Source organism: Microbacterium sp. Root180 (assembly GCF_001428485.1).
GTDB lineage: Bacteria > Actinomycetota > Actinomycetes > Actinomycetales > Microbacteriaceae > Microbacterium.
The window spans coordinates 229,443-284,575 of record NZ_LMHS01000003.1; the positions used below are offsets into that span (position 1 = coordinate 229,443).

55 protein-coding genes and 1 riboswitch (2 of these 56 cut by a window edge) are annotated in these 55,133 nt (G+C 70.7%); of the genes, 26 read left to right on the forward strand and 29 right to left on the reverse strand.

The features are described 5' to 3' along the window. The 4 genes from ASD93_RS08540 to ASD93_RS08555 all read right to left on the reverse strand — a co-directional run. On the reverse strand, nucleotides 1-224 hold the beginning of the coding sequence (locus ASD93_RS08540; protein ID WP_056121357.1) for an ADP-ribosylglycohydrolase family protein. It extends 256 nt beyond the left edge of the window; the window shows 224 of its 480 coding nt (coding positions 1-224); its start codon is at nucleotides 222-224; its stop codon lies beyond the left edge, outside the window. 16 nt (nucleotides 225-240) lie between these two features. After that, a complete protein-coding gene (locus tag ASD93_RS08545) occupies nucleotides 241-1,500 on the reverse strand; it encodes a hypothetical protein (RefSeq protein ID WP_056121359.1) in 1,260 nt (419 codons plus the stop codon). Beyond that, nucleotides 1,497-3,995, reverse strand: coding sequence for a hypothetical protein (locus ASD93_RS08550; RefSeq protein WP_056121361.1), 2,499 nt, complete (start codon nucleotides 3,993-3,995; stop codon nucleotides 1,497-1,499). Before ASD93_RS08550 ends, ASD93_RS08545 begins: the two co-directional genes overlap by 4 nt. 245 nt (nucleotides 3,996-4,240) lie before the next feature. Continuing rightward, a complete protein-coding gene (locus ASD93_RS08555) occupies nucleotides 4,241-4,924 on the reverse strand; it encodes an AfsR/SARP family transcriptional regulator (protein WP_056121363.1) in 684 nt (227 codons plus the stop codon). Nucleotides 4,925-5,139: 215 nt separating this feature from the next. Here ASD93_RS08555 and ASD93_RS08560 point away from each other — a divergent pair, with 215 nt between their 5' ends. Continuing rightward, a complete protein-coding gene (locus ASD93_RS08560) occupies nucleotides 5,140-5,697 on the forward strand; it encodes a cupin domain-containing protein (protein ID WP_056121365.1) in 558 nt (185 codons plus the stop codon). Between the two features lie 10 nt (nucleotides 5,698-5,707). Here ASD93_RS08560 and ASD93_RS08565 read toward each other — a convergent pair whose 3' ends face one another. Continuing rightward, nucleotides 5,708-6,253: a hypothetical protein gene (locus tag ASD93_RS08565; protein ID WP_056121366.1), complete on the reverse strand. Its 546-nt coding sequence runs from the start codon at nucleotides 6,251-6,253 to the stop codon at nucleotides 5,708-5,710. Between the two features lie 154 nt (nucleotides 6,254-6,407). Between ASD93_RS08565 and ASD93_RS08570 the strand changes: the two genes are divergently transcribed. Next, nucleotides 6,408-7,628, forward strand: coding sequence for a sensor histidine kinase (locus tag ASD93_RS08570; protein WP_235566918.1), 1,221 nt, complete (start codon nucleotides 6,408-6,410; stop codon nucleotides 7,626-7,628). Beyond that, on the forward strand, nucleotides 7,625-8,227 hold the full coding sequence (locus ASD93_RS08575) for a response regulator transcription factor (protein ID WP_056121370.1): 603 nt from the start codon (nucleotides 7,625-7,627) through the stop codon (nucleotides 8,225-8,227). Before ASD93_RS08570 ends, ASD93_RS08575 begins: the two co-directional genes overlap by 4 nt. Before the next feature lie 13 nt (nucleotides 8,228-8,240). Here ASD93_RS08575 and ASD93_RS08580 read toward each other — a convergent pair whose 3' ends face one another. Then, a complete protein-coding gene (locus ASD93_RS08580) occupies nucleotides 8,241-11,174 on the reverse strand; it encodes a hypothetical protein (RefSeq protein ID WP_056121372.1) in 2,934 nt (977 codons plus the stop codon). A gap of 191 nt (nucleotides 11,175-11,365) precedes the next feature. On the opposite strand from ASD93_RS08580, the gene ASD93_RS08585 reads away from it, so the two are divergent. Next, nucleotides 11,366-12,511, forward strand: coding sequence for a hypothetical protein (locus ASD93_RS08585; protein ID WP_056121374.1), 1,146 nt, complete (start codon nucleotides 11,366-11,368; stop codon nucleotides 12,509-12,511). A 48-nt stretch (nucleotides 12,512-12,559) separates the two neighbouring features. Here the strand turns inward: ASD93_RS08585 and ASD93_RS08590 are convergent, their stop codons facing one another. Beyond that, nucleotides 12,560-13,798: an MFS transporter gene (locus ASD93_RS08590; RefSeq protein ID WP_056121377.1), complete on the reverse strand. Its 1,239-nt coding sequence runs from the start codon at nucleotides 13,796-13,798 to the stop codon at nucleotides 12,560-12,562. Between the two features lie 140 nt (nucleotides 13,799-13,938). Here ASD93_RS08590 and ASD93_RS08595 point away from each other — a divergent pair, with 140 nt between their 5' ends. From ASD93_RS08595 to ASD93_RS08605, 3 genes are all read left to right on the forward strand, one after another. Beyond that, nucleotides 13,939-14,454 carry a methyltransferase family protein gene (locus ASD93_RS08595; protein ID WP_056121379.1) on the forward strand — a complete coding sequence of 172 codons (516 nt, stop codon included), beginning with the start codon at nucleotides 13,939-13,941 and terminating at the stop codon, nucleotides 14,452-14,454. Between the two features lie 93 nt (nucleotides 14,455-14,547). Continuing rightward, nucleotides 14,548-15,246, forward strand: coding sequence for a GAF and ANTAR domain-containing protein (locus tag ASD93_RS08600; protein WP_056124228.1), 699 nt, complete (start codon nucleotides 14,548-14,550; stop codon nucleotides 15,244-15,246). A gap of 24 nt (nucleotides 15,247-15,270) precedes the next feature. After that, nucleotides 15,271-15,984, forward strand: a complete 714-nt coding sequence (locus tag ASD93_RS08605) for an ANTAR domain-containing protein (protein WP_414843698.1) — start codon at nucleotides 15,271-15,273, stop codon at nucleotides 15,982-15,984. Nucleotides 15,985-16,019: 35 nt separating this feature from the next. Here ASD93_RS08605 and ASD93_RS08610 read toward each other — a convergent pair whose 3' ends face one another. From ASD93_RS08610 to ASD93_RS08620, 3 genes are all read right to left on the reverse strand, one after another. Continuing rightward, nucleotides 16,020-17,072, reverse strand: a complete 1,053-nt coding sequence (locus ASD93_RS08610) for a fatty acid desaturase family protein (protein ID WP_414843699.1) — start codon at nucleotides 17,070-17,072, stop codon at nucleotides 16,020-16,022. Between the two features lie 149 nt (nucleotides 17,073-17,221). After that, nucleotides 17,222-17,626, reverse strand: a complete 405-nt coding sequence (locus tag ASD93_RS08615; RefSeq protein ID WP_056121384.1) for a hypothetical protein — start codon at nucleotides 17,624-17,626, stop codon at nucleotides 17,222-17,224. A 119-nt stretch (nucleotides 17,627-17,745) separates the two neighbouring features. Then, the gene (locus ASD93_RS08620; RefSeq protein ID WP_056121386.1) at nucleotides 17,746-19,347 is read right to left on the reverse strand and encodes an SPFH domain-containing protein; all 1,602 of its coding nucleotides are present in this window, start codon (nucleotides 19,345-19,347) and stop codon (nucleotides 17,746-17,748) included. Nucleotides 19,348-19,550: 203 nt separating this feature from the next. Between ASD93_RS08620 and ASD93_RS08625 the strand changes: the two genes are divergently transcribed. Then, nucleotides 19,551-21,641, forward strand: coding sequence for a heavy metal translocating P-type ATPase (locus ASD93_RS08625; protein ID WP_056121388.1), 2,091 nt, complete (start codon nucleotides 19,551-19,553; stop codon nucleotides 21,639-21,641). Between the two features lie 34 nt (nucleotides 21,642-21,675). After that, nucleotides 21,676-22,254: a DUF305 domain-containing protein gene (locus tag ASD93_RS08630; RefSeq protein ID WP_056121390.1), complete on the forward strand. Its 579-nt coding sequence runs from the start codon at nucleotides 21,676-21,678 to the stop codon at nucleotides 22,252-22,254. A 27-nt stretch (nucleotides 22,255-22,281) separates the two neighbouring features. Here the strand turns inward: ASD93_RS08630 and ASD93_RS08635 are convergent, their stop codons facing one another. Further along, nucleotides 22,282-22,722 (reverse strand): GNAT family N-acetyltransferase, encoded by a 441-nt coding sequence (locus ASD93_RS08635; protein WP_056121392.1) that lies wholly within the window; start codon nucleotides 22,720-22,722, stop codon nucleotides 22,282-22,284. Between the two features lie 220 nt (nucleotides 22,723-22,942). On the opposite strand from ASD93_RS08635, the gene ASD93_RS08640 reads away from it, so the two are divergent. After that, nucleotides 22,943-23,227 carry a hypothetical protein gene (locus ASD93_RS08640; RefSeq protein ID WP_056121394.1) on the forward strand — a complete coding sequence of 95 codons (285 nt, stop codon included), beginning with the start codon at nucleotides 22,943-22,945 and terminating at the stop codon, nucleotides 23,225-23,227. A gap of 94 nt (nucleotides 23,228-23,321) precedes the next feature. Here ASD93_RS08640 and ASD93_RS08645 read toward each other — a convergent pair whose 3' ends face one another. The 10 genes from ASD93_RS08645 to ASD93_RS08690 form a co-directional block, all read right to left on the reverse strand. Beyond that, nucleotides 23,322-24,086, reverse strand: coding sequence for an ABC transporter permease (locus tag ASD93_RS08645; protein WP_056121396.1), 765 nt, complete (start codon nucleotides 24,084-24,086; stop codon nucleotides 23,322-23,324). After that, entirely contained in the window at nucleotides 24,083-24,859 is a 777-nt protein-coding gene (locus ASD93_RS08650; RefSeq protein ID WP_056121397.1) for an ABC transporter ATP-binding protein, read from the reverse strand. Before ASD93_RS08650 ends, ASD93_RS08645 begins: the two co-directional genes overlap by 4 nt. Further along, on the reverse strand, nucleotides 24,856-25,230 hold the full coding sequence (locus ASD93_RS08655; protein WP_056121399.1) for a DUF1048 domain-containing protein: 375 nt from the start codon (nucleotides 25,228-25,230) through the stop codon (nucleotides 24,856-24,858). The genes ASD93_RS08650 and ASD93_RS08655 overlap by 4 nt, the downstream gene beginning before the upstream one ends. Before the next feature lies 1 nt (nucleotide 25,231). After that, nucleotides 25,232-25,573, reverse strand: a complete 342-nt coding sequence (locus tag ASD93_RS08660) for a PadR family transcriptional regulator (RefSeq protein WP_056121400.1) — start codon at nucleotides 25,571-25,573, stop codon at nucleotides 25,232-25,234. Nucleotides 25,574-25,705: 132 nt separating this feature from the next. Continuing rightward, nucleotides 25,706-26,209, reverse strand: a complete 504-nt coding sequence (locus ASD93_RS08665) for a GNAT family N-acetyltransferase (protein WP_056121403.1) — start codon at nucleotides 26,207-26,209, stop codon at nucleotides 25,706-25,708. Nucleotides 26,210-26,449: 240 nt separating this feature from the next. Then, a complete protein-coding gene (locus ASD93_RS08670; RefSeq protein ID WP_056121404.1) occupies nucleotides 26,450-26,770 on the reverse strand; it encodes a DMT family transporter in 321 nt (106 codons plus the stop codon). A gap of 9 nt (nucleotides 26,771-26,779) precedes the next feature. Then, a riboswitch (guanidine-III (ykkC-III) riboswitch) is annotated at nucleotides 26,780-26,844 on the reverse strand. A 132-nt stretch (nucleotides 26,845-26,976) separates the two neighbouring features. Then, nucleotides 26,977-27,966, reverse strand: coding sequence for a CPBP family intramembrane glutamic endopeptidase (locus tag ASD93_RS08675; RefSeq protein WP_056121406.1), 990 nt, complete (start codon nucleotides 27,964-27,966; stop codon nucleotides 26,977-26,979). A gap of 12 nt (nucleotides 27,967-27,978) precedes the next feature. Beyond that, nucleotides 27,979-29,298, reverse strand: a complete 1,320-nt coding sequence (locus ASD93_RS08680) for an MFS transporter (protein WP_200950651.1) — start codon at nucleotides 29,296-29,298, stop codon at nucleotides 27,979-27,981. Then, complete coding sequence (gene trmB / locus ASD93_RS08685) at nucleotides 29,295-29,960, reverse strand: tRNA (guanosine(46)-N7)-methyltransferase TrmB (RefSeq protein WP_082569374.1); 666 nt, start codon at nucleotides 29,958-29,960, stop codon at nucleotides 29,295-29,297. Before trmB ends, ASD93_RS08680 begins: the two co-directional genes overlap by 4 nt. A 137-nt stretch (nucleotides 29,961-30,097) precedes the next feature. Then, nucleotides 30,098-30,934: a DUF3097 domain-containing protein gene (locus ASD93_RS08690; protein WP_056121409.1), complete on the reverse strand. Its 837-nt coding sequence runs from the start codon at nucleotides 30,932-30,934 to the stop codon at nucleotides 30,098-30,100. 166 nt (nucleotides 30,935-31,100) lie between these two features. On the opposite strand from ASD93_RS08690, the gene ASD93_RS08695 reads away from it, so the two are divergent. From ASD93_RS08695 to ASD93_RS08710, 4 genes are all read left to right on the forward strand, one after another. Further along, nucleotides 31,101-33,122 (forward strand): TPM domain-containing protein, encoded by a 2,022-nt coding sequence (locus ASD93_RS08695; protein ID WP_056121410.1) that lies wholly within the window; start codon nucleotides 31,101-31,103, stop codon nucleotides 33,120-33,122. A 77-nt stretch (nucleotides 33,123-33,199) separates the two neighbouring features. Further along, nucleotides 33,200-33,961, forward strand: a complete 762-nt coding sequence (locus tag ASD93_RS08700) for a PspA/IM30 family protein (RefSeq protein ID WP_056121412.1) — start codon at nucleotides 33,200-33,202, stop codon at nucleotides 33,959-33,961. Nucleotides 33,962-34,070: 109 nt separating this feature from the next. Continuing rightward, nucleotides 34,071-34,892, forward strand: a complete 822-nt coding sequence (locus ASD93_RS08705) for an arginase family protein (RefSeq protein ID WP_056121414.1) — start codon at nucleotides 34,071-34,073, stop codon at nucleotides 34,890-34,892. After that, nucleotides 34,889-35,347, forward strand: coding sequence for a hypothetical protein (locus ASD93_RS08710; RefSeq protein ID WP_056121416.1), 459 nt, complete (start codon nucleotides 34,889-34,891; stop codon nucleotides 35,345-35,347). The genes ASD93_RS08705 and ASD93_RS08710 overlap by 4 nt, the downstream gene beginning before the upstream one ends. Nucleotides 35,348-35,350: 3 nt before the next feature. Here the strand turns inward: ASD93_RS08710 and ASD93_RS08715 are convergent, their stop codons facing one another. The 3 genes from ASD93_RS08715 to ASD93_RS08725 are packed head-to-tail and all read right to left on the reverse strand — an operon-like array spanning nucleotide 35,351 to nucleotide 37,100. Then, a complete protein-coding gene (locus ASD93_RS08715) occupies nucleotides 35,351-35,812 on the reverse strand; it encodes an SIP domain-containing protein (protein WP_056121418.1) in 462 nt (153 codons plus the stop codon). A 56-nt stretch (nucleotides 35,813-35,868) separates the two neighbouring features. Further along, nucleotides 35,869-36,594, reverse strand: a complete 726-nt coding sequence (locus ASD93_RS08720; RefSeq protein ID WP_157536914.1) for a tyrosine-protein phosphatase — start codon at nucleotides 36,592-36,594, stop codon at nucleotides 35,869-35,871. Then, complete coding sequence (locus tag ASD93_RS08725) at nucleotides 36,591-37,100, reverse strand: carboxymuconolactone decarboxylase family protein (RefSeq protein ID WP_056121421.1); 510 nt, start codon at nucleotides 37,098-37,100, stop codon at nucleotides 36,591-36,593. The genes ASD93_RS08720 and ASD93_RS08725 overlap by 4 nt, the downstream gene beginning before the upstream one ends. Nucleotides 37,101-37,446: 346 nt before the next feature. Here ASD93_RS08725 and ASD93_RS08730 point away from each other — a divergent pair, with 346 nt between their 5' ends. The 8 genes from ASD93_RS08730 to ASD93_RS08765 all read left to right on the forward strand — a co-directional run bounded on the left by ASD93_RS08730 (nucleotide 37,447) and on the right by ASD93_RS08765 (nucleotide 45,091). Next, nucleotides 37,447-38,397: an alpha/beta fold hydrolase gene (locus ASD93_RS08730; RefSeq protein ID WP_235566919.1), complete on the forward strand. Its 951-nt coding sequence runs from the start codon at nucleotides 37,447-37,449 to the stop codon at nucleotides 38,395-38,397. Between the two features lie 138 nt (nucleotides 38,398-38,535). After that, nucleotides 38,536-40,044, forward strand: coding sequence for an ABC transporter substrate-binding protein (locus ASD93_RS08735; RefSeq protein WP_056121422.1), 1,509 nt, complete (start codon nucleotides 38,536-38,538; stop codon nucleotides 40,042-40,044). Then, nucleotides 40,041-40,991, forward strand: a complete 951-nt coding sequence (locus ASD93_RS08740) for an ABC transporter permease (RefSeq protein ID WP_056121424.1) — start codon at nucleotides 40,041-40,043, stop codon at nucleotides 40,989-40,991. The genes ASD93_RS08735 and ASD93_RS08740 overlap by 4 nt, the downstream gene beginning before the upstream one ends. 41 nt (nucleotides 40,992-41,032) lie before the next feature. After that, nucleotides 41,033-42,028: an ABC transporter permease gene (locus ASD93_RS08745; RefSeq protein WP_082569256.1), complete on the forward strand. Its 996-nt coding sequence runs from the start codon at nucleotides 41,033-41,035 to the stop codon at nucleotides 42,026-42,028. Further along, a complete protein-coding gene (locus ASD93_RS08750; RefSeq protein ID WP_056121426.1) occupies nucleotides 42,025-42,822 on the forward strand; it encodes an ATP-binding cassette domain-containing protein in 798 nt (265 codons plus the stop codon). The genes ASD93_RS08745 and ASD93_RS08750 overlap by 4 nt, the downstream gene beginning before the upstream one ends. Nucleotides 42,823-42,875: 53 nt before the next feature. After that, the gene (locus ASD93_RS08755) at nucleotides 42,876-43,613 is read left to right on the forward strand and encodes an ABC transporter ATP-binding protein (RefSeq protein WP_414843711.1); all 738 of its coding nucleotides are present in this window, start codon (nucleotides 42,876-42,878) and stop codon (nucleotides 43,611-43,613) included. 43 nt (nucleotides 43,614-43,656) lie between these two features. After that, on the forward strand, nucleotides 43,657-44,733 hold the full coding sequence (locus ASD93_RS08760; protein ID WP_056121430.1) for a M4 family metallopeptidase: 1,077 nt from the start codon (nucleotides 43,657-43,659) through the stop codon (nucleotides 44,731-44,733). Further along, complete coding sequence (locus ASD93_RS08765; protein ID WP_082569257.1) at nucleotides 44,705-45,091, forward strand: hypothetical protein; 387 nt, start codon at nucleotides 44,705-44,707, stop codon at nucleotides 45,089-45,091. Before ASD93_RS08760 ends, ASD93_RS08765 begins: the two co-directional genes overlap by 29 nt. Before the next feature lie 6 nt (nucleotides 45,092-45,097). Here ASD93_RS08765 and ASD93_RS08770 read toward each other — a convergent pair whose 3' ends face one another. Beyond that, complete coding sequence (locus ASD93_RS08770) at nucleotides 45,098-45,715, reverse strand: GNAT family N-acetyltransferase (protein ID WP_056121431.1); 618 nt, start codon at nucleotides 45,713-45,715, stop codon at nucleotides 45,098-45,100. A 9-nt stretch (nucleotides 45,716-45,724) separates the two neighbouring features. After that, nucleotides 45,725-46,423 (reverse strand): uracil-DNA glycosylase, encoded by a 699-nt coding sequence (locus tag ASD93_RS08775; protein ID WP_056121434.1) that lies wholly within the window; start codon nucleotides 46,421-46,423, stop codon nucleotides 45,725-45,727. Between the two features lie 173 nt (nucleotides 46,424-46,596). On the opposite strand from ASD93_RS08775, the gene ASD93_RS08780 reads away from it, so the two are divergent. Further along, nucleotides 46,597-48,081, forward strand: coding sequence for an MFS transporter (locus ASD93_RS08780; protein WP_235566920.1), 1,485 nt, complete (start codon nucleotides 46,597-46,599; stop codon nucleotides 48,079-48,081). A 134-nt stretch (nucleotides 48,082-48,215) separates the two neighbouring features. On the opposite strand, the gene ASD93_RS08785 is transcribed toward ASD93_RS08780, so the two are convergent. Then, on the reverse strand, nucleotides 48,216-49,073 hold the full coding sequence (locus ASD93_RS08785) for a hypothetical protein (RefSeq protein ID WP_056121435.1): 858 nt from the start codon (nucleotides 49,071-49,073) through the stop codon (nucleotides 48,216-48,218). Further along, on the reverse strand, nucleotides 49,070-49,864 hold the full coding sequence (locus tag ASD93_RS08790; protein WP_200950653.1) for an SDR family oxidoreductase: 795 nt from the start codon (nucleotides 49,862-49,864) through the stop codon (nucleotides 49,070-49,072). Before ASD93_RS08790 ends, ASD93_RS08785 begins: the two co-directional genes overlap by 4 nt. Nucleotides 49,865-50,012: 148 nt before the next feature. On the opposite strand from ASD93_RS08790, the gene ASD93_RS08795 reads away from it, so the two are divergent. Further along, nucleotides 50,013-51,335, forward strand: coding sequence for a bifunctional o-acetylhomoserine/o-acetylserine sulfhydrylase (locus ASD93_RS08795; RefSeq protein WP_056121437.1), 1,323 nt, complete (start codon nucleotides 50,013-50,015; stop codon nucleotides 51,333-51,335). Nucleotides 51,336-51,443: 108 nt separating this feature from the next. Here ASD93_RS08795 and ASD93_RS08800 read toward each other — a convergent pair whose 3' ends face one another. Next, a complete protein-coding gene (locus ASD93_RS08800) occupies nucleotides 51,444-52,385 on the reverse strand; it encodes a hypothetical protein (protein WP_056121439.1) in 942 nt (313 codons plus the stop codon). 58 nt (nucleotides 52,386-52,443) lie between these two features. Here ASD93_RS08800 and ASD93_RS08805 point away from each other — a divergent pair, with 58 nt between their 5' ends. Continuing rightward, nucleotides 52,444-53,463, forward strand: coding sequence for a DUF2332 domain-containing protein (locus ASD93_RS08805; protein WP_056121441.1), 1,020 nt, complete (start codon nucleotides 52,444-52,446; stop codon nucleotides 53,461-53,463). Between the two features lie 504 nt (nucleotides 53,464-53,967). After that, nucleotides 53,968-55,133: the 5' portion of a homoserine O-acetyltransferase MetX gene (gene metX / locus ASD93_RS08810; protein ID WP_056121447.1), read on the forward strand. Its footprint extends 40 nt past the window's final position; 1,166 of the gene's 1,206 nt are visible here — the first part of the coding sequence; its start codon is at nucleotides 53,968-53,970; its stop codon lies beyond the right edge, outside the window.

A 55,133-nucleotide genomic window follows, 5' to 3' on the forward strand; every position in this document is an offset into this window, starting at 1 on the left:
CGGAACACCAGCCCGCCGAAGCTCTTCTCGATCTCGTCGAGGTGCTTCTGCGCGGCATCCGCCAGTTGCTTGCCGCCCGCTCCGTTCGCGATGCTTTCCTTCAGCATTTCGAGGAGCTTGTCGTTGTTCGCCTCGAGCTGCCGTCGCTGGTCGGCGAGTTCCCTCTTCTGCTCGGCGATCTGCCGTGTGAGCGCGTTTCGCTCGGCCTTCCCGTTGTCCACCATCGCTCCTGTCCTCTCCTCACGCGGCCACAGCCGTGCCATGGAACCAATCACGGGCCCGCGAGGCCCACTCGGCCGCAGTCTGGGGCCGCTCTGCTTCACGCAGTCCGGCGAGTGCAACGATCCGGATGCCGTCGCGCTCGCGAATCTCGGGCGACGTCCACAGCGCACGCCCGGCCTCGCGCTCGAAGTCGGCCAGCGCGGACGGCGACACCCGGCCGGGCGGCAGCATCTCGCCGATCGTGCGACCGGCAAGGCCCGGGATGCGGGTGTTGCGGCACGCGCGTGCGATGCGCGGCATCCGCTCGGCGGAACCCTGCAGCACCTCGGCGAGCACTCCCCCGACCCGCGAGATCGGGTGCCCGACGACGACGGCCGCGTCGAGAGCATCCCACGGTCCAGGTCCCCACGCGTCGCGGCACATCTCGACCCCGAGTCGCGCACGCAGCCAGCCGATCGGATGCGGGTCGCCCAGCGGCCAGCGGAAGATCGTGCTCTCATCGCCGACGACGTCGTAGAGGGCCGAGACCGACGCGTAGCCGGTGTGGGCGAAGGCGAAGACATCGGCCGCGATCTCGGACGCCCAGCCGCTCCACACCGAGGCGAGCTGCGGCGCATCGGCGAGCTCCTGGGTGAGCGCGTCCCGCAACGCCGGAACCCAGCCCGTCATCGCTGCAACCTGGTGGCCAGTTTCGTGAAAAAGGCTGGTGGGGCGATAAATATTGTGCCGCACGATCTTGATCGCGGCCACCGGATTGACGCTCCCCGGCGACCAGAGCCTTATGCCGGCTCGGAGGATCGATGCGCCCATGCCCTTATCGACATATGTCAAGGTCGGGGGGACGATCAGACCGGCCGGCGCCAGCACGGCGCGCATGCTCGCGGAGGCGAGCCGATCGAGCGTGCGCAGCGTCATCGCCAGCGGCGCGGTCGTGCGGGTGTTGACCGCGTCTCCGAAGAACTCGAGGGTGGTCTCGACCTGGGTGTAGCTGCGCCGGAGCTGCTGCACCGCCGCCGCCGCGGCCGGCACGTAAGCGGGGTCGGACCTGGCGGAGCGGATCACTCCGCGCGCCAGCCCCGCCTGCCGCAGGAGCTCGTCGACGAGCCGGCCGAGCATCCGCCGCAGGGGCAGTCCCGCTTCGGCCTCGACGCTGCGCCACGCCTCGGCCGACGCGAACTCCTCGGCGTCGGCGAAGGGCGTCGCCGCCGTCAGCCAGTGCGCGAACTGCCGTTCCAGGTCGTCGACCACGACGCGGTGCGCGGCAAGGGTCTCGGTCATGGCCGCACCAGTCCCGGGCGGACCACCGCGTCGATGCTCGGCGCACCGCGGAACGCGCTGCCGTTGAGGATCGCACGCGTGTTGGAGATGAGGCTCCGGCCCGCAAGCACGTCGCCGATCACGCGCAGCCCCGGCACCCCGCGGAGCGTGATGACGAGGGTGACCCCGTTGGCGGGGTTCGCTGCCGCGCGGGCGAACTCGGCGGACTTGGTCCGCAGCCAGCCCGCGATAGCCGGCAGCACCCACGACCGCAGCACGCGGGCCAGTGCGCCGATGACCTTCTGCGAGGCCGCGCGCAGCGCGCCGCCGATGAACTGCTCGTCCTCGGACTCGGCTTCGCGGATGACACGCACCCGTCCGTCCGGGCTGGCGAACGAGCGCGCGACGCCCTCGTAGATGGAGGCGAACGTCCGCAGCGCGGCGGCGGGTGCGACCCCGCCGCGGATGTCGGCGGCGATGCGCTGGGCATCCTGCTCGGTGAGGTGCAGGGAGACGCGCACGACGGCCTGCCGCAGATCCACGACGCACCAGCCCTGCGAAGGCACGCCGCGCGTGGCGGGCGCGGAAGAGCCGGCGGTGGTGCCGATGCGCCCCGGACGTGCGCCGCCGAGCGCTCCGCCCGCGCCGATCGGCTCGAGGATGTAGAACCGCTGCCCGGCGGCGACCCGGCGCCGGCTCCGCAGGAACTGCGGGGCGACGCGCGCGCCGAGGTGCGGCTCGCGGAACAGCGCCGCCGCCGCCGCGGGCGTGAGCGGGTGGAACATCCCGGGCGTCGGGCGGAACGTCGTGAAGCGCTTGCGCAGATCCGCCGCGACCGTGCGCAGGCTCCCGCCGACCGCGATCTGCACGATGTGCACCCGGAACTTCGCCGGCAGAGAGGTGCCGCGGGACTTGAGCGACGCGGTGAGCGTCAGTCCGCCGAACGTGCGAATGGCCGCGGCCTGCTGCGGCGTGAGCGTGAGCTCGGGTCGCCGGTTCAGCACGCGGTAGGGCGAGCGGGAGCGTGCCCCGCGCGGGATGAACGACGCCTGCAGGCTCGGCGCGAGCTGCAGCTCCTCGCGCACGACCGTCGACGGGAAGTTCGCCGTGACGGCCTCCTCGAACGCCTCGGAGAGGCCGAGCTGCAGGAGGTCCTCGTCCTCGAGCTGGAAGTCCTCGAGTTCCGCGAGCCGCCGGGCCGTGTCTTCGATCGTGTTCGCGAGGAGCGCCGCCGAGAGGTCGCGTTCGCTTTCCGTCTCGCCGGACTCGCCGGACTCGCCGGACTCGGATGCCTCGCCCTCCGCCTCGAGCGTGGCAAGGCGCATCCCCGTGCTGACGATCGCCACCGACAGCGGGCCGGCGAGCTTCGGCCCCGTCCACTTGCTGATGTAGTTCGCGAGGTACTTCGCCAGGAACCGCACCACCCTCGGCCGGCCGACGATCCGCACGCCGACGCGCAGGGCCGCGAGCACCGCCGGGATGAACTGCTCGATCGCCGGTGCGAGGTCTTCGGTTTCGTCGGCGGCGGCGAGGCGGTCGAGGAGCGTCGCACGCGCCTCTGCCAGCGCCTCGAGCTCCCGCCCGCCGGCGGCGTAGGTGTACTCGCCGCTCTCGGCTTCGGAGCCGTCGAGGTACTCGGCCTCCGGCTGCTCCGACTCGCCTCCCAGCACGGCCGCCTCGGCCAGCGCTGCGTCGAACCCCTCCGCGATCTGCTCCGGGTCGATGGCGAGCGACGCGACTCCCAGCACGGGACCTTCGTCGAGCGACTCGAGTTCGAACTCGTCCTCCGATTCGCCGGTGATGCGCTTGGCGAGCGCGCGCGCTGCGGGTCGCAGCGGCGCGGGAAGCCGTCCGATCGCGAACGACAGCACCCGCTGGAGGAGCGGGCGGACGAGCGTCTTCAAGCGTCCGAACACGGCGCGCAGGGCAGGTGCGATGACCGTGCGACCCACCGCCTTCGCCTTGCTCACGACGAAGGATGCTGCGCGCTTCGCCTTGCGGACCAGTCCGCCGAGGAACTCCTCGCCCGCCGGCGAGAGCCGGTAGGCCTCCGTGTCGATCCGGTCGAACTGCTCCTCGAGCTGCGATTCGCTGAGCGAGGCGAGATCGAGCTGCTCCAGCGACTCGAGCAGGCGATCGATGTACGCCTCGCTCGCGGACTCGATGGGAGCAAGATGCGCCTCGCCGCTGCGCAGCGCGTCGCCGCTCTCAAACGCGAACGCCGCGCCGCCGACAGCTTCGGCGGTCTCGTCCGCGAGCTGCTCGAGGGCCTCGTCGAAGGCCTCATCTCTGAGCTCCGCGTACGCCTCCCCGAATCCCGCCTGCACCTCGGCGCCGGGGGCCTCATCGCCCTCTCGGTCGAACGATTCGGTGAACGGGTCGAAGCTCTCCGTCCACGGCGTGAACCCCTCCTCGTACCGTTCCTCTTCCGCCTCGCCCGCGAATGCGTGCTCAGCGAACGGGTTCTCGAGTTCGTCGAACGCTTCGGTCCGAGTCGGCTGATCGATCATGGACATCGCAGTCACCCCATTCGTCACTGATGCGCACAGTTCACCTGGAGGCAGGTTCCGCGAGGGGGATCGAGGCGTCGCCGAAAGCGGGGTCGCCGCGATCCGGGTACGCCCCGGGCGCGCTCCTGGTCCGCGACCGAGATCGCCCCACGCGGGTCGCGTGTGCGTTGCCGGCGCGTTGCTCCTGCGTTGCCATACGCAAGGCGGCGCCTGCGCGTGCATCGCCGGCGGGCGGTTCAGCCGTCCGGCGGTCAGCTGCGGACAGGCCCGCCCGCCCGGCGGACGGCGGCGGCGAACTGCGGCGCGGGCCGCAGCCCGAGTTCACTCTGCAGCCTCGTCGCGAAGCTCTCGCCGAGCGCGGCCGCCGCGTGCCGATTGCCCTGCTCGAGGTGCGCCCCGATGAGCGCGAGCGCCGCGCTCTCACGGAACGGGTCTGCGGCGAGCGCCGCCTCGCCGGCGCGAACGGCCAGGAGCGCCCGCCCCGTCTCGATCAGCGTGCGGCACGCGGTCTCGAGCGCGGCCACCCGCAGCGACGCGAAGTCGTCGCGAAAGGCATCGATCCACTCGTCGTACCAGCCGGTCAGGACGTCGGACGAGAGCAGCTGCACGTCGGCGAACTCGATGGGCTCCCCCGAGAGCGCTGCCGCAGCGGCCTCGTGCGCCCGGACGATGTCGATGTCGGCACGCAGCCGAAGATTGCCGTTCGCGGCATCCACAAGTCCATCGGGGATCTGCCAGATCGACTTGCGCAGGTTCGCCCGGCTCTGCTGCCGGTGGGCGAAGGGCCACAGCGCCTCGGCGACCTCATCGCGGCCGGCACTGCCATCGGCGAGTGCGAGGTAGGCGACCGTGCGGGCGGCACCGTTGGCCAGCCGTGCCTCCGGTTCCACCTGGAACCGGCCGAGCACGCGCACCGAAGGCGCCGCACCGTGCATTCCGACGCCCCCGTTCGCGTAGAGCGTCGCCGGCTTCCGAGAGCGCGCACGTCCCGACCGGCGGCTTCTGCAATGAAGGTATACCCCGGGTGAACGCTCCGCACCACGTGCGGCGATGCATGACGGCATCCGCCAGCGCTCCGCCTCTATCCGAACCGTGCCGGGAGGTGCACGATGGGGGTGGCTTCGACAGCGGCGAACGCGAAGGAGCGAACATGAACCGAGTCTTCGAAGCATCCGGCTATTTCACAGTGCCCGATGGCACCGACGTCAGCGCCTTCCTCAACGCGACCGATGCGACGGAGAGAGATCTTCCCTGGGACGCGCTCGGAGAGCTCAGTATCGCGTCAGGGCGAGTACCGGCAGGCGTTCACTCGTGGGTGCACGTGCACCCGGTCGTCACGCAGGTGACCTATGTCCTGAGCGGCCGCCTGACGATCCGCATGAAAGACGAGGCGGCGGCCTTCTCCGACAACACCCTCGGCCCAGGTCAAGCGGTCCTCACGCGACCGGGCACGCTCTACCAGCTGCGGAACGATGCCGAGGTCGATGCGCACGTGCTCTACATCGTCACGCCGTCCTACGTGTTCCACATGGACGGCGACGAGATTCTCTACGACGACGCCGTGCTCGTCGCGCGCACGTGGGAGGAGGTGCTCGAGCACGAGTACCGGATGCCGCAGCTGGCATTCGATGTGGACGACGTCCAAGCGAGACGGGCGGCTGCTCGAGAAGCCCTGAGGGCAGCCAAGGCCGGCGACGGAAGCGGCTAACCGCGCAGCCTCAGCCGACGGCCGAGATCACGCCGGTGATCACCAGGGTGACCGCAGTCGTCCATGCGGCGATGGCGATGCCCTGCCACAGCAGGATGCGTCCTTTCGAGACGCCGGCACCGGCGAGCATCACGGCAGTGAACTGGGTGGGGAGCAGCAGCGGGCCGAGCAGGCTCACCCCGGGCACGCCGTAGCGCTCGAACGCCTTCTGGAACTTCGCCTTGCGGGGCGAACCGTCTTCGGTGCTCACACCCCCGGATGCTGCTCCGCCCACGGCCGGCGAAACTCCACCGGCTGCTACCCGACGCTCCCGCGACCGGTTCACGATCGCACCGCGCGCGCCGGAGCTGAGCAACACGAGGACAGCGACGCAGATGAAGTTGCCCACGGCACCCGAGACCGCGGCGACGACAGGGTTGAGGCCGCCGATGATGCCGATCGCCGCTGCGCCTTCTCCCTCGATGAACGGGACGGCGCCGGCGAGCGCGACGATGAGGGGCTGGAGCAGTTCGGGGACCTGAGCAACGAGATTCTGAAAACTCTCGACGAGGTTCATGACAATCCTTCCGTCGGTGCGAAGGTCGCGACCGAATAGGTGGTGCAACCAGTCGACCCGAACGTGGTCGCTCGTGACAGTGTCGATGCGTCACCAACCGGCGGGCGTAATGCACCGTCGGCCGTGACTTTTGTCACGCGCCTAGGGTGGAGCCGTGACCGATCAGGCATCCCCGTCATCTCGAAGCCCGGCGCCTGCCAGTGCTGTGCGGATGTCGCGCGGGGTGACCGCCACGTGGTGGTACACGGTGTCGGGGGTGGTCGCCTTCGATCTCTCGCTGGTGCTCTTCTGGTCCCTCATGCTGCTCGGCTCGGGCAAGCCCGTCGGCGAGGTGCTGGTGGTGGGGATCGGCGGCCTGGTCTGGACTGCCTCGACCCTTCCGCTTCTCTTCGACTACCGCCACCGTGACGAGTCGACCGTCACCATCCGTCGTCGCATCCTCGGTCCGGTGCTCGTCGCCGTCGCGTACGGGATCGGCGCCGGCGTCGTCTCGGGCAGCTGGCTCGTGGGCGCCGTGCCGATCGTTCAGTCCCTGGTCCTGCTGCCGTGGCCACGCGGAGTGCGGCTCCGGTTCGTGGTGGCGAGCACGATCCTGCTCGCTTGTCTCTGGTTCATCGACGTGGGCGTCCCCTTCGCTCCGGGTGCCGGCGGCGCCGCCGCCGAGACGGCGGGATTCTGGACGCTCGGGCTGTACTCGGTGTTCGTGCCCTCCCTCACCGCGCTTTCGCTGTGGTGGTGGGATGTGCTCATCACGCTCGACCGGGCCCGGATCTCGGAGGCGCGTCTGGGCGCCACCCAGGAGCGGCTGCGCGTCGCGACCGATGTCCACGACCTGCAAGGGCACCACCTCCAGGTGATCGCCCTCCAGCTCGAACTCACCGAGAAGCTCCTCTCGCGGGACCCCGACGCCGCTCTCGAGCAGCTCCGGCTGGCGCGCGCGAGCGTGGACGAGGCACGTCAGGGCACCCGCGACCTGGCGACGCGCTTCCGGTCCGTTCCCCTCGGCGACGAGCTGGCCAACGCGCGTGATCTGCTGCGTGCGGCGGGCATTGCGGCCGACGCGTCGATCGGACCGGATGCGGATGCCGCTCCCGCCGACGTTCTCGGTCCGGTCATCCGCGAGACGACCACGAACGTCCTCCGGCACGGCGGCGGACGCCGGGCGCACCTCGCCCTGACCCTGACACCCGAGCGCACGTGGCGGTATGAGATCACGAACGACGTCGCTCCGAGTGCCCCGCGCTCCGCGGACGGCGCCGGGATCGCCGGCATGGAGCGGCGCGTCGCCGAAGCCGGTGGCGCGCTCGAGGTACGCCAGGACGGCGACGAGTTCTCCGTCGTCGTCACCGTGCCGGCGGAGGCGGCTGCCCGATGATCCGCGTGCTGTTGGCCGACGACGAGGGGATGATCCGTTCGGCGCTCGCGGCACTGCTCCGGCTCGAGGATGACATCGACGTCGTCGCCGAGTGCGCCGACGGCGAGGAGGCGATCGAAGCGGCGATCCGCCTCACGCCGGACATCTGCCTGCTCGACCTCGAGATGCCGGGACTCGACGGCGTGGAGGTTGCGAAGAGACTCGCGCGCACGGTGGCGACGCGATGCATCATCGTGACCCGTCACGCCCGTCCCGGAGTGCTGCGCCGCGCGCTTGCCGCCGGAGTGGCCGGGTTCCTCCCGAAGTCCCGCGACGCGGACGAGGTCGCGGCGATCATCCGCCGCGTGGCCGCGGGCGGCCGCTACGTCGATCCCGAGATCGCCGCGGATGCGCTCAGTGATGAGCGATGCCCGCTCACCGATCGCGAGCTCGACGTCCTGCGCGCAGGCCGTCGGGGCGAGACGACCGGGCAGATTGCGCGGACTCTCTCCCTCGCGCCGGGAACCGTGCGCAACCACGTGTCGGCGATTCTGGCCAAACTCGCGGTCCAGACGCGCCAGCAGGCCGTCCTCATGGCTGAGGAGCGCGGCTGGATCTGAGAGGTGGATGCCGCTAGACGACCGGGTTGTCGCTCAACTCCTGCACCAGCTCGCCGCGGGCGAGTTCGATCTGCTCCGTCCCCAGATACGCCGAGTGCGTGGCGACACTCCACTGATACCCCGGGGCCGTCTCGGTCGCCCCGCGGTCGACCGGGTTCTCGTCGCCGTCGTAGCTGAACACCGGGAAGCCGAGGAAGTCGGTGCGACGCCACATGTTGCGCCAGCGCGGTGCGTGCGACACGGTTGCCCCGAGCATCTCCGCCAGCGAATCCCTCTTATAGGCGGCCGTCCTCACCTCGGCCTTCGTTTCCGTTCGAGGGAGAGCCTTGGCCTCCGCACGCGTCGTGACCGCAGCATCCGCTCCCCCGGCATCCGGACTCGGGAACTCGGCGAGCACCTGCCTGCCCCACGGGTCCGCCTTCCACAGCGATGGCCCGGCGAGCCCGGGCACCCCGAGCACCTGATACCCGAACACGGACGGGAAGAAGCGGCTGAAGTAGCCGCGCAGCTGGCTTCCGTACGACAGCAGAGCGATGCGCTCGGTGAGCAGCGGACCCGCCGCAGGCTCTTCCGAGAACCTCTCCCCCCGCAGCGCGAGGATCGTCGCGGCCGAGATGGTCGACCCCATCGAATGCGCCGTCATGATCACGGCCGACCATGGCTTGCCGGGATCCGCGGGCGACTCGCGCAGGAACTTCCGGGTGTGCTCCGCCAGTTCGGGGACAGCACGCTCGGCGAAGCACGGCGGCGCGAAGGGGTGCCCCGCGCGCGGGAAGAAGGCGACGACATCCCAGAAGACACCGAGCGGACGTTCGCCGCTCGCGGCCGCGTTCGCGACGATGGCCGCGGTCACGGCGAGCGCGAGCGCGACCAGGATCGCCGTCGCCGCGCCGCGCAGGCCGGCCGGAAGGCCCGGCGCCGCGTCCTCGAGGAGGCGCTTGGCCGCGTCGAACACGATCGAGGAGGACAGGCTGAAGAACCCGATCGCGGCGAACACGGCGATCCAGGCGAAGAGCGGCTCGCCCCGGTGGAGCAGATGCGACGACCGCCGGGCGCTCGCACGGATCCGCACGCGTTCATTCGGGTCGACGAGCATCGCCGGATAATCGGCACCGGGCTTCTCCACCCCGCCCCGGGACTCCGCGTCGCCCTCGTCCTTCGGCGCGTCCCCCTTCCAGGTCAGCTCCGGCAGGGTGAACCGCACGAGCTTCTTCGAGAAGACGACGACCGCGGCGAGGATGAGCAGGACCAAAATCGCCGCGACGACCAGCATCAGCAGCACCGCGAAGCGCTCGTAGGCGTCGGGGACGTCCCAGTCCGAGAGCGGAAGCGGCTCGCTGGGCGTGCGCCAGATGCGGTCGGTCTTGCCCGGCTCGGGCGTCCCGAGCCACGAGGCGACCGCGAGCACGAGCAGGCTCGACAGCGCCATCGAAACGAAGAGTGCGAGCAGCATGACGACTGCCGCCCCCTGACCTCGCCATGCGCGGAACCGGAGTTCACCCGCATCCGACTCTCCCTCGGCGGCGCCGGGGTTCGCCTGGCGGGTCCGCGAGATGACGAGGTGGATCACCACGAGCACGACCGCCGCTCCGGTCAGCATCCATTGAATCGTGGAGTCGGAGAGGACCTGGCTCAGCAGCAGCGCCACCGCCCCGAGGATGAGCACGAACGCGCTGGTGCGGCGACGCCAGGTCGAGCGCACCCGCCAGCTCACCGCATACAGAGCGAGGAACAGCGCCACCGACATGAGGACGAGCGGAGCCGTGATCAGCCCGATGAACTCGCTCGTCACCTTCGCGGTGTCGGTGAGCGGGGTGAACGTGAGCACGATCCAGACGACGTAGCCGACCGCGGCGTAAACGAGGCACACGAACGCGTACGCGCGCTTGCGACCATTGAGCTTGTCGGGTGACGGCTTCGCCTTGGCCTGCTTGCTCGCATCCTTCGGCGTCTCAGGTGGCCGCAGCGGCGTGCTCGACGAGATGATCACGCCGATGACGACGGCCACGATTCCCGCTCCCGTGACGAACACGACGCCCATCGGCACCCAGGCGACGGTCCCGAGGCAGGTGACGAGGTCCTTGGTCACCGGAGCGCCGATGCAGTCGGCCTCGGGGAACGCAGCATCGAAGGCGAGGAGGAACAGCACCAGCAGGAGCGCCCCGGCCACGTGCAGCCACTCCGTCGTGTCCCGGCTGCGCGCCGCGGCCCAGAATCCGCGAGTGGCCAGCAGCGGCCGGCCCTCGTCGCCCTGACTGCCGACCTGCTTGCCGAACCTCTCGATCCGGGCTTCGAACCGCACGCGCCCACTGCGGGCGATCAGGTAGAGGACGAGGATGACGATCACCGGAACGAGTCCGAGCAGGGCCGCCCGGCTGTCGACGTCGAGTCCGCGCAGGCCGTCGAACATCGACGGCAGCGCCGCGCACACCTGATTCGCCTCGGTCGCCGTGCCGCGGAAGCACTGCACCGCCACGAGATCGAGCGTGACCGAGCAGAACGCGGCCACCGCGATGAACGTGAGCACGAGCCCGAAGACCCGCACCGTACCCGAGCCGGTGTCGCCGTGCCAGGCGCGGGTGGTGCCGTCCGGCTGGTATTTGATCTCGCGCGTCCAGTAGGCCAGGTTCACCAGGGCGTAGGGCAGCAGCAGGAACCAGCCGACGTGCACGAAGGCTCGCCCGATCGCGGCGAGCGCCCCTCCCCCGGTACGCGTCTGCGCGCCCCACGAGAACGCCTGCGTGGACGTGACGCCATCCTTGGCGGCCTTGTCCTTCCTCTGCCAGAACGAGCCGAGAGAGTCGCCGTCGACGCGCTCGATGGCGTCGGGTTCGGACTCGAGCATCTCGGCCGGAGGGCTGTTGCTCACCCCATGGACTCGGATGTCGAGGATCAGCGGTGGCGTCGGCGGTGAGGGCGGCGGCGTGGTCGATGTCGCGTCGGTCATGGGAGACCCCTCCGGATGCGTCGGTGGCGCCGGATGTTGGCTTGATGATACTGCGCAGAGGCCCGCCGCGATGGGCTTGATACGCGCTACGCCACGAGCTCCCATTGACAGCAGAGAAGCGGCAGGAGCAGGATGCGCCTATGCACGCCTCTTTGAGGCACCTCGCCTGTGTATTCATCGTCAGCGTTGCCGTGACGATAGCCGGCTGCAGCGGCGGCCCGACGCCGTCCGACGCGGGCGCCGCCGAGGCCCCGGAGCCGTCGCCCTCGACCACTCCCATCGAGCGCCCGGATGTGCCGGCGCCGCCGGAAGAGCTCACGTTCGAAGCGGGCGCCGACCTCGATCCGGAGGTGTGGCTCGGCGGTTGGCATGCGGAGCCCTTGGACATGTCACACGGCTTCGCCGTGGTGAACCCGCGCGATGACTGGGAGGAGCAGCATTTCGCCGAGGACTGCATCGCTTCGCGGTATCACCGATTCACGCTCGACGGCCTCGATCCCACCCTCGACGACCGCAGCTTGTCGAACCAGCTGCTCGCGCAGGTCACCGAGATCCCGGTCGATGACATCACCGAGGAAGGGTCGGATGTCTTGTTCCCTGTCGTCGGCCGGTATCCGATGATGGCTGACTTCCGGGTGCGCGCCGGCGGCTGGAGCGACGGTCGCAGCTGGCTGGCGGCGGCGAGGGTGTTCGGTGCACTCGAGACCGCGCTGGTGATCAAGCTCGACTGCGAGGCCGGTTCGATGACCGGTGCGAGCGGCCAGCAGCTGTACGAGCTTCTCCCCGCCGTGGCAGGCGCGGAAGCCCTCCACGTCGGACTCGGCAGAGTCGACTGGAACGTCCTGGAGGCGCTCGACTTCGACGATGGCGCGAATCTCGTCGAGTCGTCCGGCGGGCGGTGGGTGGATGCCGCGCTCATGGACGACGCGTCATGGACCTACGACGAGGGCGAACCGGACGACGGCATGTGGACGTTCGCCTCCACGGACGGAGACTGCACGGCGGAGTACCAGCAATCTCGTCTCGACGAGGAGGACGCCGATCTCAGCGACCTCGAAGCGAGCAACCAGATGCTCATGGACACGATCGAAGACCCGGGCGCGTACGAAGCGGAAGACGTGGTCGACGGCGGATTCGCGCTCGGCGTGCCCGGCAACGACCTGATCGCCATGCGGCTCCTCGCGGGCACGAGGGATACCGGCAGGTGGGTGACGGTCGCCCGGGCCCTCACCGGCCCGCTCTACGGATTCGCGCTCGCCGTCACCTGCACGGAGGGTGACCCGATGGACGCGCTGGACCTCCTCGCCGCGAAGTCGGCGATTCAGGTGGTGCCCTGAGCCGGCCCGGCTATCTGTAGACACCCACCGCCCAGAGGCAAGAAGTCGCTAAGCCACGAGCTCCCGACGCCGGACGAGCCGGTTGAGGCGCTCCGACATCAACACGCCCAGCACGACGAGCACCGCGAGGAAGAGGGGGAGGATCCACATTCCCGTCCAGGCGGAGATCGCGCCGAAGAGCGGCGGGGCGAACGTGGAGCCGGTGTAGGCCGCCGCCATCTGGATGCCGATGATCGCCTGCGAGTTGCGGCGGCCGAAGTTCACCGGGGTGGAGTGGATGATCGCGGGGTAGATCGGCGCGCAGCCGAGCCCGGCGATCACGAGCCCGGCGAGGGCGAACACGTTCGTCGGCACGGGGAGAGCCAGCAGGACGATTCCGAGACCGACGGTCGCGAAGCCGCCGCGGATCATCCCGCGGTCGCCGACCTTGTCGGCGAAGAAGCCCGCCAGGAATCTGCCCGCGGTGACACCCAGGAGGAACAACGCACCGAACGCGGCTGCGGTCGCGGGTGCGACTCCGCGGTCGGCGACGAGGTAGGTCGACGCCCAGAGGATCGCCGTGCTCTCCAGCGCGCAGTAGGCGAAGAAGGCGGTGAGGATGAACAGGACGCCGGGAATTCGCAGGGCCTGCGCGAGCGGCACGTGGCTGGCTCCGCGCCCCGCCGGCTCGTCGTCGTCCTGGTCCGCTCCCTCGCCGGCCTCGTCGCCTACCGCACCGTCGCCGCTCGGCACGATCGGGTTGACCTTGCCCCACAGCGGGATGCTGATGAGCAGCGCGAACGTCAGCACCGCCTGGAGGACTCCGACGATGAGATACGCGCTGGACCACCCCATCCCCGACGACAGCGTGTAGCTCATGATGAACGGGCTGATCGAGGCGCCCAGGCCCCAGCATGCGTGCAGCCAGTTCATGTGTCGCGCGGCGTAGTGCACGGCGACGTAGTTGTTGAGCGCCGCATCGACCGCGCCGGCGCCGAGGCCGTACGGGATCGCCCAGAGGCACAGCATCCAGAACGAGTCGCTCACCGAGAAGCCCACCAGCGCGGCCGCGGTCATCCCGACGCTCACCGCCGTCACGATGCCGACGCCGAATCGGCGGGTGATGCGCTCCGACGCGAGGCTCGACAGGATGGTTCCCGCCGCGATGATCATCGAGAGGATGCCGGCGAACGCGACGGGCACGCCCAGGCTCTCGTGCATGACCGGCCAGCCCGCGCCCACCAGGGCGTCGGGCAGTCCGAGGCTGATGAAGGCGATGTAGATGATCGCGAGGAGCAGCGAGTACACGGCTAGTGCGGGGCCTTTCGTGGGGGCGTCGGCGCGCGGCGGTCGGCTCGCGACGCACCACGACGATCGTATGGCCGCGGCGGCCCGCAGCTGTGTCGGCGTCCTCGCACGGTCGCACGAACGGGTCTAGCGTGGCGCGCATGGCCGAGGCATCCGCGACCGCCCGCGCGTGGATCGGGACGATCGTCTTCCTCTTCGTCGCACCCGGCGTCGTCGCCGGTCTCCTCCCCTGGCTCATCTCCGGCTGGCAGCGGCACGACTGGGGCGGTGCGGCCTGGTTCGTCGTGCCGGTCGCGTGGATCCTGATCGCCGCGGGGGTGGCATTCCTGCTGTACGCCTTCGCGCTGTTCGCGCTGCACCAGGGCACGCCGGCCCCGGTCGCCCCGACGCAGACGCTGGTCGTGACCGGTGTCTACCGCTTCGTCCGCAATCCGATGTACCTCGCGGTGCTCGCGATCATCCTCGGTCAGGCGCTGCTGTTCGGCAGCTGGGGAGTCGTGGTCTACGCCGCGCTCGTCTTCGCCGCGGTCTTCGCATTCGTGAAGGGCTACGAGGAGCCGACGCTCGCCCGCACGTACGGCGATCAGTACGTCGAGTACCGGCAGAACGTTCCCGGCTGGTGGCCCCGGCTCACGCCGTGGCGCGGGACGACCTGACGACCCCACGCCCGGAGTCGCCTCGCGGTGTACGCTCGCGACGAGGGCACCCAGACCCAGCGCCTGCTCATTCCGAAGCGAACGGCGGGGGCGATGTCCATGACAGCCGGTGAACCACCGGACGATGCCTTCTCGCTCGCTGCCGCCGCGCTCACCGAGGCGAGCGACGACCTGTGCTCCCCGCTGCGGGCGGCGGTCTCGATGCCCGGTGCGGTGATCTCCACCCTCGGCTCGCCGATGGGTTCGCAGACGGTGTGCGCCAGCACGACGTTGGGCGCGCGGATCGACGAGGTGCAGATCGACCTGGGTGAGGGTCCCTCGTGGCAGGCCCTGCGGACGCGGCGGCCGGTCGCGGCATCCGATCTCCAGCTCGACGGCGGAACCGAGTGGCCGGGCGCCTGGGCGGCGCTGCGCGAGCTCGATGTGGGGGCGCTGTACGCGTTCCCCCTCTATGTCGGCACGGTCAGCATCGGGTCCATCGCCCTCTATTCGATGGCCGCGCGCGAACTGTCCGGCACGGACATCGCCGGGCTGAGCAAGCTTGCGGTCATCGTCTCGGGCACCCTCCTCCGCCGGGCGCTGGGTCGCCTCGAGGTGAGCGACGATGAGGCGGCGGACGAGCCCTACTCACGACGACAGGTGCACCAGGCGACCGGGATGATCGCCGCCAGGAACCGGATCGACGTCGACGATGCGCTGGTGCTCCTCCGCGGTCACGCGTACGCGGCGGGCCTGCCGGTGCGCGAGATCGCGGCCGAGGTCATCGCCCGGCGACTGGACCTGACCCTGTGACGAGCCGAGGTTTAGGATGACGACATGATGGCGCTCACCCGCGAACATCAGCTGCTGGGAACCTTCGTGGCCCTGGCGGACTCCCTGGTCGACGACTTCGACGTCGTCGACGTTCTCCAGCAGCTCGTCGACGAATGCATCTCGCTCTTCGACGCGTCTGCGGCCGGCATCCTGCTCCTGAGCCCGTCGAACCGGCTCGAGGTGATCGTGTCCACCAGCGAGCGGAGCGAACTCGTCGAGCTCATGCAGCTGAAGGCGGGCGCCGGTCCGTGCGTCGAGGCGGCGACGACCGGTGAGGTCGTCTCGGTCGAGGACATCGACCTGGTCGACGACCGATGGCCGGCCTTCGCGGCGGATGCCCGTGTCTCCGGGTTCTCGTCGATCCACGCGATCCCCCTGCGGCTGCGCAACTCGACCCTGGGATCGCTGAACCTCCTGCGCGATGAACCGGGAGCGCTCAATGCGGCCGATGCCTCGGCGGCGCAGGCCCTCGCGGACATCGCCACCATCAGCATCCTGCAGCAGAGGCTGGTCGAGGAGGCCGAGCTCGCCCAGGCGCAGCTCCAGCGCGCGCTGGACAGCCGGGTGGTGATCGAACAGGCCAAGGGATACCTCGCTCAGCGGCAGAACATCGACATGGACGAGGCGTTCGCGCGCATCCGCACCCGCGCCCGCTCCACGCAGACGCGCATCGGCGTCGTCGCGGCAGACGTCATCGCCGGCCGCCTCGAGCTCTGAGCCGCCGAGACTGCCCCGCCCGCGACGCGCGCCGCCTACACCGTCTCCCGCTGGGCGAGCAGCGGACACTCGAACGGATCCCGCTCGCCGAGCCCGACACGGTTGATGTAGCGCACGACGATCCCGTACGACTGCCACAGCCCCGTCTCGGTGTAGGTCACGCCGTGTTCGCGGCAGAACGCGGAGATCATTCCGGATGCCGCCCGCAGGTGGGGGCGCGGCATGGAGGGGAATAGGTGGTGCTCGACCTGGAAGTTCAGCCCTCCCATGACCGTGTCCAGCATCCGGCTGCCGCGGACGTTCCGGCTCATGAGCACCTGGCGGCGGAGGAAGTCCACCTTCACATCGGCCGGGACCAGCGGCATCCCCTTGTGGTTCGGAGCGAATGCCATGCCCATGTAGACGCCGAACAGGCCGAGCTGGACCCCGATGAACGCGAACGCGATCCCCGGCGAGAGCACCAGGAAGACGAGCACCACGAACCCGATGATCCGGACCGCGAGAAAGGCGATCTCGATCGGACGTCGACGCAGCGGCTCGCGCGAGAACACCCGGCGCACGCTCGACGCGTGCAGCGAGAGGCCCTCGAGCAGCAGGATCGGGAAGAAGAACACACCCTGGTGCGCGATGAGCCACCTCAGCGGCCCGTTGCGGCTGGCGCGCCGGCGATCGGCCTGCTCGGGAGTGAAGGCGATCACCGGCAGGTCGATGTCGGGGTCGCTGCCGATCTTGTTCGGATTCGCGTGATGGCGCGTGTGCTTGTGCTGCCACCATCCGTAGCTCAGCCCGACGAGGAAGTTGCTGATGACCAGCGTGGTCCAGTCGTTCCAGCGTCCCGAACGGAAGATCTGCCGGTGCGCGGCGTCATGCCCGAGCATCGCGACCTGCGTGAGCACGACCGCCAGCACTGCGGCGGTCACGAGCTGCCACCACGTGTCGCCGACGACGATAAACGCGGCGAGCACCGCCGCGAGCACGATCGGCGCCGCGATGAGCTTCGTCCAGTAGTAGCCGTAGCGGCGACGCATGAGACCGCTCGCCGTGACCAGCTGGGACAGCTCGGTGTAGCTGTTAGATGCCCGGGGCATCGTCGAGCGAACGGTCGACCGGACCTGTCCAGGTGAGATGACCGACATTTCGATACCCCCTGCCATGAGTGGCGCGCACAGAGCGTGTCGCGCCGATGACAGGGTCCAGGTCATCTGATGTCAGGGTACGCCCCCTGCCGGGTGTGCGGCTATCGCGTCGCCCACAGGGCCCACGCGACCAGGACCGGCTGGAGCAGCAGGCGCACGAAGCGGGCGCAATCGGTGCGGAGCATCGGCGCCGACCGGCCGGTTCGCCACTGATGGAGGTTTCCCGGGAAGACGGCGACGAAGAACGCCGCGACGAGCCAGCCGACGCTCCGCTGCCGGGGCATCGTCGCGACCGCGCCGGCGAGCGCCAGCTCGACCACACCCGAGCCCACGACGATCGCGTCCTTGCTGAGGCCCGTGACGCGCGTCGACCAGTCCGGCACCACGATGCGGTAACCCCGCCTGCCCCACGACAGGTGGGACGCGCCCGCCGCGGCGAGCAGCACGACGAGAAGCCAACGTGCTGCCGTGCGCCAACCTGCGATGGGGTCCGAGGTCGAGGTCATCGTTCGACGCTACCCGAGCATGCTGCGCCGAGCAGTACCGCTGAGCTACCGCGGGCGCGACGGGTGCCGCGCACGGCGGAGGGGCCGACCCGGCAGGATCGGCCCCTCCGCACAGTCCGCTAGGCCCCGACTTCCGCTGCCGGCACCGCCCTCTCCTGCCCGTCGTCGGTCGTCGGCGCCGCACCGGCCTTCGCGGGCGCCACCTCGGCCATGCCCGCGCCGATGCTGCGACCCACAGTCCGCCCCTGGATGATGGCGGCGAGGTCGAGCCCGGTGGCCGCCTCGACGCTGTCGAACACCGACCGCATCGCCTTCGCGCTGTCGCTCCCGACGACGCCGCTGGCACCGTCGTCGGGCGCGCCGCCGATGATCGAGATGTTGCCGATCGCGGCGTAGCCCTTGGCGAACTCGGACATGATCGACGGCAGCACGTCGAGCACACGCTGCGACAGGAATGCCTCCTGGTTCGACGCGATCGCCTCGGCTTCGGCCTCGAGTGCACGCGCGCGGGCCTCACCCTCGGCACGGATCGCGTCGGCCTCGGCCTGCGCGCGAAGACGGCGAGCGGATGCCTCGGCATCGGCGAGCGAGCGCAGTGCTGCCGCCTCACCCGCGGCCTTCGCCTCGGCTGCCGTGGCCTCACCGGCCGCGCGGGCCTTGTCGGCCTCGGCCTGCTGCTCGGCGATCCGGGTGCGGGCTTCGGCCTGCTTGACCTGCTCGATCGCGGCGGCCTCGGCGGAGCGCTCGCGCGTGTACAGCTCGGCTTGGGCGCGGGTCTCGGCCTCGTATCGCTGTGCATCGGCGACGCGCTTGACGTCGGCATCCAGTTGCGCCTGCTTGTTCTCGGCCTGCTGCTGCAGGACCGCCTGCTCGGCCTTCGCGTGGGCGAGCTCCTCGGCCTTCTCGGCTTCGGCACGCGCGCGGCCGACGCCCGCGTTGGCGTTGGCGGTGTTGGTGTCGAGCGCGGTCTGCTCGACGAGGTTCGCCTCCTGGTTGGCGATGATCTTCTGGTTGATCGCACGATCGGCGTTCGTCTGCGCGATCTCGGCCGACTGTCGCTTCGCCTGGATCTCGGGCGCGCCGAGCGACCGGATGTAGCCCACGGCGTCGGTGATGCCCTTGATCTGGAACGAGTCGAGGATGAGGCCCTGCTCGGCGAGCTCTTGGGAGACCTCGGCGGCGATCTGGTCGGAGAACTTCTTGCGCTCCCGCATGAGCTCGACCACGGAGAGGGTCGCGACGATGCCGCGCAGGGCGCCCTCGAGTTGCTCGGTCGTGAACTGCTCGATCGCTTTGTCCTGCGAAGCGAAGCGTTCGGCCGCGCGGCGGACGAACAGCGGGTCGGAGCCGATCTTGACGATCGCCACGCCGTCGACATTGAGGGTGACGTTGTCGAGCGACTGGGCTTCGGCGTTCAGCGACACCTGCCGCGAGCGCAGTGAGATGATCTCGTGCCGCTGGGTGATGGGGTTCACCAGCGACTTGCCGTTGACGATCACCGTGACAGGTGACTCCGACATCTCGGACCGGCTGGAGCCGTCGGCGCCGATCACGGTGCTCTGTACCTTCTGCTTGCGTCCCGAGATGACCAGCGCCTCGTCGGCGCGCGCGACCTTGATCCAGCTTCGTGCGAATAGAAGCGTGATCAGTCCGACGATGATCACGGCGACGACCGCGATACCGACAATGGTCAGGATGCCGATGACTCCGGCGACCTCCATGGGCGACTCCTTCTAGGCAAGGGGCGGGTAACCGTGTTCCGGCTCCCGCCTCCACCCTGCCAGACGGGAAGGGGACGCGCCGACTGCCGGGCGCTTGTGTGGAAACTGCCGCGTCAGCCCGGCTCGCGGAATACCCTACGGGGGTATAATAGTTACGTCCCGCGAGAGCTGCAGCAGCGCTGCATGATCGAAGGAGACTCGCGATGGAACAGCACGACCACGCCGGCCACACGACGCACGCGGGCATCGACCACGCCGGACACGTCGACCACGCCGACCCCACGCACGCCACGCACGCCGGGCACGGCGGCCACGCGGGGCACGGCGCCGGACACGCTGAGCGCTTCCGCCGGCTGTTCTGGTGGAATCTGATCCTCGCGGTCCCGGTCGTCGGCTTCTCCCCGATGTTCGCGATGCTCCTCGGCTACCCGCTGCCCGAGGCGGCGTGGGTCGCGTGGATCTCCCCCGTTCTCGGCACGATCATGTTCGTATGGGGCGGCGCGCCATTCCTCACCGGCGCCGCGCAGGAGCTGCGTGCGCGCAAGCCCGGCATGATGCTGCTCATCGGCCTCGCGATCACGGTCGCGTTCGTCGCGTCGTGGGGCGCCACCCTCGGCCTCCTGCACCACCAGCTCGACTTCTGGTGGGAGCTCGCGCTCCTCATCGTGATCATGCTCCTCGGCCACTGGATCGAGATGCGCTCGCTCGCCCAGACGACGAACGCGCTCGACTCGCTCGCCGCCCTCCTGCCCGACGAGGCCGAGAAGGTCGTCGGCGATGAGACGGTCACGATCGCCCCGGCGGAACTGCGGGTGGGAGATGTCGTGGTCGTTCGTCCCGGCGGGCGCGTGCCCGCCGACGGCCGCGTCGTGCAGGGCTCGGCCAGCATGGACGAGTCGATGATCACCGGCGAGTCCCACCCCGTCCGTCGCGCCGCGCACGACCCCGTCGTCGCCGGCACCGTCGCCACTGATTCAGGGCTGCGTGTGCAGATCACTGCCGTGGGCGACGACACCGCGCTCGCCGGCATCCAGCGACTCGTCACCGACGCGCAGAACTCGTCCTCTCGCGCGCAGCGCCTCGCCGACCGCGCCGCAGGCTGGCTGTTCTGGTTCGCGCTCGGCGCCGCGGCGCTCACGGCCATCGTCTGGTCTGTGCTCGGGATGCCGGACGAAGCCGTCGTGCGCACGATCACCGTGCTCGTGATCGCGTGCCCGCATGCGCTCGGACTCGCGATCCCGCTCGTCGTCTCGATCGCGACCGAGCGCGCCGCCCGCAGCGGCGTGCTGGTGAAGGACCGCCTCGCCCTCGAGAGCATGCGCACCGTCGACACCGTCCTCTTCGACAAGACGGGCACGCTCACCAAGGGCACCCCGGCCGTCACGGCCGTCGAGCCGGCCCCCGGGTACGCCGCCGACCGCGTGCTCGCTCTCGCCGCCGCCGCGGAGGCCGATTCGGAGCATCCGCTCGCCCACGCCATCGTCGCAGCGGCCCGTGAGCGCGGACTCGCGGTGCCGGCCGCAGCCGACTTCTCCTCGGCGCCCGCGGTCGGCGTGAGTGCGCGCGTGGAGGGCGGGCGCGTGCAGGCGGGGGGCCCCGCCCTGCTCGCCCAGGAGGGCGGTGCCGAGCTGCCCGTTGCCGAGACGTGGCGCGGCGAGGGCGCGATCATCCTGCACGTGCTCGTCGACGGCGAAGTCGCGGGCGCACTGCGCCTGGCCGACGAGATTCGTCCCGAGTCCCGCCAGGCGGTGAGCGCTCTTCGCCAGCGCGGCGTGCAGGTCGTCATGATCACCGGCGACGCCCAGGCGGTCGCGGCATCCGTCGCCGCCGAACTCGGCATCGATCGGGTCTTCGCCGGCGTGCGCCCCGAGGACAAGGCGTCCACGGTGAAGGAGCTGCAGGACGAGGGTCGCAAGGTCGCCATGGTGGGCGACGGCGTGAACGACGCACCGGCGCTCGCACAGGCCGACGTCGGCATCGCGATCGGCGCCGGGACGGATGTCGCGATCGCATCGGCCGGCGTCATCCTCGCCAGCGACGACCCGCGCTCCGTGCTGTCGGTGATCGAGCTGTCGCACGCCAGCTACCGCAAGATGACGCAGAACCTGTGGTGGGCCGCCGGCTACAACCTGATCTCGGTGCCGCTCGCCGCCGGAATCCTCGCACCGATCGGCTTCGTGCTGCCGATGTCGGTCGGCGCGATCCTCATGTCGGTGTCGACCATCGTCGTCGCCCTCAACGCCCAGCTGCTGCGCCGGCTCGACCTCGACCCCGAGAAGCTCGCCGGCGCCTGATCCGCCCCGTACCGCACCACCCCTGGAGATCACGATGAACATCCGCACCACCGCGACGGCCGCCACCCTCGCCCTCATGCTCGCACTCTCGGGCTGCGCCCCCGGCGCCGACACCGATGACATGCCCGGCATGGACCACGACGACTCGTCGGAGTCGGCCGAGTTCGACAGCGCCGACGTCATGTTCGCGCAGATGATGATCCCGCACCACGAGCAGGCCGTCGAGATGTCGAACGTGCTCCTCGCGAAGGACGGCATCGACGAGGACGTCACCGCCCTCGCCGAGCGGATCAAGGCCGCCCAGCAGCCCGAGATCGAGCTCATGGAGGAGTGGCTCGACGACTGGGAGGCCGAGATGCCCATGGACGGCATGGATCACGGCGACGGCATGATGTCGCAGGACGACATGGCCGCCCTCGAGGACGCCGCCGGGGACGAGGCATCCGCTCTCTTCCTCGAGCAGATGATCGAGCACCACGAAGGCGCGATCATCATGGCCGAGGGCGAGGTCGAGGCCGGTCAGGACCCCGACGCCGTCGCACTGGCCGAGAAGATCATCGAAGACCAGACGGCCGAGATCGAGGAGATGAAGCAGCTGCTCGACGAGCTGTGAGCCGGGCGGGGAGGCGCGGTTTCGCCTCTACGGCGTGGCCGGCGCGTACCCGGTGCCCCATCGCAGCATCCAGCCATCCGGATCGGGGAGGGACTGGAACCCGAACCGCTCGTAGAGGGTGTGCGCGTCCTCGGTGAAGAGGGCGGTGCGCTTGAGGCCGAGCGGTTCGAGATCGTCGATGATGCCCTGCATGACGCGGATGCCGACACCCCGCCCTCGCGCGGCGGGATCGACGAAGACGTCCGCGATCCAGGCGAACGTCGCACCATCGGTGATCGCCCGCGCATACGCGAGCTGTTGCCCCGACTGCGCGTCGAACACGCCGTAGTTGCGGGAGCCCGCCATCGCGGCTTCATGGGTCTCGCGCGTGCGGCCGCGGGCCCAGTAGGACTCCTCTGACAGCCAGCGGTGAACGAGGTCCACGTCGATCGTCGAGGTGTCGGAGGAGAAGACGAGTCCGTTCGGCATCCCTCAATGACATCAGGAGCGGTGGCGGAGTGCAGCGTGCCTCTCGCGCACGAGTGGACTGGTCGGCCTCGGTCCCGGGCGCATAACTCCTGCAAAACTGCGCCGTGCGACCCCGATCGAGCCGGATAGGGGGCGCGCGGCGCGAAAGTGCAGGAGTTATGCGCCGTGGGACGGCGCGAGCTCGCTCGCCGACGCAGCCGCGAACGGGTTGAATGAGAGCGTGCGGGCACAGCGACGATGGACACTCAGCGCGATCATCTGGACGGGGATCGCAGCGGCGATCGTCGCGTCGGTGCTGTTCGCGCCGCTGATCACCCTCGGCTGGTGCTCCGACGCCGACGAGACCGGCACGTCGGAGCGCGGCTCGGTGCAGCAGTCCGTCCTCGGAATCGAGACCAGCGTCTGGCTCTGGCTCGGTGCGCTGGGCGCGATCGCGATCGTCACCGTCGTCGCCGCGCGAGCCGCGAGAAGGCAGTCCCGCACCGACGACCCCTCACCCCGCTGAGGCTCCGCGACCGCGCACGCAGTGATGGCCACCGACCGGCGGTGTGAGCCGGTCGATGGCCATCGGATGCCGCCCTGCGGCGCCCTTGCGGGGTTCAGCGCATCTTGCGCTTGTAGATCGCCACGGCGCCCGCGTAGGCGACGATCAGGATCGCGACGAGCCACGCCAGCGCGACCCAGATGTCGGTGCCCACGGGCTCACCGGCGAACAGCGCCCGCAGGGTGTCGACGATCGACGTGACGGGCTGGTTCTCGGCGAACCACGCCACCGGGGCCGGCATCGAGTCGGTCGGCACGAAGGCGGAGCTGATGAACGGGAGGAAGATCAGCGGGTAGCTGAACGCGCTCGCCCCGTCGACGGTCTTCGCCGAGAGTCCCGCGATCACCGCGATCCACGTCAGTGCGAGCGTGAACAGGATCAGGATGCCGGCCACGGCCAGCCACACCCACAGCGACGCCCCGGTGCGGAACCCCATGATCAGCCCGACGCCGATGACGATCGCGATCGAGATGACGTTCGCGACGAGCGAGGTGAGCACGTGCGCCCACAGCACGCTCGATCGTGCGATCGGCATCGACTGGAACCGCTCGAAGATCCCGCCCTGCATGTCGAGGAACAGCCGGTAGGCGGTGTAGGCCACACCCGATGCGATGGTGATGAGCAGGATGCCGGGCAGCATGTAGTCGATGTAGGACGCCTGCGAGCCGAGGTCGATCGCCCCGCCGAACACGTAGGTGAACAGCAGCATCAGCGCGATCGGGGTGACGGCGGTGGTGATGATCGTGTCGGGGCTGCGGAGGATGTGCCGCAGCGACCGGCTGGTGAGAACGGCGGTGTCGCCGATCACGTGCGTGGTCATGAGAGCTCCTTCTGAGCCGAGCCGTCCTCGCCGACGAGAGCGAGGAAGACCTCTTCGAGGGTGGGCTGCTTCTCGACGTACTCGACCTGAGCCGGCGGAAGCAGCTTCTTGAGTTCGTCGAGGGTGCCGTTCTGGATGATCGTCCCCTTGTGGAGGATCGCGATGCGGTCGGCGAGCTGCTCGGCCTCATCGAGGTACTGCGTCGTCAGGAGCACCGTGGTGCCGTTCTTCGCGAGCTGCTTCACGGTCTGCCACACCTCGATGCGCGCCTGCGGGTCGAGGCCCGTCGTCGGCTCGTCGAGGAACACGATCGGCGGGTCGCCGATGAGGCTCATCGCGATGTCGAGCCGGCGTCGCATGCCGCCCGAGTAGGTGGCCGCCCTGCGGCCCCCGGCGTCGGTCAGCGAGAACCGCGCGAGCAGCTCGTCGGCGATGGCACCGGGGTTCTTGAGGTGGCGCAGCTGGGCGACGAGCACGAGGTTCTCGCGTCCGGAGAGCACCTCGTCGACGGCGGCGAACTGCCCGGTGAGGCTGATGGACTGACGCACGTCGCCCGGGCGGGCGGCGACGTCGAACCCGTTGACGGTGGCGGTGCCGGCATCCGATCCGAGCAGCGTCGACAGGATGCGGACGACCGTCGTCTTGCCGGCGCCGTTCGAGCCGAGCAGCGCGAAGATGCTCCCCCGCTCGACCTCGAAGTCGACGCCGCGCAGCACCTTGAGGTCCTTGAACGCCTTCTCGACGCCCTGCACGGAGATGGCTGCGGTGGTCATTTCGCGTCCTTTCCGTCGAGACCCTTGATGGTGTCGGTGAGCCGGGTGCGCTCCTTGTCGATCCAGCGCTTGCCCGAGTAGGCAGCGGCGAAGGCCTCGGCGAACTCGACCGGGTCCTCGCCGACGATGTCGGCGACGGGGGTCTCGTCGGCAGCGGCGCGCTCCCACAGATCGGCGAAATCGTTGAGCATCGTCATCATGACTGCGGGGTCGCCGTCGGTGATCCCGCCGTTGTACATGAAGTAGCGCTCGTAGGCGTTCGCGGCGGTCTTGTAGGGCTCGGGCAGCGCCGCGATGCGGGCCTTGTACTGCCGGTACGCCTTCTTGTCGGCGAACGATCCGGTGACCAGTTCGTACCACTTGGCGGCCATGTCAGTTGTCTCCTTCGGTGTCTTGTGTGCGGAGCTGATCGATCCGTTCGGAGAGGAAGCTCCACGTCCCCCAGAACTCTTCGAGCTGTTCGCGACCCTGCGCGTTCAGCGTGTACACCTTGCGGGGCGGCCCCTTCTCGGACGGGACCTTCTCCACGTCCACGAGACCCTTCTGCTCGACCCGCACCAGCAGCGCGTAGACGGTGCCCTCGACGAGGTCGGAGAATCCCTGATCGCGCAGCTGCGCCGTGATCTCGTACCCGTACGCGGGCCTGCCTGCCAGTACGGCGAGCACGATGCCCTCGAGAGTGCCCTTCAGCATCTCGGTCATCTGATTGCCCATCGCCCACCTCCTCTACTCTGTGTTGCTGACTACCACTAGACGGTAACACTGAGTACCGGTACTTGGCAACACTGAATAGCGGAAATTTTCGGATGCCGCGTCCCGGCGCCGTGCGCGGGGAGGAGGGCGGGCTCAGCGGGTCGCGGCGAGCGCGGCGAGTTCTGCGCCGGCGAGGCGCTGTGTGGTCCACTCCGCCATGGGAGCGGCGGCGATCGACCGGTAGAACGCGATCGCGGGCGCGTTCCAGTCGAGCACGGTCCACTCCAAGCGCGAGTAGCCACGATCGACACACACCTCGGCGAGGGACGCGATGAGCGCCTTGCCGTAGCCGCGCCCGCGCTGAGCGTCGTCGACGAAGAGATCCTCGAGCCAGATGCCGTGCCGGCCGGTCCAGGTGGAGTAGGTCACGAACCACATCGCGATCGCGACGATGTCGCCCTCGCGCTCGACGACGTGCGTGAACACCCGCGGGGCGGCGCCGAACAGGCTCTCGGCGAGCGCGTCGACAGTGTTCTCGACCGCGTCCGGCTCGCGTTCGTACACCGCAAGTCCGTGGATGCACGCGAGAATGCCGGCTTCATCCCCCGGGCGCGCGCTGCGGAGGACAGCGCCGTCGGTCAGAGTCCTCGAGTCCATGCCGCGAGCCTATGGCCCGGGCACAACGAAGATCGCCCCGAAGCCGAAGCCTCGGGGCGATCATTCTGCGATCTGCGGTCTCTGTGTCGGGTTCCCTTTCGGGTTCCTTTCGTTTCCGTTTTCTCTTCGCAGAACTGAATCTACTCAGCCCGCCGACGTCGTCAAGAGTTCACCGCGAAGTCATATCGACGTCAGGTTGAAGGTGAATTCCGTCGACGGAATCGGATGCCGCGGCATCCGCTATTCGTGCCCGACGACCTTCAGGCCGACGACGCAGCCGACGAGGCCGAGGATGAGAAGCATCTTCACGATCGAGAACGACTCGTCGCCCGTGATCATCGCGTACGCGACGGTGAGGGATGCGCCGATGCCGACCCAGACCGCGTAGGCGGTGCCGGTGGAGATCTCGCGCATGGCCAGAGCCAGTCCGCCCATGCTCAGGATCAGGGTGACGCCGAAGATGATGGTCGGCCAGAGTTTGGTGAACCCCTCGGACCTGCCGAGGGCAGTGGCCCACACGGCCTCGAGAACGCCGGAAAGGATGAGGATGACCCACGCCATGACTGTGCTCCTGGCCAGTCTTGTCGCTTACCGGGTACTGATCCGTCGTCCGGGGATCCGGTCGGGGATCCGCATCCGACGTTACCCCACCACCCTGCGCACCCCCTGTGCACCCCCGCCCCCCCACTTGCCGAGAACGCACGAATGACCCGTTCAGGCCCCGCAAAGATGACGTTTGTGCGTTCTCGGCAAGCGGCGGGGCGGGGTCAGACCAGGAACAGCCGGTCGAGCAGGCCCGGGTTGTGTGCGTGCACCAGCACGAGGAAGACGACGGCGTCGAAGAGCAGGTGGACCGTGACGACGTACGCGAGCGACCGCGTGCGCATGAAGATCCATCCCATGAGCAGCGCGAACGGGATGGTGAGCAGGGGTCCCCACGCCTGGTATCCGAGCTCCCACAGGAACGAGACGAACACCACCATCTGCAGCACGTTCGCCTGCCAAAACGGGAAGTGCCGGCGCAGCAGTGCGAAGCACGTGCAGATGAAGAACAGCTCGTCCCAGATTCCGACCGCGCCGACACCCACGAACAGCCGCGCGATGAGGTCGGGGGTGTTCACCACCGGCCAGTTCAGGTACACGCCCGACGTGATGAAGTAGAACGGCAGGATCAGCCAGCCCAGCACGAGCACCGCGGCCAGCCACGACCACTGGAACGCGTTCCACCGGCCGCCCCCGCGCCACGGGAACCGGATCGCATGATCGCGATACACCCACCGTGAGATGACGTACGGCACCGCGACCGCTCCCCCGAGCACGACCCCGAACCGCACGATCGACAGATCGTCGAGCTTCGCCTCGAGCGGGATCGAGCTCACGATCAGCAGGCCGATCGCGATGAGCGAGAGATCGCGCACGATCGACGGGGGCCGGATGCCGCGCTCCGCCGTGTCCTCCCGTTCGAGTGTCCGAGACACGCCGTCGCCGTCGCGATCCGACGGCGTGTCGTGGCCACTCGACGACCGGGGCGCGGCCGGTGCGGCTGCGGCCGGCGGGGCGATCGGCCGGCGGGCAGCATCCGCGCGCTCCAGCGCAACCGCGATCGCGAGCCCCGCGGCCAGCAGCACCCAGCCCACCCACGGAACACGCAGCACGAAGAACGCCGGCGCCGCAAGGCACACGAGGAGGGCGGGCGCGAGCCGCCACGACCACGCGGGCAGCGTCGCGACGGGGGCGGCGGCGGGGTGGGCGGGCATAGGGGCTCCGGATCAGGCGTCGAGGGGATGGGCGATCTCGTCGCGCGCCATGCCCGCCACGATATAGGCGATGGCGCCGAGGAAGAGCGGGATGGTGCCCGCCGCGATGAAGATGATCTCGACCGGGACCACTTCGGCGAGGGGGCCGGCGAGCGCCATCGAGAGGGGCATCAGCGCGAGCGAGACGAAGAAGTCGAGGCTCGACACGCGCCCGAGCATGTGTCGCGGCACACGCCGCTGCAGGAGCGTGCCCCAGATCACGTTGCCGTAGCTGAATCCGAAGCCCACCAGGAACAGGCAGAGCCCCATGACCCAGTACTGATGCGTGATGCCCACGATCGCGAACGGCAGGGTGCTCACGCCCCAGACGCCCATCATCGCGGTGAGGTACCGGCGCGGCAGTCGCATCGACGACACGAAGATCGACCCGAGCACGCCGCCGATGCCGTAGATGGCCAGGAGGAAGCCGAACAGACGCGGATCCTCGCCGATGCGGTCGCGGGTCACGAACGGCAGGAGCACCTCCTCGGGGCCGATGAAGACGAGCACCCAGCCTGTCGCGAACAGCAGCGTCCACAGCAGCCACGGCGTGCGCACGGTGAAGACGACGGCCTCCCGCAGGTCGTGGAGCACTCCCCGCACTCCCGCCGGCGTCTCACGCGACTCCCCGGCAGCGGCCGCCGGCTCGGGGCGCACGAAGAGCAGCAGCACGAGGGCGATCGCGTACGCGGCCACCACGCCCCAGGCCGCGTGCGCGGGGGCGAGCACCGCCGCCACGAGCACGCCCGCCGCGGCGGGCCCGGCGGCCTGCTGCAGCGCCGGACGGATCGCCCCCTCGAGCCCGTTGGCGGCGAGCAGCTGCGCAGGCGGCAGGATGCGCGGAAGGATCGCGCTGTAGGCGGGGAAGAAGAATCCGGCGCCCGCACCGAGCACGAACGCGACGATCGCCAGGTGCGGGATCGCGACGGGGCCGAGCGTGCCCGCCACCGCCACCGAGGTGATGGCCAGCAGGTCGGTGAGCGCGACGATGCGCAGCAGGATGCGCCGTGGGATGCGATCGGCGGCGATGCCGCCCGGAATCGCGAACGCCAGGAGCCCGACCGCGTTCGCCGCGGCGACGACGGAGAGGTCCACGGGTCCGCCGCCCGAATCGATGACCGTGTAGACCATGACGACGGCCCACATGCCGGCGGCGAAGATCGCCAGCACGACGGCACCGAACAGCATGCGGAAGTCGCGGTGACCCAGCGGCCGCACGAAGCGCCACGGGTCGCGCCGCGCCGGCGCAGCGCCGACGGGAGTCTCGGCCCGAGCGGGGCCCTCCCCGCTCATGACCGGGGCAGGCGGCGGTACGAGAGATCCCGGATGTCGCGACCGACGCGGGCGCCCTTGCGCTCGAACGCCGTCAGCACCCGGCCGTCGAACCGGGGTGCCCATTCCCCCTCGAAAGCGGCCTCGAAGTCGGCGGCACCGTCCAGGACCGTGCGCATCTGGAGGGCGTAGTCCTCCCAGTCGGTGGCCAGGCGCAGCATCCCGTCGTCCGCGAGCGCGTGCGCCGCGAGTGCGGCGAACGAGGCGGTCACGAGCCGGCGTTTCGTGTGCTTCTTCTTGTGCCACGGGTCGGGGAAGAACACCCACAGCTCGGCGACGGATGCCTCGGGCAGGAGATGCTCGAGCACCTCGGGCGCGTTCGCCTCGACCAGGCGGAGGTTGCGCGCGCCGGCCTTGTCGGCGTCGAGCATGGTGCGCGCCAGCCCTGCACGGAACACCTCGATCGCGAGGAAGTCGGTCTCGGGTCGCGAGGAGGCGGCGTGGACGATCGCGTGGCCCTGCCCGGAGCCGATCTCGACGACCAGCGGCGCGGTGCGGCCCCACACCACGGCCGGGTCGATGGCCGAGCCGGGGCGGATGCTCGTCGCCGCCAGGTCACGCGGCGATTCGATGACGTACTGCGGTGCGAGCTCGATCCACGCGCGGTCCTGCGCCTCGGACATGCGTCCGCTGCGCCGCACGAACGACACCGGATGGTCGCGGAAGGTGCGGGGCGCGGGTTCGAGATCGGACACGTTCCCAGCGTATCCGGGCGTTTCGTCTCGCTTCGCTCGCTCAACGACCGAGGGGCCGCGAAACGTCAGGAGGTGACGAAGTCGATGAGCTCCTCGACGCGGCCGAGGAACGCGGGCTCGAGGTCGCGGTAGCTGTTCACCGACGCGAGGATCCGCTGCCAGGCGCGGGCGAGGTCGGCCTGATCGCGGGCGGGCCAGCCCAGGCCCCGGCACACGCCGACCTTGTAGTCGATGCCGCGCGGCACCTCGGGCCAGCGCTCGATGCCGACCGCACGGGGGGTGACGCACTGCCACACGTCGATCCACGGGTGGCCGACGATCCGCACGTGTGCGCCGTGACGGCCGCGGCTGACGGCCTCGGCGATCCGCGACTCCTTCGACCCGGGAACGAGATGATCGACGAGCACGCCGTAGCGGCGGTCCGCCGAGGGCGGCTCCGCGTCGAGCGCGGCATCCAGCAGATCGATGCCCTGCAGGTACTCGACGACCACGCCCTCGGCCCTCAGGTCGTCTCCCCACACCTTCTCGACGAGCTCGGCGTCATGCCGGCCCTCCACGAGGATGCGGCTCGCCCGCGCCACGCGGGCCCGGGTCTCGGGTGCGGCGAACGAGCCGGATGCGGTCCGCTGGGGACCGGTCTTCGCCGGTGCGGCGGCAGGCGGTACGAGGACGACATCCTCCCCGTCGACGAGGAATCCCGCGCCCAGCGGGAACAGCCGCCGCCGGCCGTTGCGATCCTCGAGCTCGACCATGCCCGAGGAGAGGCCGACCACGGCGCCGCAGAATCCGTCGTCCGCCACCTCGACGACGACGTCGCGGGATGCCTCGACCCGAGCGAGCTGCCGGGTGCCGTGCGTGCGCCATCCTGACGCCAGCACGTCCATGCCGTAGCGATCGTCCATATGCCCTCCGGATCGGAGAGGCTACCCGCTGCGACCCCCGCCGACCGGGAGCGACCCGGGTTCTCGGCGAACACACACCGAGAGCGGATGCCGTGGGCTACCGTCGTATCCCCGGGCCTGAATAGACTCGCCCGAGGGGAAGGTCCGAGTCCCAGAGGGGGGATCGATGCGACTGCGCTGGGCTGCGGCGGTGGCGTCCGCTGCGGTGGTCGCGGTCACCGCGATCGCAGGTTCCGCCGCGCTCGCGACCCCGCCCGTCTCGCTCGGATCCGGCTACGTCCTCGATGAGGTCGACGTGCTCTCGCCCGCCGAGGAGGCGGAGGCGCAGCAGCGGCTGGAGCAGCTGAAGGCCGACACCGGTCTCGACCTGTGGGTCGTGTACGTCGACGACTTCACCGACCCTTCCGGCGCGGAGGCCTGGGCGACTCAGACCGCCCAGGACAACGGTCTCGGCCCGACGCAGTACCTGCTCGCGGTCGCGACGGATGCGCGGCAGTACTACCTCTCGGCCGACTCCGCCGGACCCCTCTCCGAGGACCAGATCGCGACGATCGAGCAGGAGCGCGTGCAGCCCGCCCTGCAGCAGAACGATTGGCTCGGCGCCGTCGACGCCGCTGCGGACGGCATGACCGACGCCGAAGGCGGCGGTGCGGGGTCCGGCGGCGGCTCGAACTGGTTCACCTGGCTGCTGGTGGTCGTGGTCATCGGCGTCGGAATCGTGCTGCTCGTGATGTTCCTGCGGCGGCGTAGGAAGGGCGGCCAGGTCGCCGGCGGCGCGGGCGGGCCGGCGGTGCCGCAGGTGCCGCTGGAGGACGTCGAGCGGCAGGCGGCATCCGCTCTCGTCGACACCGACGACGCCCTCAAGACGAGCGCGCAGGAGCTCGGGTTCGCGAAGGCCCAGTTCGGCGATGCCGCCACGGTCGAGTTCGAGCAGGCGCTCGCGCAGGCCCAGGCGAACCTCGACGAGGCCTTCACGCTCAAGCAGCAGCTCGACGACGCCACCCCCGACTCCGAGCAGGACACGCGGGCGTGGAATGAGCGGATCATCGCCCTCTGCGACCAGGCCAACTCCCTCCTCGACGAGAAGGCCGCGGACTTCGACGAACTGCGCAAGCTCGAGCAGAACGCGCCCGAGGCGCTCGCCCGCGTCGAGACCGAGAAGGCGAAGGCCGAAGCCGCCCTCGACGCCGCGGCAGCCCGTCTGCAGACCCTGCGCTCGTCGTATGCACCCGAGGCGCTCGCCACCGTCGCCGACAACCCCGACCAGGCGCGCCAGCGACTCGCGTTCGCGGACGAGCAGCTCGACGCCGCACGGGCCGCGATCGGCGCCGGCTCCGGCGGCGAGGCCGCCGTCGGCATCCGGGCCGCCGAAGACGCGGTCGGCCAGGCGACCCTTCTGGAGGACGCGATCGGAAAGCTGGCCGACGACCTCGCCCAGGGCGAGCAGAGCGCGGCCGCGCTGATCGCCGAACTCGAACAGGACGTCGCCGCCGCGCGCGGACTCCCCGACCCCGACGGGCGCATCGCCGCCGCGATCGCCGCGACGGTGCAGCAGATCGAGGCCGCGAAGGCCAATCTCTCCGGTCCGGCCAAGCGCCCGCTCGTCACCCTGCAGAGCCTCGAGGCGGCGAACCAGCAGATCGATTCCCTCGTGCAGGGGATCCGGGATGCCGAGGCCCAGGCGCAGCGCGCGCGACAGATGGTCGGGCAGCTCATCATGCAGGCGCAGGCGCAGGTCTCGACGGCGGAGGACTACATCACGTCCCGGCGCGGTGCCGTCGGCGCCGAGGCGCGCACCCGCCTCGCCGAGGCCGGTGCCGCGCTCGTGCGCGCCCAGCAGCTGCAGGCGAGCGATCCCGAGCAGGCGATGCAGCATGCGCAGCGGGCCGATCAGCTCGCGGGGCAGGCGATCGAGCACGCGCAGGGAGATGTCGGCGCGTTCTCCGGCGGCGGGATGCTCGGCGGCGGCCAGTCCCAGGGCGGCGGCAACGGCGGCGGGATGCTCGGAGCAGTGCTCGGCGGCATCCTGATCAATTCGATGATGGGCGGCGGGGGCGGCGGCTCGTCCGGCGGCCTCGGCGGCGGGCTGGGCGGTATGCTCGGCGGCTCCTCGGGAGGCGGCGGCATACGTCCCGGAAGCTTCGGAGGCGGGGGCACCCGTGCCCGCCGAGGAGGTGGCCGCTTCTGACCCGATCCGCCCCGCCCGCCCAGGCCTCACGCACTCAACGACGTACCCGCAGTTCTGTCCGATAGGAAGGAAATCCCATGGCGAAGCAGTCCATCTTCGGTCGCATCTCGACCCTCATGAAGGCCAACATCAACGCACTCCTCGACTCCGCCGAGGACCCCCAGAAGATGCTCGACCAGCTCGTGCGCGACTTCTCCAACTCGATCGCGGACGCCGAGGCGGCGATCGCCGAGACGATCGGCAACCTGCGCCTGCTCGAGCGCGACCACCAGGAGGACGTGCAGGCGGCCACCGAGTGGGGCAACAAGGCGCTCGCGGCGAGCCGCAAGGCGGACGAGCTGCGCACGGCCGGCAACACCGCCGACGCCGACAAGTTCGACAACCTCGCCAAGATCGCACTGCAGCGCCAGATCAGCGAAGAGAACGAGGCGCGCGCCGTCGAGCCCACGATCGCCTCGCAGACCGAGGTCGTCGCCAAGCTCAAGGACGGCCTCAACGGCATGAAGCAGAAGCTGGAGCAGCTGAAGTCGAAGCGCTCCGAGCTGCTCGCGCGCGCGAAGACCGCCGAGGCCCAGAACAAGGTCCACGACGCCGTCAAGTCGATCGACGTGATGGACCCGACGAGCGAGCTCGGCCGCTTCGAAGACAAGGTCCGCCGCCAGGAGGCGCTCGCGGCCGGCAAGCAGGAGCTCGCCGCTTCGAGCCTCGACGCGCAGTTCGAGAGCCTCGAGGATGTCGGGGAGCTGACCGAGGTCGAGGCGCGCCTCGCCGCCCTCAAGTCGGGCACCGCACCCGCGCAGGCGGCGATCGACGCGCCCAGCGCGCCGTACACGCCGTAACGCCTGCTCTGCCGGAGGCCGTCGACCGAGGTCGGCGGCCTCCGTCGTGTTCGCCGACGGCGTGGCATCACGAGTGCACGGCGACCGCGCGCTGCGAGAGGATGAGGGGATGATGCGCTACCTCGTGGTCCCCCAGTGGCAAGGCAGCCCCTCGTCGCGGGCCATGCAGCTGATCGACGGCGCACAGGCCATCGCCGGCGACCTCCCCCGCGCGGCGACCACCGTGCTCGAGGTGCCCATGGAGGCCGGCGAGTCGCTGGGAACCGGCATCCATCGCCTCAGTGCGCTGCAGCGCGTGCGCGACCAGGTCACGGAGGCCCTCGTCGGCCACGACGAGCCCGTGCTGACGGTCGGCGGCGACTGCGGCATCGCCCTCGCGCCGGTCGCGCATGCCGTCGCGCGGGTTCCGTCGCTCGCGGTCGTGTGGCTCGATGCGCACCCCGACTTCAACACTCCCGACTCGTCCCCGTCCGGAGCCTTCGCCGGCATGGTACTGCGCGCCGTGATCGGCGACGGCGAGCCGGGGCTGGCGCTGCCCGGGGGCGCCGTCACGCCTGATCGCGTGTTCGTGGCCGGGGCACGCTCGTACGACGACGCCGAGCTCGACGCCGTCGGCGAGCTCGGGGTGACCGCGCTCACCGTGGACGCCCTCCGCGACCCCGGCGCCCTCGCCGCGGCCGTGCGCGCGAGCGGCGCGGACGGCGTCTACATCCACGTCGACATCGACGTGCTCGACCCCGCCGAGATCGCCGGCAACGCGCATCCCGAGCCGTTCGGGGTGACGGTGGCCGAGCTCACGGCGGCGATCGCAGCCGTGCGCGCGGAGCTCCCCCTCGTGGGCTCGTCGCTCGCCGGGTACTCGCCCGCCTCGGTCGCCAGCGCCACCGACGACCTCGGCGCGATCCTGCGCGTCATCGGAGCGCTCGCGTGAGTCCGATCCCCCCGCCCCCCGCCGGTTGGCGCGCGGCAGCCGAACGCGCGGTCGTGCGCGGACGCCGTGTCGACCGGCTGATCCCGTCGTTCCTGCTCGACTCCCCCGTGAGCCGTGCCGGGTACTGGTACGGCACCACCGTCGGCTGGGTGTGGGGGACGCTGTGGAGCACGGGCCGCGTCGAGAAGCGCGAAGGCCTGTGGGTGTTCCGTGGGATGCCGGGCTGGACCTTCGCGCGCGGCGGCGTGTGCGTGGGTGGATGCTTCCTCACCGGCGACGGTCGCGTCACCGACCGGCTGCTGCGGCACGAGGGCGTGCACAAGCGCCAGTGGGAGCGCTACGGCTTCCTCACGCCGCTGCTGTACCTTTTCGCCGGGCGCAACCCGCTGCGCAACCGCTTCGAGATCGAAGCGGGCCTCGAGGACGGCAACTACCTTCCCCGCGGGACCCGCTGAGGATCAGCGCGCGGTGGCCAGGCCGTACTGCGCGGGCGTGTGGATCGCCTGCGCGTCGATGCCCATCGCGGTGAGGTGGTCGACGATGTCCGCCGTGCCGAGGTAGCCGCCGAGCAGGTGGATGCGGGTCTCGTCGTCGTCGGCGCACAGCATCTCGTCGGCCCACGCGGTCACCGCGCGAGACAGCGCCTCGCCGGGGGCGCAGCCGCGGCCCGAGCCCGGGGCACCGGAGCGCTGCGAGCGGTCGAGCCACGTGAGCACCATACGGCTCGGCACGACGATGTCGGCCTGAGCCTCGGCATCCGGAATCTCCACGAACACGCGACCGGTCGAGCAGATCGGCAGCGTCGCGAGCATCATCTCGAGGTCGGCGAGCGAAGACTCGTCGGCCGTGATGAGGTGCTGCACCCGCGTGTGCCGCGACGAGCGGCAGGTTGCGGCGGTGTGCTCGGTGGAGTGTTCCATGACTTCTCCACTATACCGCGAATGAAGGGTTGCCTAACCTTCGTCGTCATTCACGGTCACAGCGGGCGCAGCAGCACGCGCCGGAGCTCGACGAGCTCCTCATCGGTCAGGCCGTGTGCGCGCAGGTACTCCGCCGGCGAGCCGTAGCGCTCCTCGACATCGGAGAGCAGCGCCCGCATGACCGGCGCGGGCGAGCGCGTCGCCAGATCCTCCAGATGCACGGCCTCCGGGTGCATCCTCCGCAGGAACTCCACGATCCTGCGGTTGCGCCGTTCGGGCAGCAGCGCCTCGGTCCGCGCGTAGTCGCCGATGACGGCATCCGTCTCGACCCCCGCGGCGGCGAGCGTGAGGGCGACCGTCACTCCGGTGCGATCCTTGCCGACCGTGCAGTGCACGAGCACGGGCTGATCCGCCAGGATGCCGCGCACCACCTCGACCACGAGGGACGACGAGTCCTCGACGAGGCGGCGGTACATCTCGTCGAGGCTGAGGTCGTCGGCGAAGAACGATTCGACCGATCCGAGGAAGAGCGGAATCCGCTGGGTGGTGACCTCGAGGCCGTCGATGCGGCTCGGTGAGCGCGCGACCTCGTCGTCGGCGCGCAGATCGATGATGCGGCGCACTCCGAGTTCCCCCAGGGCCGCTGTGCCCTGCGGTTCGAGCTGCGCGAGGTTGCCCGAGCGGAACAGCACGCCGTGGCGGGTGACGGACGCGCCGGCGGGAAGGCCGCCGACGTCGCGCAGGTTGACGGCGCCCGGAACTTCGAGCGCGTCGGGTGTCACCACGCAGCCCCGGAGGCGGCGTCGCGGTCCTCGCCGTCGAGGTCGTCGCGCGGCGGAACGCTGTAGCGACCGGCGATCGCGATGCGGTTGAACGCGTTGATCGACACGAGGATCCAACTCAGCGCGACGTACTCCTGCTCGCTGAGGATCGCGCCGACCCGGCCGTAGACGTCGTCCGACAGCCCTTCCTCGTGGATGAACACGAACGACTCGGCCAGCTCGAGGCCGGCGCGCTCACGCTCCGAGAAGACGCCCGACTCGCGCCAGACCGGCAGCTGGGCGATGACGTCGGGTGTGATGCCCTCCTTGCCCGCCCGTTCGACGTGGACCCGCACGCAGTAGGCGCAGCCGTTCAGCTGCGAGGTGTGGATCTGCACCAGCTCCCTGAGCCGCGCATCGATTCCGCCGTCCGCGGCGAGGCCGCCGACGGTCTTCGAGAAGGCGGAGAGCGCCTGGTAGGCCGGCGGAGCGGAACGCGACAGGTGGACACGCCGTTCTTCGGTCATGCCGCCAGCCTACCCACGGCCCTTCCGGCCGGGCCTTTCCGGCCGGGCCTTCCGGTTGTGCGGGCGAATGCATCCTTCCGGGCGCCCTGACGCGCGCAATCGCCCGCACAAACGGAACGGGGCGGGCGGGGCGGGCGGGCGGGGCGGGGCTTCCGGCCAGGCCTTCCGTTTGTGCGAGGGGCGGGGCGGGCGGGCGGGGCGGGGCCTCCGGCCGGGCCTTCCGTTTGTGCGGGCGAATGCATCCTTCCGGGCGTCGTGAAGCGCGCATTCGCCCGCACAAACGGACCAGCGCAAGGCCCGGGGCGGGGCGGGCCCGGGCGTCGCGGGCGTGGAGGACAATAGCGGGGTGAGCGACCCCATCGACGAGTTCTCGTTCCTGCCCGACCAGGCCGCCGACGCCAGCATCGACGGCCCTCTGCCCCGCGGCGAGCGCCTGACGCTGACGCTCCCCGACGGCCGCGCGCTGAGCGCCCTGCGCTGGACACCGGAGGGGACAGCGGCCTCACCCGTCGTCACCTTCCTCCACGGCGCCGGGCTCAACGCCCACACGTGGGACACGACGATCCTCGCGCTGGGCCTTCCCGCCCTCGCGATCGACCTGCCCGGGCACGGCGACTCCTCGTGGCGCGATGACTTCGCGTACGTGGCGCGCGCTCTCGCCCCCGACGTCGCCGCCGGCATCGATGCGTGGACCGATCGCCCGCAGGTGCTCGTCGGGCAATCGCTCGGTGGTCTCACCGCGGCGGCGGTGGCGGCATCCCGTCCCGATCTGGTCCGCGAGCTCGTCGTGATCGACATCACTCCCGGCCTCGACCCGTCCGCGGGGCCGTCGCAGATCCGGGAGTTCTTCGCCGGCCCGACCGACTGGGCCTCGCGCGACGAGCTCGTCGACCGGGCGCTGGCGTTCGGTCTCGGCGGCGGCACGCGCCGCAAGGCCGAGCGCGGCGTGTACTTCAACTCGCGCGTGCGGCCGGACGGACGCGCGGAGTGGAAGCATCACTTCGCGCACCTCGCCGCGGCGGCCGCGGCCGCGGGTCCCGCCGTCGCCGACGGACCCCCGCAGGATGCCGTGTCGGCCGTGCTCGGCGAGAGCGGATGGCAGGACCTCGCGACGGCGACCGCGCCGACGACGCTCATCCGCGGCGAGCGCGGCTACGTCACCGACGCGGATGCCGAGGAGTTCGCGCGGCGGCAGCCCGAGGCCGCTGTGGTCGTCCTTCCCGCCGGTCACAACGTTCAGGAGGATGCTCCGACCGCGCTCGGCGAGCGGCTGCGCGAGCTCGCCGGGAACGATTAACGCTTCTGTTGCGTTCCGTGTACCGGGTTCTCCCGCGGCGGCGCGCTTTCCCTAGGCTGGCTCACGCGGACCGGCCGGGAGATCAGCATCCCGTCCGCCCCCCGCGAACCCCGCGGATCCCCCTCCGAAAGGACTCCCATGCTCCGTCGTACCGCCATCGCCGCGGCCTCGATCCTCGCCGCCGGCGTGCTCGCGCTCAGCGCCTGCAGCGGCGGCGGCGGAGAGCCGGCTCCGACGACGGGCGAGCCCGACCTCGACGCGACGGCCACGATCCGGCTCGTGCTCGAACCCGGCAACCTCGACATCCGTCAGACCGCCGGCTCGGCACTGGACCAGATCCTGGTCGACAACGTCTACCAGGGGCTGGTGGGGCGCACGCCCGAGCAGGAGATCGTGCCCGTGCTCGCGGAGGACTGGACGGTCTCGCCCGACGGCCTGACGTACACGTTCACCCTGCGTGAGGGCGTGACCTTCCACGACGGCCAGGAGCTCACGCCGCAGGACGTGGTCTGGTCTCTCACCACTCGCAAGAACACTCCGGAGTGGCGAGACTCCGCGCGGCTCGCGAACGTGACCGCGATCACCGCCGACGGGCAGGACATCGTCCTCACGCTCGCGGAGCCCGACTCGAGCCTGCTGTGGAACCTCACCGGCCGCGCCGGCATCGTCCTCAAGGAGGGCGACACCGTCGACTACAACACGGCCGCCAACGGCACCGGTCCGTTCCGACTCGACCAGTGGCGACAGGGCGACAGCATCACGCTCGTGCGCAACGACGACTACTGGGGCGACCCCGCCCAGGTGGCCGAGGTGGTGTTCGACTACATCCCCGACAATCAGGCCGCCCTCAACGCGGCGCTCGCGGGCGAGATCGACGTGCTCACCGGGTTCGACGCGAACCTGAAGGAGCAGGTGGAGGCCGGCGGCGACTTCGCCCTCGAGCTCGGCGAGTCCACCGACAAGGGCACGCTCGCGTTCAACCAGACCTCCGGCCCCCTCGCCGACCAGCGCGTGCGTCAGGCGATCCGCCAGGCCATCGACCACGACGCGTTCGTCGAGGCGCTCGGCGCGGGCGAGACCCAGTACGGCCCCATCCCGTCGCTCGACCCCGGCTACGAGGACCTCGCCGACGTCGCGCCCTACGACCCCGACGCAGCACGCGCGCTGCTCGAAGAGGCCGGCGCGGAGGATCTGGAGCTGACCCTCACGATCCCGAACTTCTACCCCACGACCATCCCGCAGATCCTCGTCTCGAACCTCAACGACGTCGGCATCACGCTCGAGGTGGAATCGGTCGACTTCTCGACGTGGCTCAACGACGTGTACATCAACCAGGACTACGACCTCAGCTTCGTGCTCCACACCGAGGCGCGCGACTTCGAGAACTGGGCCAACCCCGACTACTACTTCACCTACGACAACCCCGAGGTGCAGGACCTGTACGCGCAGTCGCTCGCCGCGACCGACGAGGCCGAGGCGGCCGAGCTGCTCGCCGAAGCGGCGCGCATCGTGTCCGAAGACGCCGCGGCCGACTGGCTCTACAACGGCGCCTCGGTGGTCGCGGTCGGGACTAACATCACCGGTATGCCCTCGATCAACGTGAACGAGCGCCTCAATCTCGCCGAGCTGGCCAAGAGCAACGGGTGATCCGATACACGCTGACGCGCCTCGCCCTGCTCCTGCTCGGCCTGCTCGTCGCCAGCGTGCTGATCTTCCTCTCGCTCCGGGTGCTCCCCGGTGACGTCGCCCAGCTGATCGCGGGCGTCAACAGCACACCCGCGCAGATCGAGGCGATCCGGGAACGGCTCGGACTCGACCAGCCCCTTCCGGCGCAGTACCTCGACTGGATCGGTGGGGTGCTCCGCGGCGACCTGGGCAGCTCGCTTCTCACCGGTTCGAGCGTCACGAGCGAGCTTGCCGAGAAGGCCGAGGTCACCGTCCCGCTCGGCATCCTCGCCCTCACGATCGCGGTGCTCTTCAGCGTCCCCCTCGGGGTCCTCTCGGCGATGCGGCGCGGGCGCGCGGACGGCACCGCGCTGAGCGTCGGCGCGCAGGCCCTCGCCGCCGTCCCGGTGGTCTGGGCGGGCATGATGCTGGTCGTCGTGTTCGCGGTGTGGCTCGGCTGGCTCCCGGCCCAGGGCTTCCCGCGCGCGGGCTGGCAGGATCCAGCGGCGGCCGTCCGCGCCCTGATCCTGCCCGCGCTCACGATCGGCATCGTGGAGGGCGCGATGCTGATGCGGTTCGTGCGCAGCGCGACCCTGCAGGCCGTCGGCCAGGACCACGTGCGCACCGGAGCCGCGAAGGGCCTCACGCGCAACGCGGCGCTCGTGCGCCACGGGCTCCCCGTCGTGGGACTGTCCGTCATCACCGTCCTCGGCCTCCAGGTGGCCGGGATCATCGTCGGGGCCGTCGTCATCGAGCAGCTCTTCACCCTCCCCGGGATCGGCCGCATGCTCGTGTCCGACGTGGGTGCGCGCGATCTTCCGATGGTGCAGGGCGAGCTCCTCGTGCTGACCGGCTTCGTGCTGATCGTCGGCTTCGTCGTCGACCTGGTGCACCGCGTCATAGATCCCCGGCAGCGGGAGGCGTCATGACTCCCGAAGACCGAGCGGATTCGGCATCCGGCTCTGAAGGCATGTCCCACTTTCCGCCGGAAGACGGCCCCGCAACCGACCGGAATCGGGACACAAAGGGCAAGAATCGGGACACGAACGGCCGAGCGGATGCCGCATCCGACGCCCCGCCGTCGCGGTGGGCGTGGCTCGGGCGCCTGTGGCGACTGTCGACCGGCCGGTTCGGGCTCATCGTGGTGATCGCGGTCGTCGCCACGGCGATCGTCTCCCGGTTCTGGACGCCGTTCGATCCGCAGCAGGTCGACATCTCCGCCCGCTGGCTGCCGCCGGTCTGGCCGCACCTGCTCGGCACCGACGCGACGGGGCGCGACATCCTGAGCCTCATCATGGCCGGCGCACGCACGACGGTGTGGGTCGCCGTCGGCGCCGGGGTCATCGCCACGCTCGTGGGCGTCGCGCTGGCCTCGCTGGGCGCGCTCACCGCCCGCTGGATCCGCGAGTCGGTGGCGGTGTTCGTCGACATCCTCATCGCGTTCCCGGTGCTGATCATCGCGATGATGATCGCGGCGGTGTGGGGCGGATCGCTGTGGGTCGTGATCCTGTCGGTCGGCATCGGGTTCGGCGTGAACATCGCCCGCGTGACCAGGCCGGAGCTGCGCCGCGTGCTGCACAGCGACTTCGTGCTCGCCGGTCGCGCCTCCGGCCTCACGCCGTCGCAGAACCTCGTGCGCCACCTGATGCCCAACGTCGCGCCGGTGTTCATCGTGCAGCTGTCGTGGGCGATGGCCGTGGCGGTACTGGCCGAGGCGGGCCTGTCCTACCTCGGCTTCGGCGCCCCCGTCACCGAGCCGTCCTGGGGACTCCTCCTGGCCGAACTGCAGCAGTTCATCACCGTGCACCCGCTGTCGGTGGTGTGGCCGGGCCTGGCGATCACCGTCACGGTCCTCGGGCTCAACCTGCTCGGCGACGGACTCCGCGAGGCCACCGACCCCACCCTCAGCCATGCCCGCGGCGCCGGCCGGGTCGCCCGCACCCACATGCCGGAGGTGGTCTCATGACGCTCGAGGTGGAGGGCCTCACCGTCGAGATCCAGGGTCGGCGGGTCGTCGACGGGGTGTCGTTCTCCGTGCCGGACGGCGCGCGCGTCGGACTCATCGGAGAGTCGGGCTCGGGCAAGTCGCTCACCGCACTCGCCGTGCTCGGACTGCTCCCCGACGGGGCGACGGCGAGCGGCAGCATCCGCTGGAACGGTCGCGAGCTGATCGGTCTGAGCGACCGCGAACTGGCGGAGCTGCGCGGCGACGAGATCGGCATCGTGTTCCAGGAGCCGCGCACCGCGCTCAACCCGATCCGCACCGTCGGACGGCAGATCGCGGAGTCGATCCGCATCCACGAGGGGGCGTCGAAGAAGGATGCCGCGGCCCGCGCCGTCGCGGAGGCTGCGCGCGTCGCTCTGCCGGAGCCCGAGCGGATCGTGTCGAGGTATCCGCATCAGCTGTCCGGCGGTCAGCGTCAGCGCGTCGCGATCGCCATGGCCCTCGCGTGCCGCCCGCGCCTGCTGATCGCCGACGAGCCGACGACGGCGCTGGATGTGACGATCCAGGCCGAGATCCTCGACCTGCTGCTCTCGCTCGTGCGCGACGACGGGATGTCCCTCGTGTTCATCACCCACGACCTCGCCGTGCTCTCGCAGATCGCGACGCACGGGGTCGTGCTCGAGGACGGCAGGGTCGTCGAGGATGCCCCGATCTCGACTCTTCTCACCGCTCCGGCCTCAGCCGTCACGCAGGGGCTCCTGCGCGACGCCACCGCGACGCTCTGGCGACCGGGCGATCGAGGGAGCCTGGCATGAGCCTCGTGCGAGCGCGCGGACTGACCCGCCGCTACCCCGCGCCGAAGGCCACCATGTTCGGTCCGCGGCTCTTCACGACCGGACTCGAGGACGCCGATGTCGATATCGCCGAGGGCTCCGCCGTGGGCATCATCGGCGAATCGGGCTCGGGCAAGTCGACACTCGTGCGGCTGCTGCTGGGCCTGGACACCCCCACCGACGGCACGGTCCAGTTCGACGGGCAGATCGTCGATGCGACGGCGGGCGCCCGATCGCTCCATTGGCTCCGCCGGCAGACCGGCATCGTGTTCCAGGACCCGTACGCGTCGCTCGACCCGCGCATGAGCATCGGCCGGATCGTCGGAGAGCCCCTGTGGGCGCTCGGCATCGAGGGCGACCGGCGCGCGCGGGTGCGCGAGGTGCTCGCGGACGTCGGCCTCGAGGCCGCGATGGCGAACCGCTTCCCGCACGAGTTCTCGGGCGGCCAGCGTCAGCGCATCGCGCTCGCCCGGGCCATCGTGCACCGTCCGCGGCTGCTGGTCGGGGACGAGCCGCTGTCGGCGCTCGACGTCACCGTGCGGGCGCAGATCCTCGCGCTGCTGGGCGAGCTGCGCACCCGCGACGGACTCACGCTCCTGATGGTCTCGCACGACATCGGCGTCGTGCAGAACCTGTGCGACGAGGTGGTCGTGATGAAGGACGGCCGCATCGTGGAGGAGGGCCCCACCGAGAAGGTGCTCCTCCAGCCGCAGGTCGTCTACACGCGGCGACTGCTCGCCTCGATCCCCGTGATCGACCCCGGCACGCCCTGATCCGACCCGGCCGGTCGTCGGAGGCCGACGCTAGCCTCGGACCATGGCCCACGCGATCGTCCCCCCGTACCTGCTCGCCCGCATCGCCGCCGCGCAGGAGCCCACGTGGGCGCGCGCTGCCGAGGCGGCCAGGTCGACGCTCGCCGCGCCGCGGGACTACCGCCCAGTACGGTCGCGGCTGCGCCTGTCGATCGACAACGACGGCGCGCTCGTGGCCGAGACGACCCCCGCGCCCTACCGCGAGATCTCCGACGCGCAGGAGCGCGAGGAGCTGCCCGGGGTGAGGGTGCGCGGCGAAGACGATCCCGCGACCGGCGATGCCGCCGCCGACGAGGCGTTCGACGGGCTGGGCGCGACGTTCGACTTCCTGTGGGACGCCTGGGGCCGCAACAGCCTCGACGGCGCCGGCGGGGCTCTGCGGGCGACCGTCCACTACGGGCAGGACTACGACAACGCGTTCTGGAACGGCGAGCGCATGGTGTTCGGCGACGGCGACGGGGAGGTGTTCACCGGCTTCACCGGGTCGCTGACCGTCATCGCGCACGAGCTCGCCCACGGGGTGATCGAAGACGAGGGCGGCCTGCTGTACCGCGGCCAGTCCGGCGCCCTGAACGAGTCGATCGCCGACGTGTTCGGGGCGCTGGCCGAGCAGCACGCGCTCGGGCAGACCGCCGACCAGGCGTCGTGGCTCATCGGCGAGGGCATCTTCACCGATGCGGTCCAGGGCGCGGCACTGCGCTCGCTCGCGGCCCCGGGCACCGCGTACGACGACGACGTGCTCGGCCGCGATCCGCAGCCCGCGCATATGCGCGACTACGTCGTGACGCGCGACGACAACGGCGGCGTGCACATCAATTCCGGCATCCCGAATCACGCGTTCTACCTCGCGGCCATGGCGCTGGGCGGCAAGGCCTGGGAGCGCGCCGGCCTCATCTGGTATCGCACGATCACGACCGGCACGCTGTCGTCGTCGGCCGACTTCACGGCCTTCGCCCGCGCCACCCTGGCCGCCGCGGCGGCGGAGTACGGTGAGGAGTCGGAGGAGGTGTCCGCCGTGCGAGCCGGATGGGTCGGCGTCGGCGTGATCGACGATGAGCGAGCCACTGAGCAGCGAGGCTGACACGGCGCCGGCCGCCGCACCTGCACCCCCTGTCGAGGTGGCCGTGACCCGCACCGGGGGCTTCGCCGGACTCACCAAGCGCTGGCACGCCGAACCGGCCGGCGACGAGGCATCCGTCTGGATCGATCTCATCGCGCAGTGCCCGTGGGATGCTCCCGCCGACGTGTCCGCTGCGGTCCGCGTCGATGGTTCCGACGGCCCGCCCCCCGTCGGGGCCGACCGATTCACGTGGTGGATCCGCGCACGCTGCGGCGAGCAGGACGAGCGCGAGGCGGAACTGCCGGACGATGCGGTGGTCGGAGCCTGGCGCGACCTCGTCGACGCGGTGCGCGTGTGGAGTCGCTCCGCGAACGGGTGACGCCGGTCAGCGGCCGAACAGGCCCTTCTTCGGCTTCTTCACGGGCTTGAGCTCCTTCTGCATGTAGATCGTGCCGAGCCACCGGCCGAACTTGAACCCGACTCGACCCATGCGCCCGACCTCGACGAAGCCGAGCTTCTCGTGCAGCGCGACCGAGCCCTCGGCGCCCTTGTCGCTGATGATCGCCACCATCTGGCGGATGCCGTGCTGCTCGGACGCCGCGATGAGCGCGACGAGCAGGGCATGGCCGAGGCCCTTCCCGGTGGCCGCCTGCCCCAGGTAGATCGAGTTCTCGACCGAGTAGCGGTAGGCGGACTTGCTCGACATCGGCTGCACGAGGGCGTACCCGAGAATCTGCCCGGTGGGCGACTCGGCCACGAGGAAGGGCAGGTCGAGCTTGCGCAGGAACTCGCGCTTCTCGCGCCACTTGGCCAGCGACCACTTCTTCTCGTCGAACGTCACGACGGAGTTGGTCACGTAGTAGTTGTAGATCTCGCGGATGTCGGGGATGTCGCCGTCGGCGACGGGCCGGATCTCATAGGAGAACGGGCGCTCCGGCTCGGGGAGGCGACGCAGGTGCCGCGGCAGCCGCCGGCGGTCGCGATCGTATTCCTCCTCAAGCATGCTGCAAGCCTACGCTCGGGCGGGGAGGGCCCACTGGACGGGAGGGGCGCCCCGCTCCGCGAGCAGGGCGTTCGCCCGGGAGAACGGCCGGGACCCGAAGAACCCGCGATGGGCCGACAGCGGCGACGGATGCGGGGACTCGATGATCGGCGTCGAACCGAGGAGCGGACGCAGGTTCGCGGCATCCTTCCCCCAGAGGATCGCGACGAGCGGTCCGCCGCGGTCCGCGAGGGTGCGGATCGCGTGCTCGGTGACCCGCTCCCACCCCCAGCCGCGGTGAGACCCGGGCTGCCCTGGGGTGACCGTCAGCACGCGGTTGAGAAGCATCACGCCCTGATCGCTCCAGGCCGAGAGGTCGCCGTGGGCGGCACGCGGCACCCCGAGATCGGCCTCGAGCTCCTGGTAGATGTTCGAGAGGCTGCGCGGCAGCGGGCGCACATGCGGGTCCACCGCGAACGACAGACCGATCGGATGCCCCGGGGTCGGGTACGGATCCTGTCCGACGATGAGCACCCGCACGTCGGACAGCGGGCGCTGGAACGCCCGGAGCACCCGATCACCCGCCGGGAGGTAGGAGCGACCGGCGGCGACCTCGGCGCGCAGCCGCTCGCCGAGCGTCGCGATGTCGGGCGCGACCGGTTCGAGGGCGGCCGCCCACTCCGGGTCGACCAGGCCCGCCGCGGCGAGCTCGGACAGCGTCATCGCCATGCGGCGGCTCCGTGTGAGGGCGGGTCGATCGTCTCGCGCACGCACTCAGACTAGGGCGAACCGACGGGCTTCCACGGGGCACGCGCGGCAGTCTCCGACGCACGCTGCGTCGCGCGACGGCGCGGTCGTCGGAATCTGCAGCGGCGACCGGGCGTGGGGGTATTCTCGGGCTCGTGACCCGCCCCTCGTCCGCCGTCGACCGCCTGCGCGGCTCCGCCCTCGGCATCACCGCCGGCCTCATCGGGTGGTTCGTCCTGGTCGAGGTGACCAGCGGTGTGCTGCAGGGCTACTACGTGCCGCTGTTCAGCGACATCGTCGATCAGCTCGGCATCCACGACTCCGACGTGAACTGGTTCGAGGCGGCGCAGCTGCTGCTCTCGGCGCTCGTCGTGCCCGTGCTCGCCAAGCTCGGCGACATGTACGGCCACAAGCGCATCCTGCTGATCGCGGCGATCCTCACGGCGGGCGCCAGCTGGTGGCTGGTGTTCGCGGGCGACTTCTGGAGCTTCCTGGCCGCGTGGGCGCTGCAGGGCTTCTACGTCGTGTGGCTTCCGCTCGAGATCGCGCTGATCTTCGAGCGCGGTCGGCGTCAGAACCGCGGCGTCTCGATGACGCGCCGCGCGGCCGGGCTGCTCGTGGTGGGCCTTCAGGCCGGCGCGATCATCGGCGCCCTCGCCGCCGGGCGCATCTTCACCGCCACGCAGGATCTCACGCTGACGCTCATGGTCCCGGCGATCGCGGTGACGCTGGTCTGCTTCGTGATCTGGCTGGCCGTGCCCGAGTCCGAGCCGGTGCGCGGACGGCGACTGGACACGTGGGGATTCGTCATCCTGGCGATCGGGCTGCTGCTGGTGACGAGTGCGCTCACGTTCCTGCGGCTCAACGGCGCCGGCTTCGCCCCGGTGTGGCTGCTGCTCGCGCTCGGGATCGTCGCCTTCGTGATCCTCGTGTTCTTCGAGCTGCGTCAGCCCGACCCCGCGATCGACATGCGCGTGCTGCGGCGTCCGGAGATGTGGCCGGTCCAGGCGACGGCGTTCCTCGTCGGCATCAGCCTGCTGGGTGCGCAGGGTCCGCTCTCGACATACGCGGGCACCGACTCCTCACTCGGCTACGGTCTCGGCCTCGACGCCGAAGCACGCTCGTACGTGATCGGCATCTACCTCGTCTCGCTGATCGTCGGCGCGATCCTGTTCGCGGTGACCTCCCGCCGCGCCAACCCCCGAGCGATCCTCATCGTGGCCTCCGCACTCGTCGGCATCGGCTACGCCCTGTTCATCCCGTTCCACGTCGAGCTGTGGCAGGTGCTGCTCAACCTCTCCATCGCGGGTCTCGGATCGGGCGCGCTCGTCGGCGCGCTCCCGGCCGCAGCCGCCGCGGCGGCACCGCACGGCCAGACCGGCATCGCCGCGGCGCTCACCAACACGACGAAGACGATCGGCGGCGCGTTCGCCTCGGCCGTGTTCGGTGTCGTCCTGGCCGCGGGCGCGGGCGTGGTCGCAAGCGAGACCGCCGCCTCGCTCGGTGGTTACATGGCCGTGTGGTCGATCTGCGCCGCCGGCGGATTCCTGGCCGCCGTGCTCCTGTTCTTCGTCCCCAAGGTGGCCTTCGCCGACACCCTCCCCGAGGAAGCGGCAGAGGCCGGGGCTCAGGTCGTCTAGCGCGAGAGCCCTCCACCCCGGCGGCCGCCCGCTCTGCGGAGATCGCCCGTACGACGGAAGCCCTCAGCCCCCGGCATCCTCCGAACGACAGATCTCCGGAGTTGCGGCCACGGCAGGATGCTGCCGCCGCCCGGTCAGGAAGGCGTCGCGGTGGTGGTCATCACGAGCTCGAGGCCGCCCTCGACCGCCGTCAGCTCGAACGCCACCGTCACCGCGACGAGCTCCGCGAGCGAGGCGACGTGCGTGCCACCGCAGGGGATGCGGGCCTCGGCGCCGGGAAGCTCGCACACCCAGGTGCGCCGGTCGGCGAGCGCCGGGCCGTCCGCCTCGATGTGGACGGATCCGCCGGCGGCGATCCATTCGGCGAGGCGACCGTTCACGCGCTGAGCGAGGCTCGCGAGGTCGTCGAGAGCGGCCGGGTCGAATCCCTTGCGACGCAGCGACTTGCCGATGCGATACACGTCGCGGGAGGCGTCGGGGAGGATGCGCGATTCCGAGATCGCCAGGGAGTCGAACGCCGGGGCGCCGAGCGCGTCCGCCGGAACGTCCTTGCGCCAGGCGTCGGCGAGAGCGGCGTCGAGGGCGAGCGAGGCGAGGTGGCAGGCCGTATGACCGGCTGAGAGTGCGGCGCGGTGCTCCGCGTCGACGTGGACCTCGACATCCGCTCCCTCGTCCGGACCGGCGCCGTCGACGACGTGAGCGACCACGAAGGTCCAGCCCTCGGTGCCGGTGCGCACGGGCACGTCGGGTCCGAGGTGGAGATCACCGCCGTCGGTGGCTCCCACGACGGCGTCCACGACCTCGAACACGCGACCGCCCGAACGCAGCGTCCCCCGGTCTGCGGGCTGGTCTGGCCACGCCGTGTCCACCGGGTGGAAGGCCGTCGAGTCCAGCACGATCGCCGTGCGACCGTCGCCGGCCTCGGCGACGTGCACGACCGTTCCCGTGGAGGTCACGGCTCCCGCCGGATAGGTGATCGACGTCGGATTCATGCGTGCGGCACCCCGTCGATGCGGGGACGCAGCGGTCCCCGGGCGAGCAGGTGCTGTGCGGACTGGGCCACCGGGCGCATGGTCACGAGGTCGAGGTTGACGTGTCCGGGCGCCTCGAGCGCGTACGCGATCACGTCGGCGACGTCCTCGGCGGTGAGCGGAGCCTCGACTCCGGCGTACACGCGCTCCGCGGCGGCGGTGTCGCCGCCGAGGCGGTTGGCGGTGAACTCGTCGGTGTGGACCATGCCCGGCGCGATCTCGATGACGCGGATGGGTTCGCCGTTGAGCTCGAGGCGCAGCGCGTGGGCGATCATCGCCTCCGCGGCTTTCGCAGCGTTGTAGCCGGAGCCGCCGGCGTACGCGGTCTGCGCCGCGGTCGAGGTCACGAAGAGCGTGTCGGCGTGCCCGTCCTGCGCGGCCGCGCGTCGCAGCTGCGGGAGCAGCGCGGCCACCAGGCGCTGCGCCGAGAGCACGTTGACGTCGAACATCCACTGCCAGTCGGCGACTCGGCCGTCCTCGACGCGGTCGGCGCCGCGCGCACCGCCGGCCACGTGCACGAGCGAGTGCACCGGCCCCAGGTCCTCGAGGAACGCGGCGAGCGCCTCGACGTCGGCGTCGGAGGTCAGATCGGCCGCGAAGGCCACCGCACCGGTCTCGGCTTCGAGCTCCGCCAGCCGGTCGGCGCGACGGGCCACGGCCACGACCTCCCACCCGCGGGTGCGCAGCGCCCGCGCGGTCGCCTCCCCGATTCCCGAGCTCGCCCCGGTCACCACTGCACGTCTGATCGTCATGCCTCCACGCTACCCACGCGGCGCCCGGCGCGCCGACGCCGGACGTTACGTCACATTTCCGCCTCGTTGTTGACACGGCGCGGCATCCGTACTGTCGATCCGGTCGGGACATTCCGCCCTCGACCACCCGAACCCGCAGGAGCACACGATGTCCGCACCCGAGAACTGGCGCTTCGAGACCAAGCAGATCCACTCCGGCGCTCAGCCCGATCCGGTGACGAAGGCTCGTGCGACCCCGATCTACCAGACCACCTCCTACGTGTTCGACAACGCCGACCACGCCGCGAACCTCTTCGCGCTGGCCGAGTTCGGCAACATCTACACGCGTATCCAGAACCCCACGCAGGCCGTGGTCGAGGAGCGCCTCGCCGCGCTCGAGGGCGGCACCGGTGCCCTTCTCGTCGCGAGCGGCCAGGCCGCGTCGACCTTCGCGATCCTCAACATCGCCGAGGCGGGCGACCACATCGTGTCGTCGAGCTCGATCTACGGCGGCACCTACAACCTCTTCAAGTACACGCTCGCCAAGCTCGGCATCGAGACCACGTTCGTCGAGAACCAGGACGACCCCGCCGAGTGGCGCGCCGCGGTGCGCCCGAACACCAAGCTCTTCTTCGCCGAGACGATCGGCAACCCGAAGATCAACGTGCTCGACATCCGGTCGATCGCCGATGTCGCCCATGAGAGCGGCATCCCGCTGATCGTCGACAACACCATCGCGACGCCGTACCTGATCAAGCCGTTCGAGCACGGCGCCGACATCGTCATCCACTCGGCGACGAAGTTCCTCGGCGGCCACGGCACCACCATCGGCGGCGTCATCGTCGACGGCGGCACCTTCGAGTGGTCGAAGAACGTCGACAAGTTCCCGGGCCTCACCGAGCCCGACCCGTCGTACCACGGCGCGTCGTACACGGCGGCGGTCGGCGACGGTCTCGCGTACATCATCAAGGCCCGCGTGCAGCTGCTGCGCGACCTGGGCGCCGCGATCTCGCCGAACAGCGCCTGGCTGCTCATCCAGGGCATCGAGACGCTGTCGCTGCGCGTCGAGCGTCACGTCCAGAACGCGCAGGACACGGCCGAATGGCTCGAGAACCACGAGGACGTCGCCTCGGTGAACTACTCGGGGCTCCCGACGTCGCCCTGGTACGCCGCGGCCAACAAGTACGCCCCCAAGGGCGTCGGTGCGGTGCTGTCGTTCGAGCTCAAGGGCGGAGTCGAGGCCGGGCGCGAGTTCGTCAACTCGCTCACCCTCTTCAGCCACCTCGCCAACATCGGCGACGTGCGCTCGCTCGTCATCCACCCGGCGTCGACCACGCACTCGCAGCTCACGCCCGAACAGCAGCTCACCACCGGCGTCACGCCGGGCCTGGTGCGCCTGTCGCTGGGTCTCGAGAACATCGACGACCTGAAGGCCGACCTCGAGCAGGCGCTTGCCGCCGCACGGCGCGTGTCGGAGGCCGCTCGCGCCTGACCTCGGTTTCACGACAGCGGATGCCTCGACTCGACCGGTCGAGGCATCCGCTGTTTGTGCGTCGTGGTGTCCGGTGCACGCGTAGCCGGGTCAGCCGTGTCAGGCGGGTCAGGCGGCGTCCCACCACCGCAGGACCCGAAGGGCGCGCAGGGTGACCCAACGGCTCGGGAACCCGTCGTGCTCGCCGTCGAGCGAGAAGAGCGTCGGCCCCTCGTGGTGGTTCTCGAACGGGAAGAGCCCGTTGTCGAGCCGCTTGGCGCGGATGAGCTCGACCGCCTCGGCGCAGCGCGGGTCGCGCTCCGGGCGCGCGAGCCGGAAGTAGTCGAGCGCCCGCAGCACGTCGTAGAACCAGCGCCCGGGAACGGAGGTCATGGTGAATCGCGGATCGACGATCGCGCCGTCGGTCTTGCGGCGGAACAGTCGCCGCTCCAGCAGGTACTCCTCTCCCCGGCGCCGCGCGTCGCGCACCGCGTCGCTGCCGCCGGATGCCTGCTCCCATGCCCACAGCCCCTCGATCGCGCAGATCGTCGAGTGGAACGAGCCCGGCGTCGCGGCATCCTCTTCCCAGCAGTTCCAGCCCCCGTCGGCGTGCTGAGTGGCGAGGATCGTGTCGGCGATGCGACCGGCATCCTGCCCGAAGTACGCACCCGAGGTGAGCGCGATGCCGTTGATGCACGGTTCGGCCTCGCCCTCGAAGTAGAGCTCGCCGTTGTACTCCCAGCGCACGTTGTCGCGCACCAGGCGCACGGCGCGCTCGACCTCGGGCGCAGCGGGGTCGATGCCGAACTCCGTGAGCGACTGAAGGGAGAAGTGCGTCGCCGTCCACGCGTCGTAGAACGGGCGCGACTCGTCGACCCAGCCCGGGCGGTACGTGCCGCCGTCCCACCGGCCGTCGTCGGCCTGCTCGGCGAGCATGCGGGCACCCCACCCCTCGGTCGCGACCTTCGCCCGCTCGGCCGCCACCTCGTCGGGCGCGGCGTCGGTGAGGTCGCGCATCACCTGCCAGCGGATCGAGGGGTCGCCGCTCATGAGGTACTCGATGACGTCCATGCCACGCATGCTAGACCGGCCCGGCGACACCGCCCCGCCGAGCTCGTAGGGTGACCCCATGGGCACCGATCAGCGCGAGCAGATCGCCACCACTTACGACGACTTCGGACGCCGGTGGGCGCGCGGCACGTCGCCCCTGTACGAGGACTGGGCACTGGGCATCTCACAGGATCCGGAGATGCTTGCACGGCTCGCCGCGCTCCCCCGCGCCAAGCAGCAGCCCAACCTCGTGTTCGCCGCGGCGCGCTGGGAGGGTGCCCCGCTCAGCCCGTACCACGAGGTGCGCCCCTGGCTGCTCGAGCACTGGGACCGGATCGCCGCGACCGGCGCCGCCCGCACGGTCCAGACGAACGAGGCGAACCGCTGCGCGACCTGGCTTCCGCCGCTCGCGCGCCTCGGGGGCCCGGTCGCCCTCCTCGAGGTCGGCGCGGCCGCCGGCCTCTGCCTCTTCCCCGACCGCTACAGCGTCGACTACGCCACCCCCTCCGGGATCCGCCGCGTCGATCCTCTGGACGGCCCGAGCGACGTCGCGCTGTCGTGCCGCGTCGATGGCGAGGCATCCGTCCCCGCACATCACCCCGACGTCGTCTCGCGCCGCGGGATCGACCTCGACCCGATCGATGCGGGCGATCCCGACGCCGTCGACTGGCTGACCACCCTCGTGTGGCCCGGTCCCGACCACGACGCCCGGGTGTCGCGGCTGCGCGCGGCCGCCGCGATCGTCGCGGCCGATCCGCCCGTCATCGAGCGCGGCGACCTGCGCGAGAAGGTGACGGATGCCGCGGCCGCCGCACCCGCGGATGCCACCGTCGTCGTCTTCCACAGCGCCGTCCTGCTGTATCTCGACGCCGAGGGTCGCCGCGAGTTCGCCGACCTCATGGCCGGGCTCGGGGACCGGATCGGGCGGCGCGTGGTGTGGCTGTCGAACGAGACGCTCGGCACGCTGCCCGAGATCGATGCGCGCGTCCCGGCGGGGACGGCCACCGACCACCGCTTCGTGCAGACGTGGGACGCCCGGCCGATCGCCCTGGCCGGACAGCACGGCGCGACGTACGAGACGGCGCCGTTCCGCGGCTGATCCGCCGTTGCGGGTTTGAGCCGTCGCCGCGCGGTCGGCCTAACCCCGCGCCGCCGGCCGGCGTCGGCGAACCCCGCCCGGCCGCCTCGCGCGAACCCCGCGCCGCAGCGCGGTGTCGGCCGTACCCCGCGCGGCCGCCCGGCGCGTCGAAAACCGAGGAGAATCGCCGGCCGAAGGCTCGGGTCCGGGGTCGAACCCGCCGTTTTTTCCTCCGTTCTCGACGCGTATCAGTAGGGCCCCCCGGTGTCGGCCGAACCCCGCGCGGCCGCCCCGCGCGAACCCCGCGCCGCAGCGCGGTGTCGGCCGAACCTCGCGCGGCCGCCCGGCGCGAACCCCGCGCCGCAGCGCGGTGTCGGCCGAACCTCGCGCGGCCGCCCGGCGCGTCGAAAACGGAGGAGAATCGCCGGCCGAAGGCTCGGGTCCGGGGTCGAACCCGCGGGTTCTCCTCCGTTCTCGACGCGTAACAGTCGGACCGCCCCCGTCGGCACCGGAGAGAATGGGCGAATGGACTGGCAGACCTCCGAAGACACCGTGCCCTCGGCACCGGTGACGGAGGCGGACGCCCGCTCTCTCCTCGGGCGCCCGCCCGCGACCGGAGCATGGCGGGACGGCGACCCCGTCGGCGAGCGGCAGTTCGCGGCGTTCGGGTCGTTCCGCACCGAGGGCGGCCGAGAGCTGCCGGCGTACCGGCTCGCGTTCGAGTCCTGGGGTGAGCTCAACGCCGCACGCGACAACGCGGTGCTGGTGCTCCACGCGCTGACCGGCGACAGCCACGTGCGCGGACCGGCCGGTCCGGGGCATCCGACCACCGGGTGGTGGGACGACATCGTGGGGCCAGGGGCCCCCATCGACACCGATCGCTGGTTCGTCGTGGCACCGAACATGCTCGGGGGCTGCCAGGGTTCCACCGGTGCCGCGAGCATCGCGCCCGACGGGTACGAGTGGGCGTCGCGGTTCCCCTATCTGACGATCCGCGATCAGGTCGCTGCGCAGGTGCGGCTCGCCGACGCCCTCGGCATCGACGTGTGGGCAGCCGTCGTGGGCGGCTCCATGGGCGGGATGCACGCCCTCGAGTGGGCCGTCGGGCTCCCCGACCGCGTCGAGCGGGTCGGCATCCTGTCCGCCCCGCCCATCAACACGGCCGACCAGATCGCGCTCAACTCCGTGCAGATCGAGGCGATCCGCATCGATCCGCGCTTCCAGTCGGGCGAGTACTACGACGCCGCCGACGGCGACGGGCCCACGCGCGGCCTCGCCCTCGCCCGGCGGATGGCGCTGCTGAACTACCGGTCTCCGACCGAGCTGAATCAGAGGTTCCAGCGCTCGTGGCAGTCCGGCGTGAGCCCGCTCGGCCACGGCGGACGCTTCGCCGTCGAGTCGTATCTCGACTTCCACGGCAACAAGTTCACCCGCCGCTTCGACGCGAACAGCTACATCACCCTCGTCGAGGCGATGAACTCCCACGACGTCGGACGCGACCGCGGCGGCATCGACGACGCCCTCGCGCGTGTCACGGCTCGCGCCCTCGTGCTCGGCATCGACACCGACCGGCTGTTCCCCATCGAAGGCCAGCACCGCATCGCGCGCGGCATCCGGAGCACCCTCGACGGCGACAGCGCCGTTGTGCTCACGAGCGACTTCGGTCACGACGGCTTCCTCATCGAGACGCA

Excerpts from the sequence above, each read along its gene's own strand:
- ASD93_RS08735 (WP_056121422.1), top strand. The coding sequence starts at position 38,536 with ATGCTCCGTCGTACCGCCATCGCCGCGGCCTCGATCCTCGCCGCCGGC.
- ASD93_RS08690 (WP_056121409.1), bottom strand. The coding sequence starts at position 30,934 with ATGGACGATCGCTACGGCATGGACGTGCTGGCGTCAGGATGGCGCACG.
- ASD93_RS08655 (WP_056121399.1), bottom strand. The coding sequence starts at position 25,230 with ATGGCCGCCAAGTGGTACGAACTGGTCACCGGATCGTTCGCCGACAAG.
- ASD93_RS08550 (WP_056121361.1), bottom strand. The coding sequence starts at position 3,995 with ATGTCCATGATCGATCAGCCGACTCGGACCGAAGCGTTCGACGAACTC.
- ASD93_RS08660 (WP_056121400.1), bottom strand. The coding sequence starts at position 25,573 with ATGGGCAATCAGATGACCGAGATGCTGAAGGGCACTCTCGAGGGCATC.
- ASD93_RS08765 (WP_082569257.1), top strand. The coding sequence starts at position 44,705 with ATGAGCGAGCCACTGAGCAGCGAGGCTGACACGGCGCCGGCCGCCGCA.
- ASD93_RS08630 (WP_056121390.1), top strand. The coding sequence starts at position 21,676 with ATGAACATCCGCACCACCGCGACGGCCGCCACCCTCGCCCTCATGCTC.
- ASD93_RS08595 (WP_056121379.1), top strand. The coding sequence starts at position 13,939 with ATGGCCGAGGCATCCGCGACCGCCCGCGCGTGGATCGGGACGATCGTC.
- ASD93_RS08785 (WP_056121435.1), bottom strand. The coding sequence starts at position 49,073 with ATGAATCCGACGTCGATCACCTATCCGGCGGGAGCCGTGACCTCCACG.
- ASD93_RS08580 (WP_056121372.1), bottom strand. The coding sequence starts at position 11,174 with ATGACCGACGCGACATCGACCACGCCGCCGCCCTCACCGCCGACGCCA.
- ASD93_RS08555 (WP_056121363.1), bottom strand. The coding sequence starts at position 4,924 with ATGCACGGTGCGGCGCCTTCGGTGCGCGTGCTCGGCCGGTTCCAGGTG.
- ASD93_RS08670 (WP_056121404.1), bottom strand. The coding sequence starts at position 26,770 with ATGGCGTGGGTCATCCTCATCCTTTCCGGCGTTCTCGAGGCCGTGTGG.
- ASD93_RS08750 (WP_056121426.1), top strand. The coding sequence starts at position 42,025 with ATGACGCTCGAGGTGGAGGGCCTCACCGTCGAGATCCAGGGTCGGCGG.
- ASD93_RS08615 (WP_056121384.1), bottom strand. The coding sequence starts at position 17,626 with ATGACCTCGACCTCGGACCCCATCGCAGGTTGGCGCACGGCAGCACGT.
- trmB (WP_082569374.1), bottom strand. The coding sequence starts at position 29,960 with ATGTCCGAGGCGCAGGACCGCGCGTGGATCGAGCTCGCACCGCAGTAC.
- ASD93_RS08675 (WP_056121406.1), bottom strand. The coding sequence starts at position 27,966 with ATGCCCGCCCACCCCGCCGCCGCCCCCGTCGCGACGCTGCCCGCGTGG.
- ASD93_RS08775 (WP_056121434.1), bottom strand. The coding sequence starts at position 46,423 with ATGGCGATGACGCTGTCCGAGCTCGCCGCGGCGGGCCTGGTCGACCCG.
- ASD93_RS08605 (WP_414843698.1), top strand. The coding sequence starts at position 15,271 with ATGATGGCGCTCACCCGCGAACATCAGCTGCTGGGAACCTTCGTGGCC.
- ASD93_RS08610 (WP_414843699.1), bottom strand. The coding sequence starts at position 17,072 with ATGCCCCGGGCATCTAACAGCTACACCGAGCTGTCCCAGCTGGTCACG.
- ASD93_RS08805 (WP_056121441.1), top strand. The coding sequence starts at position 52,444 with ATGGGCACCGATCAGCGCGAGCAGATCGCCACCACTTACGACGACTTC.
- ASD93_RS08695 (WP_056121410.1), top strand. The coding sequence starts at position 31,101 with ATGCGACTGCGCTGGGCTGCGGCGGTGGCGTCCGCTGCGGTGGTCGCG.
- ASD93_RS08545 (WP_056121359.1), bottom strand. The coding sequence starts at position 1,500 with ATGACCGAGACCCTTGCCGCGCACCGCGTCGTGGTCGACGACCTGGAA.
- ASD93_RS08790 (WP_200950653.1), bottom strand. The coding sequence starts at position 49,864 with ATGACGATCAGACGTGCAGTGGTGACCGGGGCGAGCTCGGGAATCGGG.
- ASD93_RS08625 (WP_056121388.1), top strand. The coding sequence starts at position 19,551 with ATGGAACAGCACGACCACGCCGGCCACACGACGCACGCGGGCATCGAC.
- ASD93_RS08800 (WP_056121439.1), bottom strand. The coding sequence starts at position 52,385 with ATGGACGTCATCGAGTACCTCATGAGCGGCGACCCCTCGATCCGCTGG.
- ASD93_RS08560 (WP_056121365.1), top strand. The coding sequence starts at position 5,140 with ATGAACCGAGTCTTCGAAGCATCCGGCTATTTCACAGTGCCCGATGGC.
- ASD93_RS08645 (WP_056121396.1), bottom strand. The coding sequence starts at position 24,086 with ATGACCACGCACGTGATCGGCGACACCGCCGTTCTCACCAGCCGGTCG.
- ASD93_RS08600 (WP_056124228.1), top strand. The coding sequence starts at position 14,548 with ATGTCCATGACAGCCGGTGAACCACCGGACGATGCCTTCTCGCTCGCT.
- ASD93_RS08620 (WP_056121386.1), bottom strand. The coding sequence starts at position 19,347 with ATGGAGGTCGCCGGAGTCATCGGCATCCTGACCATTGTCGGTATCGCG.
- ASD93_RS08680 (WP_200950651.1), bottom strand. The coding sequence starts at position 29,298 with ATGAGCGGGGAGGGCCCCGCTCGGGCCGAGACTCCCGTCGGCGCTGCG.
- ASD93_RS08650 (WP_056121397.1), bottom strand. The coding sequence starts at position 24,859 with ATGACCACCGCAGCCATCTCCGTGCAGGGCGTCGAGAAGGCGTTCAAG.
- ASD93_RS08745 (WP_082569256.1), top strand. The coding sequence starts at position 41,033 with ATGTCCCACTTTCCGCCGGAAGACGGCCCCGCAACCGACCGGAATCGG.
- ASD93_RS08565 (WP_056121366.1), bottom strand. The coding sequence starts at position 6,253 with ATGAACCTCGTCGAGAGTTTTCAGAATCTCGTTGCTCAGGTCCCCGAA.
- ASD93_RS08760 (WP_056121430.1), top strand. The coding sequence starts at position 43,657 with ATGGCCCACGCGATCGTCCCCCCGTACCTGCTCGCCCGCATCGCCGCC.
- ASD93_RS08755 (WP_414843711.1), top strand. The coding sequence starts at position 42,876 with ATGTTCGGTCCGCGGCTCTTCACGACCGGACTCGAGGACGCCGATGTC.
- ASD93_RS08770 (WP_056121431.1), bottom strand. The coding sequence starts at position 45,715 with ATGCTTGAGGAGGAATACGATCGCGACCGCCGGCGGCTGCCGCGGCAC.
- ASD93_RS08635 (WP_056121392.1), bottom strand. The coding sequence starts at position 22,722 with ATGCCGAACGGACTCGTCTTCTCCTCCGACACCTCGACGATCGACGTG.
- ASD93_RS08715 (WP_056121418.1), bottom strand. The coding sequence starts at position 35,812 with ATGGAACACTCCACCGAGCACACCGCCGCAACCTGCCGCTCGTCGCGG.
- ASD93_RS08575 (WP_056121370.1), top strand. The coding sequence starts at position 7,625 with ATGATCCGCGTGCTGTTGGCCGACGACGAGGGGATGATCCGTTCGGCG.
- ASD93_RS08705 (WP_056121414.1), top strand. The coding sequence starts at position 34,071 with ATGATGCGCTACCTCGTGGTCCCCCAGTGGCAAGGCAGCCCCTCGTCG.
- ASD93_RS08700 (WP_056121412.1), top strand. The coding sequence starts at position 33,200 with ATGGCGAAGCAGTCCATCTTCGGTCGCATCTCGACCCTCATGAAGGCC.
- ASD93_RS08665 (WP_056121403.1), bottom strand. The coding sequence starts at position 26,209 with ATGGACTCGAGGACTCTGACCGACGGCGCTGTCCTCCGCAGCGCGCGC.
- ASD93_RS08725 (WP_056121421.1), bottom strand. The coding sequence starts at position 37,100 with ATGACCGAAGAACGGCGTGTCCACCTGTCGCGTTCCGCTCCGCCGGCC.
- ASD93_RS08795 (WP_056121437.1), top strand. The coding sequence starts at position 50,013 with ATGTCCGCACCCGAGAACTGGCGCTTCGAGACCAAGCAGATCCACTCC.